Origin of the sequence: Microbispora sp. NPDC046973 (assembly GCF_040644495.1) — a bacterium.
Lineage (GTDB): Bacteria > Actinomycetota > Actinomycetes > Streptosporangiales > Streptosporangiaceae > Microbispora.
On the sequence record NZ_JBEYWQ010000030.1, the window covers coordinates 1 to 57671 of the forward strand.

Annotated in this window: 48 protein-coding genes (1 of these 48 running past the window's edge); 21 read left to right on the plus strand and 27 right to left on the minus strand. The window is 72.8% G+C overall.

Going from position 1 to position 57671, the window contains the following annotated elements; all coding sequences use genetic code 11:
• Nucleotides 1-148: 148 nt before the first annotated feature.
• The 5 genes from thyX to ABZ860_RS35125 form a co-directional block, all read right to left on the minus strand.
• Nucleotides 149-931 (minus strand): FAD-dependent thymidylate synthase, encoded by a 783-nt coding sequence (thyX, locus tag ABZ860_RS35105; protein WP_357228780.1) that lies wholly within the window; start codon nucleotides 929-931, stop codon nucleotides 149-151.
• A 129-nt stretch (nucleotides 932-1060) separates the two neighbouring features.
• Nucleotides 1061-1840, minus strand: coding sequence for an ABC transporter permease (locus ABZ860_RS35110; RefSeq protein ID WP_357228783.1), 780 nt, complete (start codon nucleotides 1838-1840; stop codon nucleotides 1061-1063).
• Nucleotides 1837-2727 carry an ATP-binding cassette domain-containing protein gene (locus tag ABZ860_RS35115; RefSeq protein ID WP_357228784.1) on the minus strand — a complete coding sequence of 297 codons (891 nt, stop codon included), beginning with the start codon at nucleotides 2725-2727 and terminating at the stop codon, nucleotides 1837-1839. Before ABZ860_RS35115 ends, ABZ860_RS35110 begins: the two co-directional genes overlap by 4 nt.
• An 80-nt stretch (nucleotides 2728-2807) precedes the next feature.
• On the minus strand, nucleotides 2808-4049 hold the full coding sequence (locus ABZ860_RS35120; RefSeq protein ID WP_357228787.1) for an amidohydrolase family protein: 1242 nt from the start codon (nucleotides 4047-4049) through the stop codon (nucleotides 2808-2810).
• 58 nt (nucleotides 4050-4107) lie between these two features.
• Nucleotides 4108-6243: an anthranilate synthase component I gene (locus tag ABZ860_RS35125; protein WP_357228790.1), complete on the minus strand. Its 2136-nt coding sequence runs from the start codon at nucleotides 6241-6243 to the stop codon at nucleotides 4108-4110.
• 283 nt (nucleotides 6244-6526) lie between these two features.
• Between ABZ860_RS35125 and ABZ860_RS35130 the strand changes: the two genes are divergently transcribed.
• From ABZ860_RS35130 to ABZ860_RS35140, 3 genes are read left to right on the plus strand one after another with little or no spacing between them, the layout of a single operon-like run.
• Nucleotides 6527-8188 carry a CocE/NonD family hydrolase gene (locus ABZ860_RS35130; protein WP_357228793.1) on the plus strand — a complete coding sequence of 554 codons (1662 nt, stop codon included), beginning with the start codon at nucleotides 6527-6529 and terminating at the stop codon, nucleotides 8186-8188.
• Nucleotides 8189-8234: 46 nt separating this feature from the next.
• A complete protein-coding gene (locus tag ABZ860_RS35135; RefSeq protein ID WP_357228795.1) occupies nucleotides 8235-8747 on the plus strand; it encodes an NUDIX domain-containing protein in 513 nt (170 codons plus the stop codon).
• Between the two features lie 60 nt (nucleotides 8748-8807).
• Nucleotides 8808-9029, plus strand: a complete 222-nt coding sequence (locus tag ABZ860_RS35140) for a cupin domain-containing protein (RefSeq protein ID WP_357228798.1) — start codon at nucleotides 8808-8810, stop codon at nucleotides 9027-9029.
• Between the two features lie 119 nt (nucleotides 9030-9148).
• On the opposite strand, the gene ABZ860_RS35145 is transcribed toward ABZ860_RS35140, so the two are convergent.
• The 4 genes from ABZ860_RS35145 to ABZ860_RS35160 form a co-directional block, all read right to left on the minus strand.
• The gene (locus tag ABZ860_RS35145; protein ID WP_357228801.1) at nucleotides 9149-10777 is read right to left on the minus strand and encodes an ABC-F family ATP-binding cassette domain-containing protein; all 1629 of its coding nucleotides are present in this window, start codon (nucleotides 10775-10777) and stop codon (nucleotides 9149-9151) included.
• Nucleotides 10778-10806: 29 nt separating this feature from the next.
• Nucleotides 10807-10995 carry a hypothetical protein gene (locus tag ABZ860_RS35150; protein ID WP_357228804.1) on the minus strand — a complete coding sequence of 63 codons (189 nt, stop codon included), beginning with the start codon at nucleotides 10993-10995 and terminating at the stop codon, nucleotides 10807-10809.
• Between the two features lie 540 nt (nucleotides 10996-11535).
• Nucleotides 11536-12408, minus strand: a complete 873-nt coding sequence (locus ABZ860_RS35155) for a class I SAM-dependent methyltransferase (RefSeq protein WP_357228806.1) — start codon at nucleotides 12406-12408, stop codon at nucleotides 11536-11538.
• A 134-nt stretch (nucleotides 12409-12542) separates the two neighbouring features.
• Complete coding sequence (locus ABZ860_RS35160) at nucleotides 12543-13148, minus strand: XRE family transcriptional regulator (protein WP_357228809.1); 606 nt, start codon at nucleotides 13146-13148, stop codon at nucleotides 12543-12545.
• A gap of 92 nt (nucleotides 13149-13240) precedes the next feature.
• Here ABZ860_RS35160 and ABZ860_RS35165 point away from each other — a divergent pair, with 92 nt between their 5' ends.
• Together ABZ860_RS35165 and ABZ860_RS35170 are read left to right on the plus strand one after the other, a co-directional pair.
• The gene (locus tag ABZ860_RS35165; protein WP_357228812.1) at nucleotides 13241-14248 is read left to right on the plus strand and encodes an NAD(P)/FAD-dependent oxidoreductase; all 1008 of its coding nucleotides are present in this window, start codon (nucleotides 13241-13243) and stop codon (nucleotides 14246-14248) included.
• A gap of 122 nt (nucleotides 14249-14370) precedes the next feature.
• Nucleotides 14371-15969, plus strand: a complete 1599-nt coding sequence (locus tag ABZ860_RS35170; protein ID WP_357228814.1) for an MFS transporter — start codon at nucleotides 14371-14373, stop codon at nucleotides 15967-15969.
• A gap of 429 nt (nucleotides 15970-16398) precedes the next feature.
• Here ABZ860_RS35170 and ABZ860_RS35175 read toward each other — a convergent pair whose 3' ends face one another.
• Nucleotides 16399-16926, minus strand: a complete 528-nt coding sequence (locus ABZ860_RS35175; protein WP_357228817.1) for a DUF1697 domain-containing protein — start codon at nucleotides 16924-16926, stop codon at nucleotides 16399-16401.
• A gap of 255 nt (nucleotides 16927-17181) precedes the next feature.
• Here ABZ860_RS35175 and ABZ860_RS35180 point away from each other — a divergent pair, with 255 nt between their 5' ends.
• From ABZ860_RS35180 to ABZ860_RS35200, 5 genes are all read left to right on the plus strand, one after another.
• The gene (locus ABZ860_RS35180) at nucleotides 17182-17403 is read left to right on the plus strand and encodes a DUF3311 domain-containing protein (protein ID WP_357228819.1); all 222 of its coding nucleotides are present in this window, start codon (nucleotides 17182-17184) and stop codon (nucleotides 17401-17403) included.
• Nucleotides 17400-18992, plus strand: a complete 1593-nt coding sequence (gene mctP, locus ABZ860_RS35185; protein WP_357228822.1) for a monocarboxylate uptake permease MctP — start codon at nucleotides 17400-17402, stop codon at nucleotides 18990-18992. Before ABZ860_RS35180 ends, mctP begins: the two co-directional genes overlap by 4 nt.
• A gap of 116 nt (nucleotides 18993-19108) precedes the next feature.
• Entirely contained in the window at nucleotides 19109-20428 is a 1320-nt protein-coding gene (locus ABZ860_RS35190; protein WP_357228825.1) for an amidohydrolase family protein, read from the plus strand.
• A gap of 105 nt (nucleotides 20429-20533) precedes the next feature.
• Nucleotides 20534-23857: a BTAD domain-containing putative transcriptional regulator gene (locus tag ABZ860_RS35195; RefSeq protein WP_357228828.1), complete on the plus strand. Its 3324-nt coding sequence runs from the start codon at nucleotides 20534-20536 to the stop codon at nucleotides 23855-23857.
• Nucleotides 23858-23927: 70 nt separating this feature from the next.
• Complete coding sequence (locus ABZ860_RS35200) at nucleotides 23928-24575, plus strand: hemerythrin domain-containing protein (protein ID WP_357228830.1); 648 nt, start codon at nucleotides 23928-23930, stop codon at nucleotides 24573-24575.
• 84 nt (nucleotides 24576-24659) lie between these two features.
• Here the strand turns inward: ABZ860_RS35200 and ABZ860_RS35205 are convergent, their stop codons facing one another.
• Together ABZ860_RS35205 and ABZ860_RS35210 are read right to left on the minus strand one after the other, a co-directional pair.
• Nucleotides 24660-26162, minus strand: coding sequence for an alpha/beta fold hydrolase (locus ABZ860_RS35205; protein ID WP_357228833.1), 1503 nt, complete (start codon nucleotides 26160-26162; stop codon nucleotides 24660-24662).
• A 203-nt stretch (nucleotides 26163-26365) separates the two neighbouring features.
• Nucleotides 26366-26920, minus strand: coding sequence for a TetR/AcrR family transcriptional regulator (locus ABZ860_RS35210; RefSeq protein WP_357228836.1), 555 nt, complete (start codon nucleotides 26918-26920; stop codon nucleotides 26366-26368).
• Between the two features lie 156 nt (nucleotides 26921-27076).
• On the opposite strand from ABZ860_RS35210, the gene ABZ860_RS35215 reads away from it, so the two are divergent.
• The 4 genes from ABZ860_RS35215 to ABZ860_RS35230 all read left to right on the plus strand — a co-directional run bounded on the left by ABZ860_RS35215 (nucleotide 27077) and on the right by ABZ860_RS35230 (nucleotide 32759).
• Nucleotides 27077-28126 (plus strand): zinc-binding alcohol dehydrogenase family protein, encoded by a 1050-nt coding sequence (locus tag ABZ860_RS35215; RefSeq protein WP_357228839.1) that lies wholly within the window; start codon nucleotides 27077-27079, stop codon nucleotides 28124-28126.
• 125 nt (nucleotides 28127-28251) lie between these two features.
• Entirely contained in the window at nucleotides 28252-31566 is a 3315-nt protein-coding gene (locus ABZ860_RS35220) for a BTAD domain-containing putative transcriptional regulator (RefSeq protein ID WP_357228842.1), read from the plus strand.
• A gap of 92 nt (nucleotides 31567-31658) precedes the next feature.
• A complete protein-coding gene (locus tag ABZ860_RS35225) occupies nucleotides 31659-32288 on the plus strand; it encodes a hemerythrin domain-containing protein (protein ID WP_357228845.1) in 630 nt (209 codons plus the stop codon).
• A 6-nt stretch (nucleotides 32289-32294) separates the two neighbouring features.
• Nucleotides 32295-32759 carry a nitroreductase/quinone reductase family protein gene (locus ABZ860_RS35230; protein WP_357228847.1) on the plus strand — a complete coding sequence of 155 codons (465 nt, stop codon included), beginning with the start codon at nucleotides 32295-32297 and terminating at the stop codon, nucleotides 32757-32759.
• A 98-nt stretch (nucleotides 32760-32857) separates the two neighbouring features.
• Here the strand turns inward: ABZ860_RS35230 and ABZ860_RS35235 are convergent, their stop codons facing one another.
• The gene (locus tag ABZ860_RS35235; RefSeq protein ID WP_357228850.1) at nucleotides 32858-34687 is read right to left on the minus strand and encodes an MFS transporter; all 1830 of its coding nucleotides are present in this window, start codon (nucleotides 34685-34687) and stop codon (nucleotides 32858-32860) included.
• Nucleotides 34688-34893: 206 nt separating this feature from the next.
• Nucleotides 34894-35493, minus strand: a complete 600-nt coding sequence (locus ABZ860_RS35240) for a TetR family transcriptional regulator (RefSeq protein WP_357228852.1) — start codon at nucleotides 35491-35493, stop codon at nucleotides 34894-34896.
• 156 nt (nucleotides 35494-35649) lie between these two features.
• Here ABZ860_RS35240 and ABZ860_RS35245 point away from each other — a divergent pair, with 156 nt between their 5' ends.
• The gene (locus tag ABZ860_RS35245; protein ID WP_357228854.1) at nucleotides 35650-37017 is read left to right on the plus strand and encodes a protein kinase; all 1368 of its coding nucleotides are present in this window, start codon (nucleotides 35650-35652) and stop codon (nucleotides 37015-37017) included.
• Between the two features lie 54 nt (nucleotides 37018-37071).
• On the opposite strand, the gene ABZ860_RS35250 is transcribed toward ABZ860_RS35245, so the two are convergent.
• From ABZ860_RS35250 to ABZ860_RS35260, 3 genes are all read right to left on the minus strand, one after another.
• Nucleotides 37072-38757, minus strand: coding sequence for a wax ester/triacylglycerol synthase family O-acyltransferase (locus ABZ860_RS35250; RefSeq protein ID WP_357228856.1), 1686 nt, complete (start codon nucleotides 38755-38757; stop codon nucleotides 37072-37074).
• A 62-nt stretch (nucleotides 38758-38819) separates the two neighbouring features.
• Nucleotides 38820-39710, minus strand: coding sequence for a peptidylprolyl isomerase (locus ABZ860_RS35255; protein WP_357228858.1), 891 nt, complete (start codon nucleotides 39708-39710; stop codon nucleotides 38820-38822).
• A gap of 124 nt (nucleotides 39711-39834) precedes the next feature.
• Nucleotides 39835-44163, minus strand: a complete 4329-nt coding sequence (locus ABZ860_RS35260; RefSeq protein ID WP_357228861.1) for an NEW3 domain-containing protein — start codon at nucleotides 44161-44163, stop codon at nucleotides 39835-39837.
• A 193-nt stretch (nucleotides 44164-44356) separates the two neighbouring features.
• Here ABZ860_RS35260 and ABZ860_RS35265 point away from each other — a divergent pair, with 193 nt between their 5' ends.
• On the plus strand, nucleotides 44357-44650 hold the full coding sequence (locus tag ABZ860_RS35265; RefSeq protein WP_357228863.1) for a putative quinol monooxygenase: 294 nt from the start codon (nucleotides 44357-44359) through the stop codon (nucleotides 44648-44650).
• Here ABZ860_RS35265 and ABZ860_RS35270 read toward each other — a convergent pair.
• Nucleotides 44640-45347, minus strand: a complete 708-nt coding sequence (locus tag ABZ860_RS35270; RefSeq protein WP_357228865.1) for an MBL fold metallo-hydrolase — start codon at nucleotides 45345-45347, stop codon at nucleotides 44640-44642. The genes ABZ860_RS35265 and ABZ860_RS35270 overlap by 11 nt on opposite strands.
• A 190-nt stretch (nucleotides 45348-45537) precedes the next feature.
• On the opposite strand from ABZ860_RS35270, the gene ABZ860_RS35275 reads away from it, so the two are divergent.
• Nucleotides 45538-47787, plus strand: a complete 2250-nt coding sequence (locus ABZ860_RS35275; protein WP_357228867.1) for a glycoside hydrolase family 3 N-terminal domain-containing protein — start codon at nucleotides 45538-45540, stop codon at nucleotides 47785-47787.
• Between the two features lie 37 nt (nucleotides 47788-47824).
• Here the strand turns inward: ABZ860_RS35275 and ABZ860_RS35280 are convergent, their stop codons facing one another.
• The 4 genes from ABZ860_RS35280 to ABZ860_RS35295 all read right to left on the minus strand — a co-directional run bounded on the left by ABZ860_RS35280 (nucleotide 47825) and on the right by ABZ860_RS35295 (nucleotide 49796).
• On the minus strand, nucleotides 47825-48241 hold the full coding sequence (locus ABZ860_RS35280; RefSeq protein ID WP_357228870.1) for a DUF3592 domain-containing protein: 417 nt from the start codon (nucleotides 48239-48241) through the stop codon (nucleotides 47825-47827).
• Between the two features lie 66 nt (nucleotides 48242-48307).
• Entirely contained in the window at nucleotides 48308-48721 is a 414-nt protein-coding gene (locus ABZ860_RS35285) for a PH domain-containing protein (protein WP_357228872.1), read from the minus strand.
• A gap of 126 nt (nucleotides 48722-48847) precedes the next feature.
• Nucleotides 48848-49267: a DUF5709 domain-containing protein gene (locus tag ABZ860_RS35290; protein ID WP_357228874.1), complete on the minus strand. Its 420-nt coding sequence runs from the start codon at nucleotides 49265-49267 to the stop codon at nucleotides 48848-48850.
• Between the two features lie 37 nt (nucleotides 49268-49304).
• A complete protein-coding gene (locus tag ABZ860_RS35295) occupies nucleotides 49305-49796 on the minus strand; it encodes a metallophosphoesterase family protein (protein WP_357228876.1) in 492 nt (163 codons plus the stop codon).
• Nucleotides 49797-49927: 131 nt separating this feature from the next.
• Between ABZ860_RS35295 and ABZ860_RS35300 the strand changes: the two genes are divergently transcribed.
• Entirely contained in the window at nucleotides 49928-50068 is a 141-nt protein-coding gene (locus ABZ860_RS35300; protein ID WP_161628093.1) for a hypothetical protein, read from the plus strand.
• Nucleotides 50069-50158: 90 nt separating this feature from the next.
• On the opposite strand, the gene ABZ860_RS35305 is transcribed toward ABZ860_RS35300, so the two are convergent.
• From ABZ860_RS35305 to ABZ860_RS35315, 3 genes are all read right to left on the minus strand, one after another.
• Nucleotides 50159-50476, minus strand: coding sequence for a hypothetical protein (locus tag ABZ860_RS35305; RefSeq protein WP_357228878.1), 318 nt, complete (start codon nucleotides 50474-50476; stop codon nucleotides 50159-50161).
• A 126-nt stretch (nucleotides 50477-50602) separates the two neighbouring features.
• Complete coding sequence (locus tag ABZ860_RS35310; protein WP_357228880.1) at nucleotides 50603-51556, minus strand: Ppx/GppA phosphatase family protein; 954 nt, start codon at nucleotides 51554-51556, stop codon at nucleotides 50603-50605.
• Nucleotides 51557-51622: 66 nt separating this feature from the next.
• Nucleotides 51623-52624: an NADPH:quinone reductase gene (locus tag ABZ860_RS35315; RefSeq protein WP_357228882.1), complete on the minus strand. Its 1002-nt coding sequence runs from the start codon at nucleotides 52622-52624 to the stop codon at nucleotides 51623-51625.
• Nucleotides 52625-52730: 106 nt separating this feature from the next.
• Here ABZ860_RS35315 and ABZ860_RS35320 point away from each other — a divergent pair, with 106 nt between their 5' ends.
• Both ABZ860_RS35320 and ABZ860_RS35325 read left to right on the plus strand, forming a co-directional pair.
• A complete protein-coding gene (locus ABZ860_RS35320; RefSeq protein WP_357228885.1) occupies nucleotides 52731-54479 on the plus strand; it encodes an ATP-dependent DNA helicase RecQ in 1749 nt (582 codons plus the stop codon).
• A gap of 125 nt (nucleotides 54480-54604) precedes the next feature.
• Nucleotides 54605-54940, plus strand: coding sequence for a hypothetical protein (locus tag ABZ860_RS35325; RefSeq protein ID WP_357228887.1), 336 nt, complete (start codon nucleotides 54605-54607; stop codon nucleotides 54938-54940).
• A 137-nt stretch (nucleotides 54941-55077) separates the two neighbouring features.
• On the opposite strand, the gene ABZ860_RS35330 is transcribed toward ABZ860_RS35325, so the two are convergent.
• On the minus strand, nucleotides 55078-55569 hold the full coding sequence (locus tag ABZ860_RS35330) for a helix-turn-helix domain-containing protein (RefSeq protein WP_357228889.1): 492 nt from the start codon (nucleotides 55567-55569) through the stop codon (nucleotides 55078-55080).
• A gap of 3 nt (nucleotides 55570-55572) precedes the next feature.
• A complete protein-coding gene (locus tag ABZ860_RS35335; protein ID WP_357228947.1) occupies nucleotides 55573-56028 on the minus strand; it encodes a nuclear transport factor 2 family protein in 456 nt (151 codons plus the stop codon).
• Between the two features lie 144 nt (nucleotides 56029-56172).
• On the opposite strand from ABZ860_RS35335, the gene ABZ860_RS35340 reads away from it, so the two are divergent.
• Nucleotides 56173-57671, plus strand: partial view of a Tex family protein gene (locus tag ABZ860_RS35340; protein ID WP_357228891.1) — the 5' portion only. 919 nt of this gene lie beyond the right edge of the window; only the first 1499 of its 2418 coding nucleotides appear in the window; its start codon is at nucleotides 56173-56175; its stop codon lies off the right edge, out of view.

Sequence of the window (57671 nt, forward strand, 5' to 3'; positions counted from 1 at the left end):
GGTGGCTGTGCAGGCAGACCACCGCGACCGCCCGGACGCCCTCCTCGCGCAGCCGCCGCAACCGCGGCGCGAGCCCTTCGAGGTCGGGCGGCCGCGGGGCCGCGGCTCAGGACCTCGGCGGGGTCGGCCCTTGGCGCTCTTCGGCGGCTCAGACCTTGCGGTAGCCCGGAACCCAGGCGCCGTCGTCGACGACGTAGTCGCCGAACAGGGCCGGGGCCTCCTCTCGCATGATCTCCCCGATGCGGTTGAAGACGAGGCGGATCTCCTCCTCGGCTCCCGCGGCCGTACGGGCCTCGATCGTGTGCCGCAGGGTGCGCACGTTGGCCGTCCAGACCAGGCCGGTCCCGACGCCCTCGGGCGCGAAGCGGCGCATGAACGAGGTGCGGTGCTTCTTCTCCGCGAACGGCACGCCGTCCTCGTCCAGCCCGAAGTGGGCCGCCATCCAGTTCTGGAACTCCTCCATCCGGTCGAGCATCTCGGTCGCCCGCTTCATCAGCTCGGCGTCCTCGCGTGCCCACTCGGGGAACCAGAACGGGATGTCGCTCAGCCGGACGAACCGCAGCGACTCCTGCGAGATCGCCACCCCGGGCCGGTGCCGCACCAGCTCGTGGGTGAGCACACGCGAGACGTTGTGCAGCACGAAGCTGAAGCTGAGGTGCTCCAGCACGCTGCCGTGCGCGCTCGCCAGGATGTTGCGCAGGTACGCCTCCTGGTCGGTTCGCACTCTCGTGACGTTCGGGTTCAGGCCCGGCTCGAACGACCGGTAGCACAGCCGCCCGGCGAACTCGGCGAGGTTCTGGGCGTCGAACTCGCCCCGCTCCAGCCGCTCAAGCCAGCTCTCCCCGCCGATCTCGTGGAGGTAGCGGGCCAGCTCGTCGTAGTCGACAGACGGTTTGGCGACGAGGAAGACCTCGGGCTCGACGCTGCGCATTCACATTCCCCGTGAAGTGGTTGCCGATGGGTGACCGTCCAAGCAAACCAGCTCGGGCCCACGATCGCGACCTGGCCCCCGCCCGGGGGCCCTTACGGCGGTACGGGGGTCGTCCTCCGATATCAGCCGTCAGGTGATGTCGCGGCGGACCGTGGTGGCGGTGGCGACGGCGGCGAACAGCACGCCGTAAGCGACCAGGACGGCGGCGCCCGCCCAGGCGGGCAGCCATTCCGGCCTGCCCAGTCCCGTGTCCACGTCGATGCTCATCAGCGCCTGCGCGGCCCCGCCCGGCAGCCACTTCCCCACCGAGTGCAGGGCCGGGATGCCCGTGAAGATGTTCTCGATCACGTACGCCCAGACGACCGCGGCGACGATCCCGGCGATCTGGTTGCGGACGAGCGCCCCCAACCCGATGCCGAACACCGCGTACAGCGACAGCGTCACCAGGATGCCGAGGCTGATCTGCGGGACGCGCGAGGCGGACAGCGAGAACTCGCCTCCGGAGAGCGTCACGGCCGGGATCACCGTGACCGCCTGGAAGACCAGCACGGCCAGCGCGAACAACGCGCCCACCATCAGCCCTGCCACCAGCTTGGCGACGATCACCAGGCCCCGCCGGGGGGTGGCGAGAAAGGTGCCGGTGATCGTCTGGTAGCGATATTCGGAGGTCATCATGACGACGCCGAGGATCATCAGGAAGATCCCGCCGCTGGACCCGCTCGACCACGCGATCTCGGCCCAGTCCGCGGTGTCCCGCGCGGGCAGCGCGCCGCCGTTCTGCTCCACCCCGGCGAACCCGATGAGGAAGCCGAGGCCCACCCCGACCAGCACCAGCATGACGAGCAGCATGATCCACCACAGCCTCGTGGTGAACAGTTTGCGCAGCTCCGCCCTGACGAGCCCGCTCATCGCCCCTCCGTCAGATCGAGGAAGACCTTGTGCAGCCCGGATCGCTCCTGCGCCACCTCGGTGAGCACGATGCGCCGGTCCAGGGCGACGCGGCCGACGGCCTCCGGGTCCAGCCCGCGCACGCGCAGCAGGCCGTCCTCGACGCGTTCGACCACCCCGCCCGCCGCTTCGAGCGCGGGGGCGAGGTCGGCGGCCTGCGCGGCACGCACCCGGATGGTGTCCGCCCCGTCGCTGGTGAGCTCGGCCAGGCTGCCCTGGCGGACCAGGCGGCCCCTTGCGATGATCACCACGTCGTCGACGGTCTGCTCGACCTCGGCCAGGACGTGGCTGGAGACGAGCACCGCCGCGCCCTGGTCGTGGGCGAGGTGGCGCAGGAATCCGCGCAGCCACTCGATGCCCGACGGGTCGAGGCCGTTGGCCGGTTCGTCGAGGATGTACACCCGGGGGCGTCCGAGCAGGGCGGAGGCGAGCGCGAGCCGCTGCCGCATGCCCAGGGAGAAGCCGCCCACGCGCTTGCCGGCGGCGTCCGCGAGACCGACCTGCTCCAGCGCCTCGTCCGCGCGGGCGTCGGGCAGCCCGGCCGCGGTGCACAGGATGCGCAGGTGGTTGCGGGCGGTGCGGCCGGGATGGAAGCTCGTGGCCTCGAGCACGGCGCCGACCTCGGCCGCCGGCTTCGGGAGCGTGACGTAGCGCTCGCCGTTCACCAGCGCCTCGCCCGAATCGGGCGTGACGAGGCCGAGCAGGCAGCGGAGCGTGGTCGTCTTGCCGGCTCCGTTGGGGCCGAGATATCCGGTGACGGATCCGGCCTCCACGCTGAACGAGACGCCGTCCACGGCCTTCACCGGCCCGAACGACTTCACCAGATTGCGAATCTCAATGGCAGCCATCGGACGCGATTATTTCGCGCAAAAAATCGAAAATCATCCTCATAAAGGAGGATGGTTTCGGCTCGGACAATTCCAGGATTTCAGAGGCGATAAACGCGACGCGCGTTGCCTGAGCCGATCATGTGAGCGATCCGGGCCGCGTCGGCCGGGCTCCACTCGCCCTCGGCGATCCGGTCGGCGAGCACGCGGGCCAGGCCGCGGCGGTGGCCGAGCGCGGCCAGGAAACACATCTCGGCGGCGCCGTGGCCGCCGGAGCCGTACATCTGTTTGTGGAACGGCGCGAGTTCGAGCAGCTCGCGCAGGACGTGGGCGGAGCCGGCGGCGGTGTGGGCGACGGCGGGCCCGGCGTCCACGTACACGTGCGGGAAGACGGCCGCCAGGTAGGCCGCCTGGCGGTGGTAGGGGTAACAGTGCAGCAGGACGACCGGCACCCCGAGCGGGGCGAGGGCGCGGACGAACCCGGTCAGCAGTGCCGGATCGGCCAGGTGGCCGGCCCCGATGCCGGACAGGCCACCGCCGGACAGCCCTCCGCCGGGCAGGCCCCAAGCGGACAGGCCCCAGCCCGACAGGCCCCAACCGGACAGACCACAGTGGAACTGCAGCGGCAGGCCTCGCTCCCGCGCGACGTCGACCGCCGCCCAGAGCAGGTGCCGTACGAGGACGGGGTCGTCCAGGCGAGCCTTCGGGTCGGCGAGCCTGCGGCCGGCCGCCGCGATCACGCTGCCGCGCGAGGGCCGCGAGGGGTCGAAGCCGAGGCCGCAGCGGTGCGCCGCGACCGACTTGAGCGCGGCGGCGCGGGCCGCGCGGGCCGCGAGCTCGTCCCGCAGCGTCCCGGCGTAGTCGGCGGCGGGCAGCCCGGCCTCGGCGACGTCCTGCTCGACCTGCTCCAGCCGGACGATCTCGTCGGCGGCGGCCGAGCCGAGGCGTCCCATCTCGGCGGGCGACAGCAGCGCGGGGACGTCGAGCCCGGTGTCGACCAGGAAGGCCGACACCTCGGCGCCGCGCAGCAGCCGCCGGTTGACCTCGGCCGCGCCGAGTTCGGCGCGGCGCGACAGGTAGACGGTGGCCGAGGCGTGCGGCTCCAGGCCCAGGACCGGCGCGCACCAGCGGCGGATCGCCGCGCCGGCCGGGGTGTCGAAGTGCGTGGTGCCGGGCGGCGCGGGCGTGCCGCCCTCGCCGATGAGCTGCTCGAACCCCGATCTGGTGGTGTCGTCGCGGCGCACGCCGCAGCAGTGCTGGTCGACCATGGGCGCGAGCAGGGCGGCCCGCACGGCGTCGGGAAGGGATACGGGCAGCATGTCGTGGGATCTCGGCTCCGGCACGGCAGTGGACTCTACGGCTCCCCCGCCGCGCCGGCGCCGCCCTAGACGGCCCCTTTACTCAGCCATGACGTGCGCAAAGCCGCAGGACGTTGGCGATGATCCGCGCCCCGGCGCCGCCCTGCGTGGTCAGGATCGACTCGGGGTGGAACTGTACGCCGAAGCGCAGGTTCTCCGCGTCCTCGATCGCCATGGCCGCGCCGTCCGGCGTGTAGGCGGTGACCCGGAAGCCCTTGACCCCCGGCTCCTTGGCGTGTACGGAGTGGTAACGGGCCGCGACGAACTCGCCGGGCAGCCCGTCGAGCAGGGCGCTGTCGCCCTCGCGGCGGACCTTGCCGCGCTTGCCGTGCTCGGGGTAGGGCAGCAGTTCGAGCGTGCCGCCCGCCTGCTCGACCATGGCCTGCAGGCCCAGGCACACCCCGAACACCGGGAGCCCGCGGCCGTACAGCGCCTCGATCAGCGCCGAGCAGCCGAAGTCGGACGGCCAGCCCGGGCCGGGCGACAGCACGACGAGCGTGGGCGCGATCTCGTCCAGCTTCTCCAGCGGGAACCCGTGCCGCAGCGTGACCACCGACGCGCCCTGCTGCCGGAAGTAGTCGGCGAGGGTGTTGACGAAGGAGTCCTCGTGGTCCACGAGCAGCACGCGGTGGCCCTCGCCCGGCAGGTCGGCCCGGGGCTCGGTCCGCGCCTCCTCCCGTGGGCGGGCGGAGGCGGCGAGCGCGCCGAGGAGGGCGCTGGCCTTGAGCTCGGTCTCCCGCTCCTCGGCCTCGGGGTCGGAGTCGTACAGCAGCGTGGCCCCGGCGCGCACGGTGGCGACGCCCTGCCGGATCTGCGCGGTGCGCAGGGTCAGGCCGGTGTTCATCGAGCCGTCGAAGCCGATGAAGCCGACCGCGCCGCCATACCAGCGCCGGGTGGTCTCCTCGTGGTCCTCGATGAACTGCATGGCCCACGTCTTGGGGGCGCCGGTGACGGTGACGGCCCACATGTGGGTGAGGAACGCGTCGAGGGCGTCGAACTCGGGCCGCAGACGGCCCTCGATGTGGTCGACGGTGTGGATCAGCCGGGAGTACATCTCGATCTGGCGGCGGCCGATCACCCGGACGCTGCCGGGCACGCAGATCCGCGACTTGTCGTTGCGGTCCACGTCCGTGCACATGGTCAGCTCCGACTCCTCCTTCACGCTGGACAGGAGCGTGCGGATCGCCTCGGCGTCCTCGACGGGGTTGGCCCCGCGGGCGATGGTGCCGGAGATCGGGCAGGTCTCGACGCGCTCGCCGGTCACCCGGACGTACATCTCGGGCGAGGCGCCGACCAGGTGCTCGCCGTCGCCGAGGTTGAGCAGGAACTCGTACGGCGCGGGGTTCTCGGTGCGCAGCGAGCGGTAGAAGGCGGACGGGTCGGCGCAGGCGCCGTGGAAGACCTGACCGGGGACGACCTCGAACAGGTCGCCGCGCTGGAACTTCTCCTTGGCCTTGGCGACGACCTCGGCGTAGGTCCCCCGGACCGGGTTCGGCGGGATCTCGCGGGGCGCGACCAGGGGGATCGTCTCGCCGGCGCGCTCCAGCCCGCTGGTGGAGACGCCGTCCACCGTGAACTCGTAGCAGTGCTCCACGCTGGTCTCGCGGACCCGGTCGATCACGACGAGCCGGTCGGGCAGGTGCAGCACCAGGTCGCGCTGGTCGCCGGGGCGGGTCAGGCGGTAGCGGATGGGCTCGAACTGGAAGGCCAGGTCGTAGCCGAAGGCGCCGTACAGGCCGAGGTGCGGGTCGTCGGAGCGGAAGGCCGCGATGATCTCGCGGATGGCGGTGAAGACGGTGGGCCTGCGGCTGCGCATCTCCTCGGGCAGCAGGTCCTCGGACTCGGGGACGTGCACCTCGACGTAGCCGTGGCCCGGCTCGGCCACCGGCTTGCCGGCCGCCAGCAGGCAGGAGGCGACGACGGGCAGCACGACCTGGCCGCGCTCGTTGAGCGCGCGGGCGGAGATGCGCCGCCCCCGCGCCACGATCTCCAGGCAGGGATCGACGTAGCCGAACGCCCACCTGCTGTAACGGCCCGGGTAGTCCATGCCGGACGAGAAGGCCCCGCCGCGCCGCTCCCCCAGCGACGTGACGATCTCCTCCAGCGCCTCCTCGGGCACCTCACGCACCCGGCGCTCGACCGCGATGCCGCCGGCCGTGGTATATCCGCTGATCTCCACTGTCCACGCCCCTTTTTTCGTATGCCCCCGGGGCGGACATACAGAAGGCCGCCACTCACGGGGCGGCCGGTCTATTCGACGCGAATGCGAAAACGCCGCCTGTCAGCGGCGCCACCACTGGGAGGGTGCATGAGTTCGCATGCGTCAAGGGTAGCGGCGGGAACCGCGATCATGCAACGCGGCACGACTGGAACGGCGAATAGCGGATAGATATTCTGTTACTGCTCGGGAAACCTCACTCTCGGCGCGGGGCCGTCGGCCCGAGGCCGGGGAAGGAGGGGCCATGGTCCGCGTGCCGGTGCACCGCCGCCGCCCGGGAGAGCCGGGCGGTCGGAGAGGTGCGAGCGGAGGTCCGAGCGGGCCGCAGGGCCACCGGGTCCGGGTCCGCCGCGACGTGCCCGTGCCGATGCCGGACGGCGTGACCCTCCTGGCCGATCACTACGCGCCGGTCGGCGCCGACCGGCCGCCGACGATCCTGATCCGCACGCCGTACGGCAGGGGCGGGGTGGTCGGCTGGATGTACGGCTGGACCTTCGCCCGGCACGGGTTCCAGGTGCTGCTGCAGAGCTGCCGGGGCGGCTTCGGCTCCGGCGGACGGCTCGATCCCCTGGTCCACGAGCAGGAGGACGGCCTGGCGACGGTCGAGTGGATGCGGGCGCAGGCGTGGTACGGCGGCAGCTTCGCCATGCACGGACCCTCCTACCTCGGCTACACGCAGTGGGCGATCGCCGCGGAGACCCCCGACCTGCGGGCGATGGCCGTCCAGGTGACCGCCTCGTGCTTCCGGGACGCGGCGTACGTCGGAGGGTCGTTCGCGCTGGAGTCGACGCTGATCTGGACGACACTCACCGCGCATCTGGAGGGCAGGCTGGGCGGCGTCGCCGCGATCACCGCGCCCCGGCGCACACGGCGGGCCGTGCTGTCGGGCCGCCCGCTGCCCGAGCTCGACCTGCTGTCGGCGGGCAGGCCGCTGCCGTTCTTCCGCGAACTGCTGGCCCACCACGGCGAGACCCTCTGCACGTACTGGGACAAGGTGGACTTCTCCACGTCGGTGGGGCAGGTCGGCGCCGAGATCACGATGACCGGCGGCTGGTACGACGTGTTCCTGCCCTGGCAGCTCAAGGACTACGCGGCGCTTCGGGCGGCCGGGCGGCGGCCCTACCTGACCATCGGGCCGTGGTATCACGCCGACATCCGCCACGGCCGGGCCGCCAACGCCGACGCCCTGGCCTGGTTCCGCGCCCACCTGCTCGGCGACCCGTCGGGGCTGCGCCCCTCCCCCGTCCGGCTGTACGTCACCGGCGCCGGCGAATGGCGGGACGAATCCGACTGGCCGCCGCCGGGCATGCGGCGCGAGCGCTGGCACCTGCAGCCGGGGTTCGCCCTGTCGCGGGACAACCCGGCGGGCGGCGAGCCGGACCGCTACCGCTACGACCCCGCGCATCCCACTCCGGTGGTCGGCGGCCCGGTGCTGATCGGCAACTCCGAGCCGAGGGACAACCGGCGCCTGGAGGCCCGGCGTGACGTGCTCGTCTACACCTCGGACGCGCTCGACCGGGACACCGACATGATCGGCCCGGTGAGCGCCGAGCTGTTCGTCCGCACCGGCAGGGAGCACACCGACTTCGTCGTACGGGTCTGCGACGTGCATCCCGACGGCACGTCGATGAACGTCTGCGAGGGCGTGCGCCGCTTGACCCCCGCCGACCGCGGCGACGAGGACGGCGTGCGCCGGGTGGAGATCGACCTGTGGCCGATGGGCCACCGGTTCCGCCGCGGCCACCGCATCCGGGTGCAGGTGGCGAGCGGGGCCTATCCGCGCATCGCACGCAATCCGGGCACCGGCGCGCCGCTGACGGCGGGCACCCCGATGGTCGCCTCCGACCAGGAGATCCTGCACGACCCCCGCCATCCCTCGGCCGTGATCCTCCCCGCGCTGCCCTGAGCCGGCCCGCGACCGTTCACCGGCGGGCGTTGCTACCCTCGCGATCGTGGCGATCAAGAACTCCCACTGCTCCTTCTGCGGAGCGGCCTACCCGCCCGGCCTGCCCTGGCCGAGGACCTGTCAGGAGTGCGGCAACACCGGCTATCTCAACCCCCTGCCGGTCGCGGTCATGGTGCTTCCGGTGGACGACGGCCTTCTCGTGGTGCGCCGGGACGTCGAGCCGCACCGCGGCCTGCTCGCCCTTCCCGGCGGCTTCGTCGACATCGGCGAGTCCTGGCAGCAGGCCGCCGTGAGGGAGCTCCGCGAGGAGACGGGCGTCGTCGCCGACGCGGCCGGCGTGCGGCTGTTCGACGCGGTCAGCGCGCCCGACGGCACCGTGCTGATCTTCGGCCTCGGGCCGCGGACGACCGCGGACGCCCTCCCGCCGGTCGCGCGCACCGCCGAGACCAGCGAGTGGCTGGTGATCGACGGCCCTCAGGAGCTGGCGTTCCCGCTGCACACGCAGGTCGTGGCCCGCTTCTTCGAAGGGAATCCCACCGCAGCGGCCCGGACTCGGTGACATGGGCCGACGGCCGGGTCCCGCGGCCGGTCGCGTCGGCCCATCGTTCGATGTCTTGCCATGTCGAACAATCCGGCGGGAGACTGGTTCGAGCATCCGGGCGAAGACGTGGTCTTCGTCGGCGGCGCCTTGCGCATCGAGTTCCGCGCCTGGCGGGCCGTGCGACTGAACGAGGGCGATGCGATCTGGTACAAGGGCACGCAGGCCCACCGCTGGAGCTATCCCTCCGATCAACCCACCCGGCTGGTCCTCGTGACGGCCCAGCACGGCCGGGATCACTGAGGCGCACGCAGGACGGCCGTCGCGCCGGAGCTCCTCCGACTCTCTTGCAGGTCATCTCGGGTCCGGCGGGGAGACCTCGCGGATTGCGTGGCGACGGCGGACGGAGAGCTGCGGAGCTTTCAGGCTTCGTGGACGCGGCCGGCCTCGACGACGACGCGGCGGGTGGTGTGAACGGCCTTCAGCATGCGCCGGTCGTGGGTGACGAGCAACAGGGTCCCCGTGTACGAGTCGAGCGCGGACTCCAGCTGTTCGATCGCCGGAATGTCGAGATGGTTGGTGGGCTCGTCCAGGACGAGCAGGTTGACCCCTCGGGCCTGCAGGAGGGCGAGGGCCGCTCTCGTGCGCTCACCCGGCGAGAGCGTGGCCGCCGGGCGGAGCACGTGGTCGGCGCGCAGGCCGAACTTGGCGAGCACCGTGCGGACGTCGGCGGGCGGCAGGTCGACGAGCGCGCCGAACGCGTCGAGCAGGGGCTCGTCGCCTTCGAACAGGGCGCGGGCCTGGTCGACCTCGCCGACGACCACACCGGAACCGAGCGCCGCCGTCCCCTCGTCGAGGGGCATCCGGCCGAGCAGCACGCCGAGCAGGGTGCTCTTGCCCGAGCCGTTCGCGCCGGTGATCGCGACCCGGTCCGCCCAGTCGATCTGCAGGTCGACGGGCCCGAGCGTGAAGGCGCCGCGTCGCGCGAGCGCGCCGCGCAGCGTCGCGACCACGGCCCCGGAGCGGGGTGCGGCGGCGATCTCCATCCGCAGTTCCCACTCCTTGCGCGGCTCCTCGACGACCTCCAGCCGCTCGATCATCCGCTCGGTCTGCCGGGCCTTGGCCGCCTGCTTCTCCGTCGCCTCGGTACGGAACTTCCGCCCGATCTTGTCGCCGTCGGTGGCCTTGCGGCGCGCGTTCTTCACGCCCTTCTCCATCCAGGCGCGCTGGGCCCGGGCGCGGGCTTCCAAGGACGCCCTGGTGTCGGCGTACTCCTCGTACTGCTCGCGCGCGTGCCTGCGGGCGACCTCGCGCTCCTCCAGGTAGGCGTCGTAACCGCCGCCGTACGCGCGGACCTGCCGCTGGGCCAGGTCGAGTTCGACCACCCTGTTCACCGTGCGGGCGAGGAACTCGCGGTCGTGACTGACGACCACGGTCCCGGCGCGCAGCCCCGTCACGAAGCGTTCGAGCCGGTCCAGGCCGTCGAGGTCGAGGTCGTTGGTGGGCTCGTCGAGCAGGAACACGTCGTAGCGGCTGAGCAGCAGCGAGGCCAGCCCCACCCGGGCCGCCTGGCCGCCGGACAGGGAGGTCATCTCCTGCTCCAGGCCGACCGTGAGCCCGAGATCGGCGACCACCTCAGCGGTCCGCTCCTCCAGGTCGGCGCCGCCGAGGGCGAGCCAGCGATCGAGAGCCTCGGCGTACGCGTCGCCGGGATCGCCGCTCACGAGCGCCTCGGTGGCCGCGTCGAGGGCCCGCTGTGCGGCGGCGACCCCGGTCCGGCGGGCGAGGAAGGCGGCGACGCTCTCACCGGGCCGCCGTTCGGGCTCCTGCGGCAGATGGCCGACGTTGGCGGCGGGCGGGCTGAGCCGCACGCTGCCGTGCTCGGGGGCGTCGAGGCCGGCCAGCAGGCGCAGCAGCGTCGACTTGCCCGCGCCGTTGACCCCCACCAGGCCCACGACGTCCCCGGGGGCGACGACCAGATCGAGATCCGCGAACAGGACACGGTCGCCGTGCCCGGCGGCGAGTTCCTTCGCGACAAGAGTGGCGCTCATCAGGACACCGACCCTACTGGGTCCCACGCCTATCCCGGCGTCGCCGTGGCGGCGGACAGTGGGTAGGTGACGCCGGTCAGCCGTTCGGACAGCCGCCAGAGGCGGGTGGCTGTGGCGGTGTCACGGATGGCGCGCTCGCGAGTACGGGGAGCCGGCTCACCACGCAGCTGCAGCACGCCGTCGGGAACGATGTCGCTGCCGCCGGGCAGGTCCGGCACGGTCGCCGCGTACAGGGACGTCTTCGCCCCTTCCGGGGGGGACGGAAGGCCAGGTGCACCAGCAGTCGCGTGACCGTCGCGTACAGCCGTCCCCTGCCGCTGTTGGCGCCGCCGGTGAGCACGTTCGTACGGGTGAGTCCGGGGGCGACGGCCATGTTGCGCAGCTTCTGCCCGGCGCTGCAGTTCCATCGCGAAGTAGAGGTTGGCCCGCTTGGACTGCACGTAGGCGAACGCCGTGCGGTAGCCGCGCTCGGCGTCGAGGTTCCCCAGGTCGAAGCGCGCGAAGCGCTGGCCTGCGCCTGCTCATCACCGCCGATCCGGTCGACGAGACGACCGCCGACCTGGCGGTACACATCACGCTGGCCGCCGCGCGCGCCGGAGCCCTGCGGGCCGCTTCGCGGCTGCCGGAGCAGACGACTCCCTAAAGTCCTCGGCTTCTGCAGCCCGACGACGCCCACGGCGGTGCGTGGCAAGGGGTTGCGTATGAGGCAAGTAGTCGGGTGCTGTTGCCGCCCGGCAGGCAGCCGGGCAGCCCAGGGGTCAGGTGCGGCGGGCGGCCCAGACGGTGCGCTCGGTGTGTACGCCGAGGTCGTCGCGATGCAGGATGCTGTGCGGGCTGTCGACGTCCAGAAGTTCGTCGAGGGCGGCGAGGTCCTCAGGGCTGAGCGCGGGTGCGGCGGCGGTGCGGATGCGTTGCAGGCTGCGGTAGGCGTAGCGGCCGATGGCCTTGCTGCGGTTGCCCTCGATGTCGACGGTGATGGAGCGCTCGTCCTCGACGGTGAATCCGGCGGCGGCCAGCATCGGCCCCCAGTCGGCGCCGCGGTGCGGGACGTGTTCAGCGTGGAAGCTGTCGGTCGCTCTGTGGGCGCGCTCCTCGAGTCCCGGTCGGCCTTCAGGGGCGTCGGCGGGCAGGAAGCGGGGGAAGCCGTCCAGTTCGACGACGGCGAACAGCCCGCCCGGCGCGAGAAGTTCGTGGACGCTACGCAGTGCGCGGTCGGGGTGGGCCATGTGGTGCATCGACGCGGAGGCCCACACCAGGTCCGGTGTGCCGAGGTCGGGCCAGTGGCTGGTGTCGAGGTCGGCCAGCACGGTGCGCACCCGGTCCGATACGCCGCGGGCGCATGCCTTCTCACGCAGGCGCTGCAGGTGGCCGGCCGAGGCGTCGACCGCGGTGACGTGTACCTCGGGGAAGCGTTCGAGGAGCGCGAAGGTGCCCGCGCCGGTGCCGCAGCCCAGGTCCACGATCTGGCGCGGCTCGGCCTTCAGCGGCAGCCAGGCGGTGATGGATGCGATGTGTTCGGCGAGGACCTCGGCGTCCAGGTCGAGGATCTCCGCCTGACCGCTGTCGTCGTGCTCCTGGTGGTGGCCGTGCGAGCCGCCGTGGTGGGGAGTGTGCTCGTGCGCTGGGGTCATGACATCACCGTAAGCACTCCATGCGCCTACCGCACCAATCCTTGCGAGATACGCAAACAGATGGCGTGATGTGCTGCCCGCCGCGCAAGACCGTCCCTCGCTGTGGCGGCGGAACTCCGGTACTCGCGAGGGTGCTACTCGCAGGGGCCCTGCGCACCGTCGCACTCGCCGGTCTCGCCTGTGTCGCGTCGGTGGCCGCGGCGGGCGTCGCGGTCGAAGATGCCCATGATCTCGCACGGGCCGCCCTCGGCCCCGATCGCGTGCGGCATCATGGTGGGGAACTCGGCGGCCTGGTTGGTCTCGATGCGGAACCGGCGGTGGCCGAGCATGAGGATCGCGGTGCCGGAGAGCACGACGAGCCATTCGCGGCCGGGGTGGGCGCGCATGCGGGCGGGATTGTCGGGCGGAGGTTCGGTCATGCGCTGACGCACGACGCTCATGCCGGGGTCGCCCTTGATGGGCCAGCGCATCAGGCCGTGGGCGCCGTCGATCATCGGGCTGATGACGACGTCGTCGGCGGCGTTCTCCACGAGCTGGTCGAGGGTGGTGTCCAGGGCGCGGGCGAGGGTGACGAGCTGGTCCAGGGCGAGGCGGCGCTGTCCGTTCTCGATCCGGCTCAGCGAGGACTGACTGAGGTGGGCGCGGGTGGCCAGTTCTTCCAGGGACCAGCCCTGTGCGACGCGCAGTGCGCGGATCCGTTTGCGTACGAGGCTGTCCAGCGCTCCATCTTCTTGCGTCATAGGCAACATGGTATGCCCTGCCTGCAAGGCGGGCTTAATGTCGAATACAGATGGTCCAGCCCCGGGGGCCAGGTACGACGAAAGGGCGCGACATGTCTGCCCAGACTTCCCGCTACGAGAGCGACACCCTGCCCGCCGAGACCGTGGACGTGGTAGTGATCGGCGGCGGTCCCGCGGGCCTGAACGGCGCGCTGATGCTCGCACGCTCGCGCCGGTCGGTCATCGTGATCGACAGCGGCACCCCGCGCAACGCGCCTGCCGCAGCGATGCACGGCTTCATCGTCCTGGACGGTACCCCGCCGCCCGAGATCCTCGAGCGCGGACGTCGGCAGGTTCGCGAATACGGCGGGCAGATCGTCTTCGGTGAAGTCGCCTCCGCCGAGCCCGCCGAACCGGTCGAGGGTGATCTGCGGTTCACCGTCACCCTCGCCGACGGCCGCAGCGTGACCGCGCGCCGCCTCCTGGTGGCCACCGGCCTGCGCGACGTACTGCCCGAGGTGCCAGGCCTGGCCGAGCACTGGGGCCGCAGCGTCGTGCACTGCCCCCACTGCCACGGATGGGAAGTGCGCGACGAGCCCATCGGCATCCTCGCCACCAGCTCCGCTTCCCTCCACCACGCACTGCTGTTCCGTCAGCTGACCGACGACCTCGTGTACTTCGCCAATGGCGCCGACCTGGACGAGGACACGCGCGCCCGGTTCGCCGCCCGCCACATCCGCATCGTCGAGACCGAAGTACAGGAAGTCGTCAGGAGGGACGGCGCCCTGGCCGGTCTGCGCCTGGTGGACGGCACCTTCGTCGCCCGGCGTGTGATCGCGGTGGCCACGCGGTTGCAGGCCCGCACCGAGGGCCTGGACGGGCTGAAGCTGCCGATGGAGGACCTGTCCGACAACATGGGCCGCCGCTTCGCCTCCGCGATGGCCGGCATCACCGACGTCCCCGGGGTGTGGGTGGCGGGCAACGCGACCGACCTGACCGCGCAGGTCGGTGCGTCCGCCGCGGCCGGCGCCCTGGCCGGATCCCACATCAACGCTCTGCTGGCCACCGCCGACACCGACACGGCCCTCGCCGCCGCCCGGGCCGCGAACACCCCCGCCTGACCCTCGGCCTGATCCGCGCGGACCACAGCCGGCGGTCCGCGCGACGAGCCCCCTGTTCCCCCCTCTTCGGCGACCGGCCCTGTCCCGGCGCTGATTCTGCATGCCCGTTTTGAAAGGAAATCATGAGTAGCAACCAGCCTCCCCGTGCGGCGGCCGCGCCAGTAGGTGGCGGAGGTACGCCGGACGCGCGTCAGCTGCGCGCGATCCTGATCGCCGTGTCGATCGCGCTGATGGCCGTCATCGCGTCGGTATCCGGCCTGAACGTCGCCCAGACCCACATGGCCGTCGAGTGGGGTGCCTCACAGACCACTGTCCTGTGGATCATCAATGTTTACACCCTTGCCCTGGCCGCCCTGCTGCTGCCTCTCGGTGCGATCGGTGACCGATTGGGCCGCAAGCCCATGCTGATCACCGGGCTGATCATCTTCGGTGCGGCCAGCGTCGTCGCCGGGCTCGCCCCGTCGGCCGCAGTGATGATCGGCGCCCGCGTGGCCGCTGGCGTCAGCGCTGCGATGATCATGCCCGTCACGCTGGCCGTCATCACCTCCACGTTCCCCGAGGAGGAACGGGGCAAGGCGATCGGTGTATGGACCGGCGTCGCCGGAGGCGGCGGCATCCTGGGCATGTTCCTCTCCGCGTTCCTCGTGGACGTCGCGGACTGGCGGTGGCTGTTCGTGCTGCCCGTGGTACTGGTCGCCGTCGCGCTGGCGATGACCCTGAAGTCGGTGCCCGACTCCCGCGAACGCTCCACCTATTCCTTCGACACCATCGGCGCATTGGTGTCCACGATCGCCGTGATCGGACTCATCTTCGTCCTGCAGGAAGGCCCCGAGCGCGGCTGGACCGACCCCGTCTCCCTGATCAGCCTGGCCGTCGGCGTCGTCGCCGCCATCGCCTTCGTGGCCTGGGAACTGCACCGCCGCGACGCATCCTTGCTGGACGTACGCCTCTTCCGTGAGCGCGGCCTGGCCGGCGGCTCCATCACGCTGCTCGTCGTCTTCGGTGTCCAGGCCGGTATCGCCGTTGTGCTCTTCCCGTTCTTCCAGGCCGTGCTGGGCTGGTCGGGCCTGCTGTCCACCGTGGCGATGATGCCCATGGCCATCATGATGATGATGATGTCCGGCCTGGCCCCCAAGGTGGCCGCCAAGATCGGCGCCCGCTCCACCATGACCTTGGGCATCGCCCTGTCCGCCCTCGGCCTGGCGTTGATGGCGCTGTTCGTCTCCGTCGACGGCGGCTACCTGTCCATCCTCGCCGGCATGCTCGCCATGGGCATCGGCATGGGCCTGTCGATGACGCCCTCCACCGAGGCCATCACCAGCTCCCTGCCCCGCGCCAAGCAGGGCGTCGCCTCGGCCCTCAACGACGTCAACCGCGAATTCGGCACCGCCCTGGGCGTCGCGATGCTCGGCGCACTCCTGGCCAACGGCTACCGCAGCGCCATCGACGACAAGCTTGGCGGCATCCCCCAGGGGGCCGCGGACACCGCACGCGAAGGAATCGCCAACGCCGTCGGGGTGGCCCCGAGCACTGGCAGCCATGCTCAGGACCTGATCCACACCGCGCAGCAGTCCTTCGTCGACGGCTGGCAGCAGGCCATGTGGGCAGGCGTCGCCGTCATGGGCGTGCTGCTCGTCTACGTCGCGCTTCGCGGGCCGAAGGGCTCAGACCTCGCCATCGCGGACGAGGCGGAGACCACGGAGACCGTCGCCGTCCGGTGACCGCGTGACAACTGGGCGGATCATCGGTCAGGCGTCAGGCATCGCGATACCGCGATGCCTGACGCCCCAGCTCAGCAGCGCACGTCGCAGACACACCAGCTCGGAGGTGTTGCGCCTCGCATTCGCGGTTCTTCTGGGGCCTGCGGCGGTTCCTGGTGTGCACGCCGATCGGGATGCCGATCACATGGGCGCCGGCCTACCCAAAGATCGACGAGCGGGAGGTGCCGGCCGCGATGCTGGACCGCGAACCATCCCTGGCCGAAGATCGGCCTGGTCTGCTCGTCATCGCGGACAAGGGCGTCGCCTCGAAGGAGTTCGAGACCGATCTCGCCTTACGGGGCGCCGAGTTACTCCGCCCGTCCTTCAAGCGGAAGAAGCGCCGAAAAGGCGAGTCGCTACTCGACCACCGACCACATCGGAACTACTCGTCTAGAGGTCCTCGGCGAGCGAGAGCAGGCGGGTGACGGTGTTCCAGTTGCGCATGGTGGCCGGGCCGGTCGAGTGCGCCTCCAGGAGAGGCGGCAGCTTGGGACGCCGCAGCCCGTCGGGGAAGTAGACGTACAGCTCCCGCTCGCCTATCCGCATCTCCTCCGGGGCGTACGCCGCCGGATCGATGCTCGTCAGCCCCTCCCGGTCCGGCGGCCGGGACAGGAAGACCACGGCGAACCGAGCGGGGTCCCGGACCTCCAGGGGGTTGCGCTCCACCACCCCCCGAAGCTGCTCAGCCGTACGGACGATCACCGCGACGGACAGGCCGCACTCCTCTCGGAGCCCGCGCTCGATCGCGGCGGCGATCGGCTCGGCGTCCCCGTCGGCGGTGAACAGGGCGTTCCCGCTGCGCAGGTGCGTGCGCGCGTTCCCGTACCCGAGTCGTTCCAGCAGTGCCCTGAGGTCGGCCATCGCCAGCGTGGTGGCGGGGTTGACGTTGATGCCGCGCAGCAGCGCCACGTACCGCATCGCATCGCCTCCTTCCGGCGGGACACTACCGGCCGTTCCTGTCAGAAAGCGTCAGGTATCCGGCCTGCATGCATTGCCGCCATGTCGGCCGCCGATCGTCGCTGGGCGCGCCAACACGACCGTTCGGCGATCGGTGATCTCGCTGTGACCTGTGGGTCCTTACGCTGCCGCCGAGCAACCGTCCCGCTGGTCCGCGCGACGGCCCGTCACGCGGATCTGCCGGGCGCGCCTGGTCCGTGTCCGATTGGAGAACGTGTGACGTCCCCCCGCGCCGACGGCGGTCGAAACCCCGACCGGAGCCCGCTGAACTGGCTGCTCCTGATACCGATCGTGGTCCCGCTGATCCCACCCCTGTTCAACGCCGACGAACCGCGGCTGTTCGGCATCCCGATGTTCTACTGGCTGCAACTCGCCTTCATCATCCTCGGTGTGACCTCCACCACCCTCGTCTACCGCGCGACGAGGAGGAGCCGGTGAAGACCACCGAGATCGTCATCTTCACGCTCCTGTTCCTGGTGGTCAGCGGCATGGGCTTCCTCGCCGCCCGCTGGCGCCGCCCCGGCGACCTCGCCACGCTGGACGAGTGGGGTCTCGGCGGGCGCAGCTTCGGCAGCTGGATCACCTGGTTCCTGATCGGCGGCGACCTCTACACGGCCTACACGTTCGTGGCCGTGCCCGCCCTGATCTTCGGTGCGGGCGCCATGGGCTTCTACGCCGTGCCGTACACGGTGGTCGTCTACCCGATGGTGATGCTCGTGCTGGTCCGGCTGTGGTCGGTCTCGCACGTGCACAACCTCGTCACGCCGGCCGACTTCGTCCGCGTGCGCTTCGGCTCCCCCACGCTGGCGCTGCTGGTGGCCATCACCGGCATCGTGGCGACCATGCCGTACATCGCGCTGCAGCTCGTCGGCATCGAGGCGGTGCTGAAGACGATGGGGCTGACGGGCGACCTGCCGCTGATCATCGCGTTCGCGATCCTCGCGGCCTACACCTACCAGTCCGGGCTGCGCGCCCCCGCGTTGATCGCGTTCGTCAAGGACTCGCTGATCTACCTGGTGATCCTGGTCGCGATCATCTACATCCCGGCCAAGCTCGGCGGCTGGACGTCGATCTTCGACGCCGCCAAGGCCAAGTTCGACGCGACCCCGAACCCGGGCGACGGCTACACGCTGAACGCCAACAACCAGCTCCAGTACGTCACGCTCGCGTTCGGCTCGGCGCTGGCGCTGTTCCTCTACCCGCACAGCGTCACCGGCATCCTGGCCTCGCGCAACCGCAACGTCATCAAGCGGAACATGTCGGCCCTGCCGGCCTACAGCCTGCTGCTCGGCCTGATCGCCCTGCTCGGCTACATGGCGATCGCGGCGGGGGTCAAGCCGATCGGCAAGGACAACAACACGATCGTTCCGCAGCTGTTCGACAACGTGTTCCCCGACTGGTTCGCCGGGGTCGCCTTCGCCGCCGTCGGCATCGGCGCGCTCGTGCCCGCCGCGATCATGTCGATCGCCGCCGCCAACCTGTTCTCCCGCAACGTCTACAAGGAGTACATCAACCGGAACGCCACCGCCGCCCAGGAGGCCACGGTCAGCAAGATCGCGTCGCTGGTCGTGAAGATCGGCGCGGTGCTGTGCATCCTGCTCATCGAACCGCAGTTCTCGATCGACCTGCAGCTCATCGGCGGCGTGATCATCCTGCAGACGCTCCCGTCGGTGGGCCTCGGCCTCTACACCCGGTGGTTCCACCGGGGCGGCCTGATCGCGGGCTGGGCCGCCGGCATGGCGGCCGGGATGCTGCTGCTGTACAACATCGCCAACCCGGCCACCAACCACGCCCACTTCGGCGGCTCGGCCTTCCCGCTGTCGCAGCTCGGGTTCGACACCAAGATCACGCTGTACGCCGGGTTCCTCGCGCTGATCGTCAACCTGATCGTCGCCGTGCTCGGGACCTTCGTGGCCCGCGCGCTCAAGAGCGCCGACGGACCGGACGGCACCCGGTCGGAGGACTACTTCGCCGACCAGGGCGACCCGCGCGTCCACGAACTGGAGACCGCGGCGCCCAGCGCCTGATCGGGCTCCGTACGGACTTGTGGCCGGCTTGACGCGGCGGCGCGCGCCGCATGGAGCCGGCCACAAGCATGCGGTGGGACAAAGAGGCATCACCTCGAACGACGAAGGAGCGAAGGATGCCTCTCAGCAACGACCTGATCGTCACCGGCGGCCACGTGATCGGCATGGACCCGGCGGTGCCGGACGGACCCGCCGACGTCGTCGTCCGCGACGGCGTGATCGTGTCGGTCGGCCCCGCCGCCGAGGCGGCGCCGGGGGCGGACGTCGTGGACGCCTCCGGCTGCGTGGTGATGCCGGGCCTGGTCGACACCCACCGCCACACCTGGCAGTCCGCGCTGCGCCACATCGGGCTGGACTGGAGCCTGATGGACTACCTCGGGGCCGCGTTTCTCCAGCTCGGGCCGAACTTCCGGCCCGAGGACGTCTACGCCGGCACCCTGCTCGGCGCGCTCGGCGCACTTGAGTCCGGGATCACCACGCTCGTCGACTGGTCCCACATCCAGAACACGCCGGGCCACAGCGACGCCGCCGTGGCCGGGCTGCGCGACAGCGGGATCCGGGGGGTCTTCGCCTACGGCTGGCCCCAGGTCGACCCGCTCGCCTGGGTGGGCGACCACAGCGACGCGGAGCTTCCCGCCGACGTCCGCCGGGTCAGGGACGTGCTCCGCGACGACACCGCCCGCGTGACGATGGCCCTGGCGGCGCGCGGCCCCGAGATGTCGGCCCCGGCCGCCGCCCGGCGCGACCTGCTGCTCGCGCGTGAGCTCGGCCTGCGGGCCACCATGCACGTCGGCTCCGCCGACAAGGCGGGCAGCGTCGGATGGCTTCACGACGAGGGCCTGCTCGACGAGACGATCACGCTGGTGCACGCGAGCGCGACCGGCGACGACGAACTGAAGGCCGCCGCCGACGCGGGCGCGACCGCGAGCGTCTCCCCGTTCATCGAGATGACCATGCCAGGGCTCGGCACCCCCGCGACGGGCCGGCTCCTGCGGGCGGGCCTCGTCACCGGCCTCAGCACCGACACCGAGGTCGCCACCTCCGGAGACATGTTCACGCAGATGCGGGCGGCCCTGGCGCACCACAGGTTCACGCAGGACCCGGCGCCGCTGACCGCCGCCGATCTGCTGCGGATGGTCACCGCCGACGGCGCCGCGGTGGCGGGGCTGTCCGCCGTCACCGGCAGCCTCACGCCCGGCAAGCGGGCCGACCTGATCGTGGTCGAGGCCGGCACCCCCGCCATGGCGCCGATGCTCGACCCGCGCGCCGCCGTCGTCCTCGCCGGCCACCCCGGGCTGGTCCGCACGGTCGTCTGCGACGGCGTGGTCGTCAAGCGCGACGGCGTGCTCACCGGGCCGGTCGGGCGGGCCATGGACGCCGCGGCGGAGAGCCTCGCCCACCTCCGCGACGCCGTGCCCGCGGTGCTCTGCGCCTGAGAATGCGGTGCTCTGCGCCTGACAGCGCGGTGCTCTGCGCCTGACAGCGCGGTGATCGCCGTCTGGGGGCTCAGTAACGGCCCATGATCGTGGCACAATCCCGGCATGGCGGTCATGTTCCGGGTGCTCGGCCCGGTCGAGGCGTACGTCGACGGCGTTCCCGTCGACCTCGGCGGGCCGCGGCCCCGGCTGCTGGTGGCCCGCCTGCTGATCGCCAGGGGCGCGACCGTGTCGGTGGACGCGATCCTCGACGACCTGTACGACGGCACGCCCCCGCCGCGCGCCCAGAGCACGCTGCACAGCTACATCTCCAATCTGCGCCGGGTGCTCGAACCCGGCCGCGCTCCGCGCACGCCCTCGTCCGTGCTCCTCAGCCGCCCTCCCGGGTACGCGCTCGGGCCGCACGAGGTGGACGCCGACGAGTTCGTCCGCCTGGCCCAGGCCGGCGAGCCGGAACGCGCGCTCGCCCTGTGGCGCGGCATGCCGTACGAGGAGTTCGGCGACGTGCCCTGGCTCAGGCCGGAGATCGAGCGGCTCGCCGAGGCGCATCTGGTGACGCGGGAGCGTCTCCTGGCCGGGCGGGTGGGCGACCCCCACGTGGTGGGCGAGCTGGAGGCCCTGGTGGCCGCGTACCCCCTGCGCGAGGGGCTGTGGGAGCTGCTCGCCCGCACGCTCTACGCCCTCGGGCGGCAGGCGGACGCCCTGGAGGCGCTGCGCGCGGCCCGGGTCCACCTGGCCGAGGAGCTCGGCCTCGACCCCGGCCCGGCGCTGCGGCGCCTGGAGGAGGCGATCCTCGCCCAGGACCCGGCCCTCGACGGCCCCGCCCCCGTACGGCAGGGCCGGCCGGCGCCGACCCAAGCGGCACGGGCCGAGGCGGCACAGGCCGAGGCGGCGCGGGCGGACCGGCCGGAGCGGCGCGCCGTCGGCCGGGGGACGCAGTTCGACCGACTCGACGAGCTGGCGCGGAACGTGACCCAGGCGGCCCGGGGAGTGGCGCAGCGCGGGCCGGGAGTGGCGGTGATCTCCGGTGAGCCGGGGATCGGCAAGACGTGGCTGGCGGAGGCGTTCGCGGAGCGGCGGGCCGCCGAGGGCTGGCTGGTCGCCTGGGGCAGGTGTCACGAGACCTCCGGCGCGCCCGCGCTGTGGCCCTGGCAGCAGGTCGTGCGGGATCTCGCGGTCCGGGTTCCCCCGTCCCCCGCGCAGGCCGCCGCCCTGCGGGTGCTGCTCGGCGACGCCGCCCGGGACGACGACCCCGCCGCGGGGGCCGGACGGCCGGCCGAGGCGAGCGAGGCCCGGTTCCGGCTGCACCAGGCGACCGCGGCGTACCTGGAGGCGGCCGCGGCCGACCGGCCGCTGCTCGTGGTCGTCGACGATCTCCAGTGGGCAGACACGGCGTCGCTGGGCCTGCTGTCCGACCTCGCGTCGCTGCTGCGCGGCGCGGTCGCCGTCGTGATCACCGTGCGGTCCGGCGAGGGCCCGGCCGCGGTGCACGACACGCTCGGCCTGCTCGGGCGGCACGACGCCCTCCGCCTGCCGCTGGCCGGGCTCGACCCCGCCGCGGTCGCCGAGCTGTCGGGGCTGCGCGACGCGGCGAGCGTGGCGGCGCTCGCCGAGCGCACCCGGGGCAATCCCCTGTTCATCCGCGAGACCCTCCGGCTGGCCGAGGACCAGGGCCTCGACAGGGCGCTCACCGGGGTGCCCGAGGGCCTGGCCGACGTCCTGCGCCGCCGCCTGCTCGACCTGCCCGCCCGGCACCGCCCCGCCATCGACGCGGCGGCCGTGCTCGGCACCGGCGCGGACCGGCGGCTGCTGGCCGAGGTCGTCGCGGACGCCTCGGGCGCGGACGTGGACGAGGCGCTCGACGCCGCGACCGCCCTCCGCGTTCTCGGCGAGGACCTGCGCTTCACCCACGACCTCGTCCGGGAGACGGTCTACACCGACATCCCGCCGCGCCGCCGGGCCGGGCTGCACCTGGCCGCGCTCCGGGCGCTCGAACTGCGGCCGGGTGCCGACCTCGCGGTCCTCGCCAGGCACGCGCTGGCCGCCGGGCCCGCCGCGGCGGCGGACGCGGTGCGCTGGGCCTCGGCCACCGCCGGGCAGGCGGCCGGACGGCACGCGTACGAGGACGCCGCGCAGTGGTGGCGCCGGGCGGTGGAGGCACACGGGACGCTGCCCGGCGCGGACCCACGCGAGCACGTCGAGCTTCTGCTGCGGCTGGTCCGCGCGCAGCTCGCCGCCGGTCACGGCTTCTCGGCCCGGCAGACCCGGGCGGAGGCGGTGCTCGCGGCCGACAGGTCGGGCGACCCGCTGCTCGCCGCGCGGGCGCTGACCAGCCTGGACGCCCCGGGGTTGTGGAAGTTCTACACCTACGGCGACATCGAGCTGCACACCGTGCGGCGCATCGAGGACGCCCTCACCGCGCTGCCGGAGGAGGATTCCGAACTGCGCTGCAGGCTGCTCGGCTGCCTGGGGATGGAACGTTACGACGGCTCGGCCGACCCCCGCTGCGACACGGCCACGGCCGAGGCGCTGGCGATGGCCCGCCGTCTGGTGGCCTCCGGGGAGGCCGGCCGGGAACTGCTGGCGGTCACCCTCAACGCGCGGTATCTGGGCGTGCAACTCCCCGAGCACATGGCGGAGCTCGACGCGATCGGCGAGGAGCTCACCGGGCTCGGGCTGCCCGGGTTCGAGCTGCTCGGCTACATGATCAGGGAACGGACCCGGACCGACCTGTTCGACGTGGCCGGCGCCGACCGGGCCGCCGAGCGGGCGGAGGTGCTGGTCGAGCGGCTCGACCTGCCCTGGCCCCGGTTCCAGCACCTGATCTGGACGGGGACCCGGCGCCTGCTCGACGGGGACTTCGAGGGCGCGGGCAACGCGTACGCCGCGGCGGCCGAGGCCGGTGAGCGGCTCAACCTGTGGCACACGAGCAGCACGCTCTCCTCGGCGCTGCTCACCCGGCACTTCGCGATGCGGGACTTCGGCGGCGCCGAGGAGCTGATGGCGCACTACTCCCCCTTCCCCGCCCACCAGCAGGTGATGGGCGTGCTCATCGGCGACTGGCGGGGCGACCGCACCCCGGCCGAGACGGCGCGCGAGCAGGGCTGGCACCGGCTGCCGCGCGACTTCGGCGAGCTGCCGGGGCTGTGCCTGCAGGGCGAGGCCCAGATCGTCGCGGGCGACCACGAGGCCTGCGCCCTGACCTATCGCAGGCTCCTGCCGTACGAGGACAGGATCGCCTTCGGGGCGGGGACGTTCTGCGCCGGACCGGTGGGCTACTACCTGGGGCGGATGGCCTACCTGGGCCGGGCGGCCGGACCGGAGACGGCGCGCGCGCATCTGGACACGGCCGCCGAGCGCTGCGCGGCGGCCGGGCTGACCTGGTGGGCCGGCAGGATCGCCCGCGAACGCGAGGCCGTACGCGGATGACAACCGGCCCGGAAGCGGGCCGCAAGTGGACGTTGAGTGGCGGTGAAGGGGGCGCGGCCATCGTGGGGCCATGACAACACCGACGCAGACCCGGCGCCGTCCGGGCGACCCCGCTCCCGACCTCGTCACGTTCCTCGTCTTCCACACCGGCCTGCGGCGCGAGTTCGGCAGGCTGGCCGAGGTCCTCGACCGCTGCGACCCCCGCGACGAGCGGCGCCGCGCGGTCGTCGACGAGCACCTCGCGCTGCTGCTGCGCGCCCTGCACCACCACCACACCGAGGAGGACGAGGCGATCTGGCCGCTGCTGCGCGGTCTCGTCCCCGAGGCCGGTGCGGTGCTGGACCGGCTGGAGGCCGACCACCAGGAGATGGACGTCGTCATCGGCAGGCTCTCCGGCGGCGGTGCGCCGGCCCGCGCGGTCGCGGCCGACCTCCGCATGCTCGACCGGCTGCTGAACACCCACCTCGATCTGGAGGAGTCCGAGGTCGTCCCGCTCATCCGGGAGCACGTCAGCGCGGCCTGGTGGGAGGAGTCGGGCAAGAAGGTCACCAAGAGCCACGGCCGCGACCTGCCGATGCTCGCCGCCTGGCTGCTCGACGTGGCCACCCCCGCCGACCGCGACCACATCTTCGGCTCCGCCCCGGCCATCCTGCGGATCCTCTACCGGCTCTCCTGGCGCCGCGCCTACGAGCGCCGGGTGTCCCAGGTGTATGGATGACAGGTGTACGGATGACGGGAGACAGGTGACCGGGCCGGCGGCCTCCGCCGCGACGGTGCGGAGGCCGCGCCCGGGGTCCCCGGGTCAGTCGCCCGGACGGCAGACGGCGCCGGCCGGAGGCAGCGTCAGGTCCGTGAGATACCGCGTGGCGTGCCCGATGACGCACCGGTTGCCGGACAGGTAGAGGACGTGGCCGGGGCCGTCGTACCGCACGGTGGCCGAGCCGGGGACCCGCTTGACCAGACTGTCGGTCAGCGTGAAGTCGCTCCAGGTGCCCGCGCCGAGCAGCGGCGGCAGGCCGCGGACCGGCAGGGGGCGGGACGGGTTCGCGACCGGCAGCGGCCACCCCGCGCAGGCGAGCTGGTCGAAGGCCGCGCCGCCGAGGTCCGGGGAGACCCTGCGCGCCTCGCGGCGCGCCCTGACGTACTCCTCCCACCCGTGGTAGCCCCGGTCGTCGCCGCAGGTCATGCCTAGCGCGAAGGGCGTCGTCCAGGCGCGGGCGTTGCCCAGCGCCGCGTCGGCGAAGCCCGAGCCGTCGCCGTGCCGGGCCTTGTCCACGGCCTCGGCGAACGCCAGCCATCGGGAGTCGCCGGGCCCGGGGTCGGGGGCGAACCCGAACCACCGCAGGTAGGAGCCGGTCAGCCTCCCCCGGCCGAACCGCTGCGAGGTGACCGGGAGCGGCGACCTGTCGGCCCGCGCGGTGAGGTCGCGCCAGACCTTCCCGGCGTCCTCGCCGTGCAGGGCGCAGGCGGCGGTCCGCGCGCACCAGGCGGTGAAGCGGCCGAATATCCGCTGCAGGTCCCGGTAGCCCAGCAGGCTCTGGTTCGTCCAGCCTGCGGTCTGGTCGACCACGCCGTCCAGGTACATGGCGCGGACGCGTTCCGGGAACAGCCGGAGATAGGCCTCGGCCGGCACCCCTCCGGCGGACTCGGTCATGAAGCTGAGCCGCGGCTCTCCCAGGGCCGCGCGGATCGCCTCCGTGTCGCGGGCCACCGACACCGAGTCGAGCCTGCCGTACAGTCCGCTGCGGTCCTCGGCCCGGCATTCGCGGACGGCCGCGGCGATCGCCCGGGCCTGGGCGTCGTACTCGGCCCGGTCGCGGGGCTCGGTCAGGGCCGGCACCGCCGGCTGCCCGCAGGACCCGGGCAGCTTGGCGGCGAGCCCGGTGTTGCGCGGATCGAAGGAGACGAGGTCGAAGCGCTTCCTGATCCCGGCGAGGTCGCCCGCCGCCCGCTTGACGTCCTCGATCCCGCTGTTGCCGGGGCCGCCGGGGATGTGCAGCACGCTGCCGATCCGGTGTGCGGAGTCCGTGGCGGGCAGCCGCGCGACGCGCAGGGTCGTCGTCCGCCCGTCCGGGTGCGCCCAGTCGAGCGGCACGTCGATCGTGCCGCACCGCGTTCCCGCCGGGAACCCGTCTCCGGCGCAGGCCGTCCACTCGATCACCGGCCGGTACTCCTCGGCCCGATCCTTTGCGGCCTGATCCTTTGCGGGCCGGTGCTCCGCGGCCTGGGCCTGCGCCGGGACGAGCCCGGCCGTCATCGCCGCCGCCGCGAGCCCGGCGGCCGCGAGTCGTGTTCTGCCACGCATGTGTCGTGCCCTCCTTCGCGTTGTGCCGCTTCTTCTCACGCTCGCCGGGAAGCGGGCCGGGCGAAATCCGAAGGGCCCCCCGATCGGGCGTAGGGATTTCCCCCCGTAGTCAGGAAGGCGTGCCGGAACGGCGGCCTGTGATCACCGTGCGCCTGCGCGACGGGGACCACGCCCGCCCGAGCGGACGGGTATCCGCGCTGCGGCTACCGCCCGGCGGACGGCCCCACGAGGAAACGTGTGATCGCGTCGTCGATGAGCGCCTCGCCCTGAGGCATCGTGATCCGCCGGGACGTGACGAGCGCCGAAATGCCCTGAACGGTCGCGGCCAGCAGCAGCGTCAGCCGGCCGACATCGCCCGTGTCATACGCGCCCGCTCCGGCACCCGCGCTCATGATGCCGGTCATGGTGGCGAACAGGCGCTCCGCGGCGCTTCGGACCGCCTCCGACGGGGCGTCCACCTTCGCCGCGAACATGAGATCGAGCAGCGCCGGCTCCCTCACGGCGAACCGCACGTACGCCGAGGCCGCCGCACGGAGGGCGCGCGCATAGTCGTCGGGCTCGCTCGCAGCCGCCTCGCGAATCTCGTCGCCGAGCCGGACGAAGCCCCGTTCCGCCAAGGCGTCGAGAAGCGCGCTCCGATCGATGAAATGACTGCGGGGGGCGCCATGGCTGACGCCCGCCTCACGCGCCAGTTCCCGGAGGGACAGGGCGTCGATCCCACGCTCGCGAAGCACCGCCTCCGCCCGGTCGAGCAGCACGGCACGGAGATTGCCATGGTGGAAAGGCCGAGCGGTCACGATCACATCGTACTGAAAGTAGACGTTGACTAGATACTAGACAGTGTCTAGTCTGCGGATGCGGCTCGCGCTCCGGCGACGCAGCCCAGCGATCACATAGAGGAAAGAGACCGTGAGATGAGCGAGCAGAACATCGCATTGTGGCTGCCGAAGCGAGGCGCGCGCTTCGAGGTGGGGCCCGCCCCTTACACGCCTCCGGCGGCGAACGAGGTCGTCGTCCGAGTGCGGGCGGTCGCCGTGAACTTCATCGACGGCATACCGGGCTTCCTGTATCGCGTGGTCCTGCCCTGGCTGACCTTCCCGGCCGTGGTGGGCTCGGATGTCGCCGGCGAGGTCGTCGAGGTCGGCGCAGGCGTCACGCGGCTGCGACCGGGCGATCGCGTTCTCGGGCACGCGTTCGGCGTCGAGAAGTCGCAGAACCGCGCGGCGGAGGGCGCCTTCCAGCACTACGTCGTGCTCATGCAGCACATGGTCTCCCCGATTCCCGGCTCGCTGTCCTTCGAGCGGGCCGCCGTGCTGCCCCTGGCGCTTTCGACCGCGGCGACCGGCATGTTCCAGCAGGACCACCTCGGGCTGGCGATGCCCGGCTCCGACCCCGTCGAGCGGTCGGAGACGGTGCTCGTGTGGGGCGGTTCGACGAGCGTCGGGAGCAACGCGATCCAGCTCGCCCGCAACGCCGGCTACCGCGTGGTGGTGACCGCCTCACCGCGTAATTTCGACTACGTACGGTCTCTGGGCGCGGCCGAGGTGGTCGACCGCAGCAGCCCCGCCGCGGTCGACGAGATCGTGGACCGGATCGGCGACAGCCCGCTCGCCGGCACGCTCGCCATCGGATCCGGGTCACTCGCGCCGGCGGTCGCGATCGCGTCCCGCACCACGGGCGGCAGGCGCGTCGCGTCGGCGCAGCCCGGATGGCTCGTACGCCTGCGGTCCTCGCGGGCACGGCGACTCGGGGTGCGGGTGAGCGGGATCTGGGGCGGCACCCTGAAGGACAACGAGGTCGGACCGGCGATCTACGCCGGCTTCCTCCCGGCCGCGCTCGCCACCGGCGCCTACCGGGCCGCGCCGGACGCGACCGTCGTCGGCCACGGACTCGCCCGCATCCCCGACGCGCTGCGGCGGCTCCGAGGCGGCATCTCGGCGACCAAGCTCGTCGTCACCGTCTGAGCGCGCCGCCGGCGCGGGCGTGGCGGGGTCCGCCGTGCCCGGCCCTGGGCCGGATCAGGCCGCCGAGTGGATCGGCGAGCGCGGATCTATGCCGGCGTGGGAACGGTCCCTATGCTCTCCTGGAAATGGTGCGTTTATGGGTTCTCGGCCAGTTCCGGGCCGAAGTGGGCGGGCGTCCTGTCGATCTGGGGCCGCCGCTGCAGCGGGCGGTGCTGGCGCGGCTGGTCTGCGCCGGCGGGCATGTGGTGTCGACCGACCGGTTCATCGACGACCTGTGGCAGGGCCAGCCCCCGCCGAAGGCGCTGGGCGCGCTGCAGGTCTACGTCTCCAACCTGCGCCGTCTCCTCGAACCCGGCCGCGCGCCGCGGACCCCGGCGAAGGTCCTGGTGACCGCTCCACCCGGATACGCGCTGCACCTCGACGCCGAGTCCGTCGACGCGTGGCGCCTCCCCACGCTCGTGAACACCGCGTCGGCCCTCCTCGCCGAGGGAGATCCGGCGGGGGCACTGCGGGTGGTCGACGAGGCCCTGGCGCTGTGGAGGGGGGCCGCCTTCGCCGAGTTCGGCGACGAGGACTGGGCGGTGCCGGAGGCGGCGCGGCTGGAGGAGCTGCGGGTCCTGGCGGCCGAGTATCGCGCGGAGGCGAAGCTCGCGCTCGGCCGGCATGCCGAGGTGGTGCCGGAGCTGGAGCGGCACGTCGCCGACCACCCGCTGCGTGAGGACGCCGTACGGCTCCTGGCCCTCGCCTACTACCGCTCCGGACGGCAGGCCGACGCCCTGGCGGCGCTGCGCAGGACTCGGGCCAGGCTCGCCGAAGAGCTGGGCATGGACCCGGGACCCGCCCTGCGGGCGCTCGAAGCCGGCATCCTCGCGCACAGCGAGGCCCTCGACGCGCCGAAGACCGTCACCGCGCCCGCATCTCCGGCCCTGCCACCCGCCGCACAGGCAGCGGCCGCGCAGTCACCGCGTGCTCCGTCACCGGTCGCGCCGCCGCCCCGGATGATCGGCCGTACGGCGGAGCTCGCCCGCCTGGTCTCCGCCGCGGAGCAGGCCGGGCGCGGGTTCCGCGTGGCCTGGGTCGGCGGGGATCCCGGCGCGGGCAAGAGCACGCTGGCCGACGCCCTGCTGCGCCGTCTCGGCGACGAGGGCTGGCGGGTCGCGGTCGGCCGGTGCCCCGAGACCCTCGGCGGAGTGCCTCCCGCGTGGGCGTGGACCGAGGTTCTGCGCACCCTGTTTGCCGCCCATCCCCCGGATCCCGCGACGGAGGCGCGGCTCGCGCCCCTGTTGAAGGAGGACTCCCCCGGTGCCGGTCAGTTCCGGCTGGCCCAGGCGGTGGGCGACTACCTGGAGAGCGTGCCGGGACCGCTGCTGCTCGTGCTGGAGGACGTGCACCGCGCCGACGACACGACCCTCGAGTTGCTGCGCCACCTGGGGGCCAGGCTGGCGGACACCGCGATCCTGGTGGTCCTGACCCACCGGCCGTCCGAGGCGGGCGACGACCTGATGGCGACCGGAGCCGCCCTGGCCGTGCAGACGGCCGAGAACATGACCCTGCAGGGGCTCGGGGAGGACGACGTCCGGCGCCTGCTGGTGGAACGATCCGGCATGGAGGTGGACCCCGGCACCGTCCGGACGGTCGCCGAGCGCACCGGAGGCAATCCGCTGTTCGTGGCCGAGACCGCCCGGCTGCTGGCGACCGAGGGCGTGTCGGCGGCGCGCTCGCTGCCGCCCGGGGTCCGCGACCTCATCCGCAGGCGGATCGTCCGCCTCCCCGCGACGGCGCAGACGACCCTGCGCAACGCCGCCGTCATGGGCAGGGACGCCGACGTCGACGTGCTGGTCGCCGTCCAGGACGCCGTGGAGGAGACGGTGCTCGACGGCCTGGAGGCGGGGGTGCTCGCCGGGCTGCTCACCGAGCCGGCCCCCGGCAGGGTCCGGTTCACGCACGTCCTGGTCCGCGAGACCCTCTACGAGGACATCCCCCGGCTGCGCCGTACGCGGCTGCACGCGAGGGTGCTCGCCGCGCTGGAGCGGGTGCACCCGGGCGACGTCGGCGCGCTCGGCTACCACGCGCTCGCCGCCGCCACTCCGGCCACGGCGCGCGCGGCCGCGGAGTACGCACGCCGGGCGGCCGAGCAGGCGTCCGGCGTGTACGCCCACAGGGAGGCGGCGGCCCTGCTCGAAGGCGCACTCGATGCCCTGGATCTCGCGACCGAGCCCGCGGACAGTCTCCGGCTGGACCTGCTGTGCCGCCTGGTCTCCGCGCAGGCGAGCGCGGGTGACCTCGTACGGGCGGCGGCCACGCGCAAGCGTGCCCTGGCGATGACCCGGCGGCTCGGCGACCCCCTCGCCGTCGCCCGCGCCGCGGTCGCCAACGACGCGCCCATGATCTGGAAGAACGACCCCACCGCTGACCCGGACCTCGTGGACGCCATTCGCTCCTGCCTGCCGGTCGTGGCCGGCGAACCGCGCTGCCGGCTGCTCGCCGCCCTGGCCTACGAGATGGGCGGTCACGACGAAGAGGTCGTCGCGGTCGCGAGCGCCGAGGCCGTCGAGATCGCCCGCGGCCTCGGCGACCCTCGCCTGCTGTGCCTGGCGCTCAACGCGCGCTACTGGGCGACGTTCGTGCCGGGCCACCGCGACGAGCTGGAGGCGATCGGGCACGAGCTGCTGGAGATCTCCGCCCGGGACGGGCTGCTCGGCTACCAGACCGTCGCTCACCACGCGCTGAGCATGGTCGCGCTGGGGCGCAACGACTGGGCCACGGCCCAGACGCACGCCGCGCGGGCGGTGGAATACTCCACCAGCGGCCAGTTGGGCCTCGTCCTGGCCATCATCGCGTTCCTCGACGCCCTTCGCCTCCTGGTGGAGGGAAAGTTCGAGCAGGCCGAGGCGGCCTACACGGTGCTGTCCGACCGGATGGGAGAGGCGGGGGGCCAGAACGACATGGTCTTCGGGAGCCTGGCCCGGTTCGTCGTACGCCTCGCCTGTGGCCGTGCGCACGAGTCGGTGGCCGAACTGGCCGCCGCCCGCGAGGCCATCCCCGATGAGATCGACGAGTTCTACGTCGGCGCGCTGGTCGCCGACGGGTGTCTTGAGGAGGCCCGGTCCGCCTGGCCGGACCGCTGGCCGACCCGGTGGGTCTATCACACGATCAACGTGGCGCTCCGCGCCGGCACCGCGATGGCCCTCGGCGCCCGGGAGGTGGCCGAGGAGTGCTACCGGCTTCTCCTTCCGTTCCGGGACGAGATGGCCGGCCTGCATACCGTCGCGATCACGCTCGGCCCCACCGGCCTCGTGCTCGGGCGGCTGGCGGAGTTCCTGGGCGATCCCGCCGCGGCGGCGGAGCACTACGCCACGGCCGCGGCCGTCGCCGAACAGCTCGGCTCACCGCACTGGCGTGAGGAGGCGCTGCGGGCGCTCGACACGGTGAATTCGTGAGGACAGCGCCGCCAAGTGGCCGCCAAACAGGCGTTTAGCGGGCGGGGCCACCGTGGTTTCCGAGACCGATTCGGACATCATGGAGGCTCTCATTGGACACGCCCGACCTCACCGGGATCCGCATCATCCACCGCGCCATGCGCGGCGACCTGCACCGGCTCCGCGCGCTCGCCGAGGACCTCGACGCGGAACGCCGACGGGCCGACTCCGCCCGCGCCGCCGCCGTCGCCCGCTACGCGGAGGACGTCTGCGCGGCGATCCATCACCACCACAGCAGGGAGGACGAGGTCGTCTGGCCGGTAATCGAGCGGTCGGCGGGCGCCGCCGTGGACCTCGCCGATCTCTCCGACGACCACTCCGAACTCGACCCCCTGCTCGACCGGGTCCGCGCGACGGCACGGGCCTTCGCGAGCGGCCGGGGCGTCGGCGATCTGGCGGCCGCGCTGCGCACGCTGTCGGAGCTCATCGACGAGCACATCGAGGAGGAGGAGCGCAGGATCTTCCCGGTCATCGAGAAGTACGTGCCGGCGGCCGACTGGAAGGAGATGGAGAAATCGCTCAGGGGCGGCGACCCGCGTTTCGAGCTCGCCTGGGTCGACCGGTACGCGAGCCCGGAGGAGATGGCGCACATCCGCAAGCTCGCCGGGCCGGTCCTCAGCCTGCTGCTGATACTGCTCCGCCCCGGACACCGGCGCCGCCAGCGGATCGTCTTCGGGAGCTGAGCGGACATGGCACGACGCTCCCGCCTGTTCAACCTGGCGATCAAATGCATCTGCGACTGGCACGTGCGCACCTACCGCAGGACCGGCGGGCGCAGGCCCGCCACCATGCGCGGCATCCCCGTCCTGCTACTTACGACCCGGGGCCGCAAGACTGGCCTGCCCCGGACCCGGCCGGTCGGGTACGGCAGGGACGGCCGGCGCTTCGTCGTGATCGCCTCGAACGGCGGCGACGACGCCACTCCCGCCTGGTGGCTCAACCTGCGGCACGACCCCGTCGCCGAGATCGAGGTGGGCGGCGCCGGCGGGCTCACCGTGCGCAAGGTGCGCGCCGTCGAGGCCACGGGCGAGGAGTACGAACGCCTGTGGCGGACGATGAGCCGGCGGCACCCCGTCTACGAGGGGTACAAGGGCATGACGCCGCGCCGCATCCCGGTCGTGGTGCTCGACCCCCTCGACGCCCTTCCGGCGTGACCCCGGCTGCCGGTACGCCGGGATGGCGGCCGGCTGAGGACCGGCACGACCCGCCGCGCCCCGCCTCGTGAAAACAGGGCGGGGACACGGCGGAGCCGTCAGGGCTTCGTCGTGTCCGGCGCGGCGCGGCGGGCGTCGAACTCCTCGTCCGGGATGACCAGCTCGCTGCCGGCAAGACCGGCCTCGCCGGAGACCGCGGCGAGCTCGGAGCCGAGCGACTCGTGGGCGGCGGCGCGGTGCCTGCGGCCGGCGCGGTCGGTCAGCAGCGACGACAGGGCGGCCACCAGGCACGCGGCCACGGCGAACCAGAAGGCGATGACCAGGCCCTGGTGGAAGGGGCCCGCGATGAGGTGCGGGAAGAACTCCTTGCTCGTCAGGTGGGCGCCGCCGTCGGGCAGCCGGTCCAGGATGCCGCCGAGGAGCTGCCGGAACGGGTTGTATCCGAGGAACGCCGCGAACAGCACCGCGATCGGCGGCAGCTGGGCGATGCCCTCGGCCTGCGCGGCCGGCACGCCCTGGGCCACCAGCTCGTCGTGCATGGTGTGCGGCAGCGACTGCGACAGGCCCGCGATCATCAGGCTGAAGAACACACCGATGGACAGGACCATCGAGGAGTTCTGGAAGGTGGCCGTCATCCCCGCGCCGACGCCGCGGGACTCCGCCGGGACCGAGTTCATGATCTCCGCCCGGTTGGGCGAGGAGAACAGGCCGGACCCGACGCCGTTGATCAAGATGAGCAGCGCGAAGACGCCGTAGCCGAAGTCCGTCGGCAGGGTCATCAGGGCGTAGAAGCTGGCGGCGGTGACCAGCGCGCCGCCGACCGTGAACATCCGCGGCCCGAACCGGTCCGACAGCCAGCCGGAGACCGGCGCCGACAGCAGGAAGCCCACGGTCAGCGGGATCATGTAGATGCCCGCCCACAGGGGCGTCTCCTCGAAGCTGTAGCCGTGCAGCGGCAGCCAGATGCCCTGCAGCCAGATGATCAGCATGAACTGCAGGCCGCCGCGTCCGAGTGCGGTCAGCAGGCTGGCGACGTTGCCCGCGAGAAAGGCGCGGTTGCGGAACAGCGCGAGCCGGAACAGCGGCTCGTCCACCCTGGTCTCGATCCAGGCGAACAGCGCGAGCAGCAGGACGCCCCCGCCGAGCGCGGCGATCACCCAGGGGTTGCCCCAGCCCATCACGCCGGTCCCGTACGGCTGGATGCCGTAGGTGATGCCGACCAGCAGCGCGATGAGCCCGACGGCGAAGGTGGCGTTGCCCCACCAGTCCATCCGCGCCCTGCGCCGCACGCCGTTGTCCTTGAGCTTGACGTACGCCCAGATGGTGCCGAAGACGCCGAACGGCACGGAGACCAGGAAGATCGCCTTCCAGTTCACCGGGGCGAGGACCCCGCCGATGACCAGGCCGAGGAAGGAGCCCGCGATGGCGGCGATCGAGTTGATGCCGAGCGCGGTGCCACGCTGGCGCACGGGGAAGGCGTCGGTCAGGATCGCGGTGGAGTTGGCGAACAGCAGCGCGCCGCCGATGCCCTGCACGATCCGCCAGCCGATCAGCCACATCGCCCCGGCGTCGCCGTCCGTCCAGGTCAGCGACAGCATGATCGAGCACAGGCTGAAGACCGCGAACCCGAGGTTGTACACGCGGACCCGGCCGAACATGTCGCCCAGGCGGCCGAACATCACCACCAGCACGGCCGTGACGACCATGAAGCCCATCATCATCCACAGCAGGTAGCCCGTGTTGCCGGGGTCGAGCGGGTTCAGGTGGATGCCGCGGAAGACGTCGGGAAGGGCGATCAGCACGATGGACTGGTTGATCGTCACCATCAGGACGCCGAGGGTGGTGTTGGACAGCGCGATCCATTTGTACCGCGAGGACGGCGCCGGCTGCGGCGACGCCCCCGCCAGGGACTGGTTCGCTACGGCCACGGAGTGGTTCCCCTCCTCTTGGTCCGTACAGCGCACGGCCTGTTTCCGCGCAGCGCGCGACGGACGGACAGTTAGTTAGCGCAACTAAATTACCCCGATCGGGTGACAACGATGTTTCGCGGGCATGCGCGACGAAGGCCCGATGGGGCCCTTAAACGGATTTGCGCGTTATCTGGCCTGATGAGGAACGACGCGAGGAGACGGCGTCAGGACGTGAGCGCCCCGGCGATCACGTCGGCGAGGCTGTCCACCACCGTGTCGCGGTCGAGCCCGGGGTTCTCCAGCCACCAGTCGCCGATCGCCTGCACCATGCCGACGAACGCGTGGCCGAGCACCCGGGCGCGCACCGGGTCGGCGACGCCCTCCTCCGCGAGCGCCGCGCCCAGCTCCTCGCCGACGCTGCGCACGATGGCGGCCATCTGCGTGCGGGTGCGGCTGTCCTCGGCGCTGGCCCGGTGGAACAGGAAGCGGTAGAGGTTGGGGTTGGCCGAGATGGTCTCCAGATACGCCTCGATGGCGCCCCGGGCGCGGACCCGGGGGTCGGACATGGCCCTGGCGAACTCCGGGCGCAGCAGGTCGATCACGACGCGCGTGTGGCGTTCCGCGAGCGCCTGGTAAAGGCCGCTCTTGTCGCCGAAGTGCCGGTAGAGGATCGGCTTGGTGATCCCCGCCTCCGCCGCGATCGCGGCCATCGACGCCTGCGGGCCCTCTCTGCGGATCACCCGGTCGGCCGCGTCGAGCAGGTCCCTGCGCCGCTCCGGGCTCCGGCCGCCTGTCGTGGTCTCTCCCGTCGTGAGCCCCGTCATGAGCACAGCATAGGTGCCGATTCCGCGTCGCCTGGATCAAGACCGGGCCCTATGGGCGATCACTCCGGTAATGTGCCGGACGCGGGATTTCTGACCCGGATTTTCCGGGCGGAATTCCCCGCTGAACGGTTCCGCCGGGTCCTCTGGAGGTGCGGGGTGGGCGAGGCGGGCGGGCCGCTGGTGCCGGGTTACGAGGTGCTCGGGATCCTGGGCCAGGGAGGCTTCGGGGTCGTCTACCGGGCCAGGCAGCTCGCGGTGGGCCGCGAGGTCGCGCTCAAGGTCGACAACCGCGTGCTCGTCTCCGACCGCGACCGGCGCAGGTTCATGCGCGAGGTGACGTCCGCCGGCGCGCTGTCCGGCCATCCGCACGTGGCCGACGTCTACGACGCGGGCGTGCTGCCCGACGGCCGGCCGTACATGGTGCTGGAGCTGTGCCCGAACGGGTCGCTGGCCGACCGGCTGCGCGACGCCGGCCCGCTCGGCCCCCGCGAGGTGCGGGACATCGGCATCAAGATCGCCGACGCGCTGGCCGCCGCCCACGCCGTGGGCGTCCTCCACCGCGACGTCAAGCCCGCCAACATCCTGGTCAATTCGTACGGCATGGTCGCCCTGTCGGACTTCGGGCTGGCCACGATGCCGGGGCAGGGCGGCGCGGCCCGGAGCGAGGTGTCGGTCACGCGCGAGTCGCTCACGCCCGCCTACGCGCCGCCGGAGGCGTTCGACCTCACCGAGCCCACGGCCGCCGGGGACGTCTACGCGCTCGCGGCCACGTTGTACGCCCTGCTCCAGGGCAGGCCCCCGCGTTTCCCCGACAGCGGTGTGGTGAACATCGCGGCCATCATGGCACTGCACCGGCAGCCGATCCCCGACATCCCCGGCGTGCCCGCCGCGCTCACCGCCGTCCTGCGCCACGGCATGGAGACCGATCCGGCCCAGCGGATCCGGACGGCCGCCGAACTGAGGGACGCGCTCGCCGCCCTGGCGCCGGACGGCTCCGCCGCAGGGAATCATCCGCATCCCGCCGCGTCCGGGGAGCCGGGCGGCGTCCAGGGGTGGGGCGTCCCGTCCCCTTCAGGGCCCATCCCGGCCCCCTCCTGGCCGGGGGCGGCCGGACGGCCGGTCGAGACCCCCGCCCCCGCCGCGCCGGGCCACGCGCTCACCGGCCCGGCCGGAGGATCGTTCGCGAGCGGTCACGACCTGCGCCGCGCGGCGACCGCGCCGAACGCGGCGCCGGGCCCGCGGCCAGGCGGGCACCGGCCATCCGATCATCGGCCATCCGACCACCGGCCGCAGGGCCCCCGACAAGGGTCCGCTCCCCCGCCCCCGCCGCGCACCGGCATGTCCCGGCAGTCGATCGTGTTCGCCGTGATCGCCGCCGTCTTCGCCCTGCTGCTCACGGCCGGGATCGCGGCGCTGACGCTGGGAGACGGCGACCAGGGGACACGGCCTCCCACCGTCCCCGCCTCCACGTCCGGCCTCGGCGCGGACCACGGCGGACCGCACCGAACGGGCGCCTTCTCCTGACCGCCGGTGACCGCCCTTAGGCGAGGAGGCGGGGGCCTCGGACGGGCGAAGACCTCAGGCGGGTGGCGGCTCCGGAGGCTTGCGCGTCCGCCTCGGCTTCGGCGCCGTGGCCTGCTCCTGCCGCGGCCCCTCGGCCGCCCGCGCGCCGCGCGCCGCCGCAGCGCCCGCCTTCGCCGCCCTCCGCGGCTTCGCGGGTTTTGCCTGCTCTGCGCGCTCTGCGCGCCCTGTGGGTTCTGTGGGCTTTCCCCGCCTCGTGGGCTTTCCGGGCTGAGCCGTGCCCGGCTCGGGCGGGGCCGCCAGAGCGCCGTACTCGGCCAGCGAGTCGCGCAGGTAGTCGATGAGGTCCCACACGTCGGGCACCATGTCGCGGTCGGTGACGATGCCGAAGCCGAGCCTGCCGTCGTAGGAGAACACCGTGATGTTGATCCCCCCGCTGACGTCCGTGATCACCGACATCGGGTAGAGCGCGGTGACCCGCGCCCCGCACACGTAGAGCGGCGTCTGGGGCCCCGGCACATTGGAGACCAGCAGGTTCATGGCGGGTGCCGCACGCGAGGCGATCCGGAAGGCGGACCTGGCCGCCAGCGCGCTCAGCGCGGCCGGCATCGCCTGGCTGAACTCCAGGAGCCAGGCCGCCGGCGCCGCGGCGAGGCGTTCCTTCAGCAGCCGCGTCGAGTGGTTGACCGTCATGAGCCGGTCGCGCGGGTCGGCCACGTCCGTCGGCAGGGAGGTCATCGTCAGCATGACCTCGTTGGCGGCCGAGCCGTTGGCGGCCTGCCCCCGGGTGGAGACCGGGATCCCGGCGACGAGCGGCTGACGGGGCAGCTCGTCGCGCTTGGCCAGCCAGCGGCGCAGCGCCGTGGCGCACATCGCCATGACGACGTCGTTCACGGTGACGCCGAAGGCGTTCTTGATCCGCTTGACCTCGTCCAGGGGCAGCTGGCCGAACGCGAACCGGCGGTGCCGCGAGATCGGCCCGGAGAACGGCGTGCGCGGCACCACCATGCGGGGCAGCTCGGGCAGGGGCTCGGCGTCCCCGCCGCCGATGCCGCGGACGAACCGCGAGACCAGCCCCGCCCCCGGAAGCTGGGCCACGAACGGCACCTCGTCCAGCCGCGGCACCGCCTCGGCGATGAAGCGGAGCAGGGCGAACGGGTTGTCCAGCAGCCGGGCGACGCCCCTGATCACCATCTCGACCGCGTCGGGGGCCCGCTGCGGCTCGGCCGCGGCCTCCGGTGCGGGAACGGCGGCCGGCTCGGGCTCGAAGTCCATCACGGCGGCCAGCACCTCGGCCCCGGTGACGCCGTCGACGGCGGAGTGGTGGACCTTGGTGTAGATCGCCACCCGGCCCCCGGCCAGGCCGTGGATCAGGTAGATCTCCCACAGCGGCCGCCCCCGGTCGAGCCGCGTGCCGTGCAGCCGGGCGACCTGCTCGGCGAGCTTGTGGTCGTCGCCGGGAGGAGGCAGCGCCAGGTCCCGTACGTGGTAGTCGAAGTCGACCTCGCGGTCCTCCGCCCAGTAGGGATGGTCGAGCCCGAAGGGCACCTCGACCAGCCGCCTGCGCAGCGGCGGCGCGAGATGGAGCCGCCGTTTGAGCAGCCCGATCAGGTCCTCGCGGGTCAGCGCGCCGCCGGGCCTGCCGGAGGGGTCGAGAATCGTGAGCGCCGCGATGTGCGCGAGGTTGGTGCCCGTCTCGAAGTTGAGGAACTGCGCGTCGAAGGCGCTGACTTGCTCTGCCATGCCTACTCACGTGCCCCGAAACACCGGGGTCGGACCGCCGGCAAACAGGGTGTTTCACATGCTCAGTGCCGGTGGTCGGCGTCGGGCTGGGCCGGGTCGGCCGGATGCTCGTGCCCCGGCGTGAGCACCACCGAGTCGGCGTGCCGTGCGTCGAGCCACCGGGCGAAGGCCCGCACCCCGCTCTCCTCGGCCAGCTCCGCGCGGATCCGCTCCCGCACGGCCGCGTACGGCTCCCGCCGCGCCGCCTCGATCCGCTCGACCACCAGGGTCCAGGGGCCGCCGGGGCCCTGCACGGGCCCCACCGTCTCACCTTCCCGGGCGGCGAAGACCGCGTCCTCGATCGGCCCGGCGATCTCCCCGCGCCGGACCGGCCCGAACGGCCGGACCCAGCGTGTCTCCGGAGTGGCGAACCGGTCGAGGTTGCGCCGGTAGTAGTCGCGCACCTCGTCCTCCGAAGGCTCGCTCCCGGCCGCGAGCGCCGAGCGAATCGCTCGCGCCGCCGGTGACGCCGCAAGCACCGCCGCCGCGACTCCTCCGGTGCGCAGCGCGCCCGCCAGTGTGAGCACAGCCGGGGGCGCGACGGCCATCGTGCCGGACGCTCCGGCCGTGTCATCCGCCGCGTCACCCGCCGCGTCACCCGCCGTGTCCGGCCGCGCCGGACGGCTGGACCGCCGGCCGAGCCCTGCCGATGTGAGCGGCTCCGGCGCCGGCCCGAGCCGGGCCGCCTCTTGGGCGACAAGCGTCTCGGCCACCATCACCTGAACCAACCAGCGGCGCAGGTTGCGTCCCTGCGCGGTGTCCGCGCCGGGCAGCCGGGCCGCCAGCGGCCCGCTCCGCAGCAGGCGGAGCCGGCGGTCGACCTCGGCGACCGTGATCACCTCCTCCCCCACTACCGCCGCGATCACGCCGCCGTCCGCGAAACCGCCGCCCGACGGGGAGACACCCCTGGTCACGCGGACACCTCGGGACACACCGCGTGAAGACGGCATCGGCTGCGGGCGCCCCAGGACGGGACGTGGGCGCGGGCGGCGCCGGACGTGGGTGCGGCGGCGCCGGGCAGGGCAGCGTCCGGGCCGGTCACGGCTCGACCTCCACTTCGATCGTGTCGGTGTAGTGCAGCCACCCCGCGCAGGCGATCTTCACGAGCGCCCACCAGCGCCCAGGGCGAGCGCCCGGCGGCACGCGTACCGGGAAACGCACCTCCGCCTCGTCCTCGGGCGGCACCACGGCCCCGCCGTTCCACTCGGGAAACATCTCGAACGTCTGCCACGGGCTGACGAGCTGCGCCTGCGCGGAGACCGGCGACCGCGCCTCGGACCGCAGCCGGACCACGACCTCCGCCCGGCCGCCGGGCCTCAGCCGCAGGTGGGGCGGGTGGCCGAGACCCTCCAGCGACACCTCAAGCCCCGGCGACCGCCGCCCGCCCTCGCCCGGCCGGAACACGTGCAGCCGGGTCACGTCCTCGTACGCCTGGCCGCCGAACTCGGTGCGCGCGGTGAGCAGATGGAGGCCGCCATCGGCGCCGGGGGGCGGCGTGAGCCGCACCGGCACGGTGGCATGGCCTCCCGGAGGCAGCACGTACGGCCGGACGGCCGGCGCCACCGACCAGCCGTCGGGGGCGGTGAGCGTGACCACGCCCTCCGCCCGGTCCTCGGTGAGGCTGGAGGCGATGGTCAGGGTCAGGTCCACCGGCCCCGCGACGTCCAGGTCGGGCGGGGACAGGTGCACGGCGACCGGCAGGTCGCCCATCGGCGCGGGCCCGGTGTTGTTCAGCCAGTAGCGCGTGTGGACCGGCTGGTGCGGCTCGGTCTCCGGCGCCTCCGGCACGGTCTCACCGGCCGCCACCCTGTCACCCGCCCCAACGCCGCCCGCCCCAACGCCGCTTGTCCTCGCGACGCCCGTCTCGGGAGCGCTCGGCCGCTCCCCCGCCGCGTCCCCGGGCGGCCCGGGACGGAGCGGGGCGACGAGCGTGACGATCTCCATGCCGTCGAGCGTGCCGGGGGCGTCCCCGGTGACGTTCTCCAGAAGGTCGGCCCGCCCCCACGATCCCAGAGGCAGCGTCGTGGCGATCGACAGCGGGACGGTCCGGCCGCCGGCCTCGTACACGCGGGCGGTCAGCGCGGTCACCGGACCGGGCGTCCGGCCCGAGGCGATCGGGTTTCCTGCCGCCTTGAGCGCGGTGAGGACCAGGCCGGGCCCGGTCTCCAGGAACGACCGCGACTCGCCCGCAGGCCCGTCCTCGCCCACCGTCGCCGCCAGCGGATGGTTGACGTCGTGGCCGAGCCGCACGAGATCGGCCGCGCGCCAGTCGCCGGGGGCGGCCACCAGGGAGCACTCGAACGTGTGGGTCCAGTGCTGAAGCTGGAAGCCGGAGCCGTCGGGCGCGGTGCGGCGCGGCGGGTCGATCCACACGCCGGACGGCCAGCCGGTGCACGACCGCATCAGCGACACGTGCAACGCCCCCGACGGATCGACCGCGAAGCCCGGGACGCCGCGGTTCACCAGCCCGACCGTGTAGTCGTCGAGAACCGCGTCGGCAGGCTCGGCATCCGTCACCACCTCCACGGCAGCGTCGGCGAGGTCCTCGATCAGCTCCCCGACCGCGCCCTCGCCGCAGACCACGAGCACCGGAAGATCGCGGGAACCGGTGAGGTCCGCGCCCGGCACCCAGACCTTCTCCAGCGGCTCGTCGGCGGGCACCCACAGGCGGGCCCGGCCCTCGGCGTCGAGACGCGCGCGCAGCTCCGCGGCCTCCGCGTCGTCCAGCAGCGCCGCGACGAACGGGTTCTCCTCGGGCGTGCCGACCGCGATGCGCACGTCGGGCAGGTTGGAGTCCACGGCGAGGTTGCCGTAGCGCGGGCCGGGCCCGGTGGAGCACGTCGAGGTCACGCCCTGCCGTACGAGCGCCACGGCGAGGTCTCTCAGGTCGTCGGCCGCCGCGTCCGGCGGCGCGATGATCTCGGCGACGCCGACGGCCCGCGCGCCGAATGGGCGTCCGGCGGGCGAGCGCAGCACGACGCGGGCCGTGGACGACAGCGCGAACCAGTTGTGCGCGGGGTTGTCCAGCGTCCACGGGTGCTCCGCGGAGTCCACGTCGATCAGGCCGAACCCCCGGCCGACGACGGCGCCGGCGACCTCGCTGACCGGCAGCGCCCCCGGCACCCGAACCGGCCAGCGCAGCCGGAGCAGCACGTCGGAGCCGTGGAACTCGTCCACGTGGGTGGTGAGGTCCACCCGCGGCAGCCCGTGCCAGAGCGTGATCTCCTGCGTGTAGGCGACCGGGCCGACCCTGCCGACGACGACGATCCGCCGGCCCGCAGGGCACTCGGCGACGGCGACCTCCGCGGGGGCCGCGGCCGAGCCGCTCACCCCGCCGCTCGGCACCAGGTGCCAGGGGCCCTCGCCGAATCGGGGGTGCGCCGGGTGCTCGTCGTAGACGAGCAGTTCGTTGCCCACGCGGTCCTGCTGCAGCAGCTCGCGGCCCTCGACGGTGAGGCTCGACACCGTCCCGCCGCGCTCGGGGTCGACCTCCACGACGTGCGTGGCGTTCGCGACCCTGGTCCCCTCGCGTACGGCCCAGCCGATGGGGGCGGGGTCGGCGGTGGGCGCCAGCCGGAACGTGCGATACCCGAGCGCGGGCACGTCGTCGGCGACGAACACCGCGTCCACGGCCGCGAGGCTGCCGTCGGGGTGCCGCTCGGGATGCTCAAGCAGCAGACCGCGCGCGAGCGGGTCGAGCGCGACGCCGTACGCCCCCGGCTCGGGCAGCGTCAGCCGCACGCGGACGAGGTCGGTCCTGGGCCAGGAGGAGGGGTTCCAGACGGCGACGCCGGTCAGCCCCTCGCCGAGGCGGCGCAGCGACGCGTCGAGGACCCGCCCGCCCAGGTCGTACGCCTCCCGCCAGCCCGTCATCAGGTCGAGGTAGACCTGGTCGGACTCCGACCCGGTGATGCCGTCGTGGTGCGCGCCGTAGGCGATCTGGCGCCAGGCCTTGTCGAGGGCGGCGTGCGGGTAGGGCGCGCCGAAGGTCGCCGCCGCGACGGCGGCGAACTTCTCGGCGTCGGCGAGCCGCGTCTCGGCGTGGCGCTGCGCCTGCTTGGTGTCGATGTACGACACGTCCTTGCCGGTGTAGACGGGGTTCATGTCCCGCGTCTGCGGCGTCAGGCGGACGCCCTCGTCCCGCACGGCGGCGAAGAACTCCCTCGGCAGCCCGCAGACGAACCGGGGCGAGACGTAGCGCCGGTTCCAGTCACGCTGGATCTCCATGACCCACTTGTTGGGCGGGGTGTAGTCGGTGCCGACGGGCAGCAGCACGTTGCGGGTCGCGGCGACCTTCTTGAGCAGGGTGAACAGTTCGTAGACGGCGGCCTCGGCCTGCTCCAGGGTCGGCGCGGAGTCCATCCACCACCCGGCGCTGTAGTGGGCCGGCATGTAGTGGGTCGTGACCCCGCGCCCCGACGGCGACAGCCACTCGAACTCCGAGGGGAACTGCATGACCGACGGGTCGCCCCAGCCGCCGCGGGCGAGCATGGGCCCCCACTGGTGATAGGGCCCGCGCGCCCACGAGCTGGAGGTCAGCCCCGCCTCGGCGATCAGCCCGGGAAACTGCGGGTCGTGCCCGAACGCGTCGAGCTGCCAGGCCGTCGCCGGATCGCCGCCGAGCACGTCGCGCTGGAAGCCGATCCCGTGGACGATGTTGCGGATCGTCGCCTCGGGACCGGTCAGGTTGGTGTTCGGCTCGTTGTACGTGCCGCCCATGATCTCCAGCCGGCCCTCCGTGAGCAGGCGGCGCAGGTACGCCCGGTCCTCGGGGTGGGCGTTCCAGTACGGCTTGAGGTAGTCGACCTCGGCGAGCACGAACCTGTAACCGGGCTCCCTCCTCGCGGTGTCGAGGTGGAGCCGGACGAGGTCGAATCCCGCGTGCTGGAACTCCTGCCGGTTCGCCTGCGCCAGGCCGCCCGCGTGGTCCCAGGTGGCGGTGTAGGCGGCCTGGGTGTTCCACCAGACCGGGTCGTAGTGGAAGTGGGGGATCATCCAGACCGTCCACCCCGGCTCGGCCACGAGCAGTTCGCCCTCGGCCGTGCACCGCTCCCGGCCCGCGGCGGCCCGCACGGTGATCGGGACGCGCGCGCCCGGGACCGCGGCGGGCGCGGCCGCATCCACGGGCACCTCCACCACCGCCCGCGCCTCGACCACCGCGGGCGCCACCGTAGGCGCCTCGGCTGCCGTGCCGGGAGGCCGCCCGTCCGCCGTGCGCTCGCCCCGCACCCCGGGACCGGTGACCTCCACCACCGGGGACGCGCCGTCCGGCACCTCGTCGAGGACGACCCGGACCACCTGGCGCGGGGCTCCGCCGGTGGCCGTGCGGACGAACAGCTCGGTGGATTCGACGGCGGTGACGCGCATGCGCACCCCTAACTGCGGCTCCCCACGGCGGCCGCTGGGGGGGACAGGTGACGGTCGAGACATCCCCCGTCGGCGCCGGCCTCACCCCTGCGATCTCGGCGGGCCGCCCCGCTCCGGTACCGCTCCGGCCGCGCCGCGCCGTACGCTGATCACGATCAGCGCTCAGAGGTCCTGCCCGAGAGGAGACCGGACGGTGTCGGTGTGCGTGGCGATCCTGCGGGCCAAGCCCGAACACGCGGACGAGATGGAGGCGACGATCCGCGACATCGCCGCCGCCACCCGCGACGAGAAGGGCGCCCTGGCCTTCGTGCTCCACCGGCAGGGCCCGGACACGTTCATCATCTACGAGAAGTACGTGGACGAGGCCGCGCGCGAGGCCCACTTCGCGATGCCGTACGTCTCGGGTTTCGTGGCCCGGTTCGGAGAGCTGCTCGTCGCCGAGCCCCAGATCGAGTTCGCCGAGGAGCTGACCGGCTTCATCCGGTGAGGCGCGCCGCGGCGTCCCGGATGAGCCCGGAGGCGCCCTCGGTGACGGGCTCGCCGTGCCCGAAGCAGGCGATCTCGACGTCGAGAGCCGCCTGCCGTGCGAGCGAGGCGACGGCCGCGGGCGGGTCGGCGTTGAACACGCCGAGGATGACCTGCCCGTCGGGGGTGCGGGCGACGGTGTCGCCGGTGAACAGCACGCCCGGGCCGGGCAGGTGCACCGCGAGGCTGCCGGGGGTGTGACCGGGCACGGCCAGCACCCGCGCCCCGCCGCCGAAGTCCAGCGTGTCGCCGTCGACCAGCTCGCGGTCCACGCGTACGGGCGGCGCGGGCACGTGCGGCATGCCCTCGTGGACCCGGTCCCACAGCTCCCGCTCCCATCCGGACAGGATCGGCGGGGGTCCGGCCGCCTCGCCCCGGACGAAGGGCGCGTCGTCGCGGTGGGCGTACACGGTCACCTCACCCCAGGCGGCGATGTCGGCGGCCGAGCCGGTGTGGTCCTCGTGGAAGTGCGTCAGCACCAGGCGGCGTACGTCGGACGGCGAGTGCCCGAGCGAACGGACGGCGTCCTCGATGAGCGGCGCGGAGCCGGGAACCCCGGAGTCGATGAGGGTCAGCCCGTCAGGGTCGCGCCACAGGTAGACGTGCCCGACGGGAAAGCGCAGGAAATACAGGCTCGGGAGCAGTTCGACCAGATCCATGCGGCGACGTTAGGGCCGCCCGGCCGGCCACCGGGGCGATCTTCGCCCGCAGCGGATCCGCCCTGGGCGGAAGCCGGGCCGGTGTGAAACTTTCCTCGCCCACGGCTGGTGGCGAGTGTCCGGGAGTCACATCGTTTGACCCGAATTCCCGGCGATTCCTACGGTCGCGGGGGACATCGAGGAGGACGTGATGACATCCCGGCTGAGACCCGTCTGGATACCCGCGCTTGCCGCGCTGCTCGCCGTGGCGCTGGGCGCCGTCTTCGTCGCCGGTCGCGGGACGGCGCAGGCGGCGGACGCCCCCTACAAGGATCCGAGCCTTCCGGTGGCCGCGCGGGTGGACGACCTGCTGTCCAGGATGTCGCTCGACGACAAGGTCGGGCAGATGACGCAGGCCGACCGGTCGGCCCTCACGACGATCTCCGACGTGGCGACCTACCGGCTGGGCTCGATCCTGTCCGGCGGCGGCTCGGCACCCTCCCCGAACACCCCGTCGTCCTGGGCCGACATGTACGACAACTTCCAGCGGCAGGCGCTGTCCACCCCGCTCGGCATCCCGATGATCTACGGGATCGACGCCGTGCACGGGAACAACAACGTGGTCGGCGCCACGATCTTCCCGCACAACATCGGGCTCGGGGCGACCCGCGACCCCGATCTGGTGGAGCGGGTCGGGCGGGCGACGGCCGAGGAGGTGGCGGGCACCGGCATCGACTGGACCTTCGCCCCCTGCCTGTGCGTGGCCCGCAACGACCGCTGGGGCCGCACGTACGAGTCCTTCAGCGAGGATCCCCAGCTCGTCACCCAGATGACGACGATCGTCGACGGCTTCCAGAAGGCCGGGAACGCCTCCATCCTCGCCACCGCCAAGCACTACGTGGGTGACGGCGGCACCACGGGCGGCAGGGACCAGGGCAACACCGAGCTCAGCGAGGCCGACCTGCGGGCCATCCACCTCGCGCCGTTCAAGGCCGCCGTGCAGCGCGGGGTGGGCTCCGTCATGGTGTCCTACAGCTCCTGGAACGGCGTCAAGATGCACGGCAACAAGTACCTGCTCACCGACGTGCTCAAGGGCGAGCTGGGCTTCACGGGCTTCGTGGTCACCGACTGGGCGGGCATCGACCAGCTCGACGGCCAGACCGGCTTCACGGCGAGCGAGATCACCACGGCGATCAACGCGGGCGTCGACATGGTGATGGTGCCGACCGACTTCAAGAGGTTCGTCTCGCTGCTGAAGTCGGAGGTGCAGGCCGGCCGCATCGCCATGTCGCGGATCGACGACGCCAACCGGCGCATCCTCACCAAGAAGTTCGAGCTGGGGCTGTTCGAGAGGCCGCTGACCGACCGGTCCTACACCTCCACCGTGGGCAGCGCGGCGCACCGCGCCGTCGCCCGCGAGGCCGTGCGCAAGTCGCTGGTCCTGCTGAAGAACGCGGGCAACGTGCTCCCGCTCGGCAAGAGCGGTGGCAAGATCTTCGTGGCCGGCAAGAGCGCCGACGACATCGGCAACCAGAGCGGCGGCTGGACGATCAGCTGGCAGGGCTCGTCCGGGAACATCACGCAGGGGACCACGATTCTGCAGGGCATCCGCGACGCCGTCGGCTCGGGCACGCAGGTCACCTACAACCGCGACGGCAGCGGCATCGACTCCTCCTACCGCGCGGCGATCGCCGTCGTGGGCGAGACGCCGTACGCGGAGGGGCAGGGCGACCGGACCGGGTCGATGGGCCTCGACTCCACCGACCTGGCCACGCTGCAGCGGCTCAAGGCGTCCGGCGTGCCGCTGGTCGTGGTGCTCGTCTCCGGCCGGCCGCTGGACATCGCCGCTCAGGTCGACCAGTGGAACGCGCTGGTGGCGGCCTGGCTGCCGGGCACCGAGGGGCGCGGCGTGGCCGACGTGCTGTTCGGCGACTACGCCCCCACCGCGAAGCTGCCGATGACCTGGATGCGCAGCGCCGACCAGCAGCCGATCAACGCCGGGGACGGCAAGCAGGCGCTGTTCGAGTACGGCTTCGGGCTGACCTACACGGGCTCCAGCCCGTCTCCCTCCCCGTCCCCCTCGCCGTCCCCCAGTCCCTCGCCGAGCGCCAGCCCGTCGCCCTCGCCGTCGCCGGTCTCCGGCGGGTGCGTGGTGACGTACAAGGTGAACGACTGGGGCGGCGGGTTCACCGCCGACGTGACGATCACCAACAGGTCGTCGAGCCCGGTCAACGGCTGGCGGCTCCAGTGGACCTACGCCGGCAACCAGAAGGTCACCGGCTATTGGAACTCGACGATCACGCAGTCGGGCCAGCAGGTCACCGCGTCCAACGCCACCTGGAACGCGACCATCGGCGCGGGCGGCGGCACGGCGAGCTTCGGCTTCCAGGGGTCCTACAGCGGCGCCAACCCCGCCCCTGCCGCCTTCACCCTGAACGGAACGGCCTGCACGACCGGATGACCGTGTGCCGGAGGGGGCGGGGACCGGCCGTCTCGGCTCAGAACGCCTGGGCCAGCGCCACCCCCGCCCCCGCGGTGAACAGGACGATGCCGACCGCGAGGAAGATGCCCCCGAGGAGCGTTCCACTCCCGGCCGCGCTGTCGATGCGGATCCGCGTCGGCCTGGCCGGGTCGTACAGCACCGTGACCTCCTCACCCGGCCGCGCGGGCGGCGGGTTGCTCCCGTAGGTGGTCTCGGCCTCGACCTGCTGGCCGTACAGGGTGGTGAAGCGGATGGTCGGGTAGTACGAGACCCCGTCGTCGGACCGGCTCGCCCGCAGTCCTACGACCAGACCGCGGGTGCGCTGCGCCCGGCGGCGGAACTCCCTGGCGTTCATCAGGATGCCGCCGCCGATGAGACCGAAGACGAGCCCGAGACCCGAGAGAATCAGTGTGATGAGAGCGGTTTGTGACACGATCGGACCTTAGGGCCCGGCGCTTGCGATCGGCTTGCACCGTTCCCGAATCGCGACGCGCACGGATCAAGGGCGCATCCGCATGAGCGTCTCGGCCACGTCGACGACCGGCTCGCCGAGGTCGAAACGGCTGAACAGGTGGATCTGCTCGCCGGCGTCGATCTCCAGCAGCCGGGTCGTCAGGCCGTAGCGGCGGTGGGAGTCCACCCGGATGCGGTCCACGTCGTTCCAGGAGATGCGTTCCCGCCCGGAGAGCCCGGTGACGACCAGCCCGTCCACCCCCGCCGCCAGCCGCACCGGCGCGACCAGGTCGCGACCGGTCAGCAGGCCGAAGCCCAGGGTGGCGACGCCGGCGAGGAAGAGCTGCGCGCCGTCGCCGGCGACCGCCAGCACGCCGCACAGCACCGTGCCCACGGCCTTCAGCGCAACGATCGCGCGCGGCACCCGCCATTCGTGCCGCTGCTCCTCAACTCCCGCCATCGAGGCAGCGTAACGAATGCGAGGTCCTCTCGCGGCTCCTTCCCGGCCCTCACGCCGTGCGGCGGCGGCCCGGCCGCACGGCCGCCGCCCTCTCCCCGGTGGCGTCTCGTCCCGTGTCGTCTCGTCCTACGGCGTCTCGTCCTCCACGCGCATCGCCTGCTCCTCGGCCGTGTAGCCGCCGAGGTCCGGCCCCACATCCTCGGCGATCATGTCCTTCTCGGTGTCCACGCCCATGCCGCCGTCCGGGTCGACGAGCCGGCCGGCCTGGCCGGGCTCCTCGGTGCCGTACCTGCCGGGCTGGGCCGGGTCGGCGGTCGCGTCCACGTCGGGGACCTCACGGGACAGGCGCCCGCCGAGGGACTCGCCCTCGCGCATCTCGTTGGGCGTGGTGCCGTACTCGTCGAGACCCAGGGGCCGGTCGCCGGGCAGCGGCATCTCCTGCGGGTCCTCGGCCCACTGCTGCCCGGGGGTGCCCTCCTGCAGGTCCGGAATGCCTTCGTCCTCGAACCGCGAACGCGGGTCGGGCTGTGGTCTGTTGTCTCTCATACCGGCCCCATGCCCCGCCGAACGGCCCTTAGGCAGGTCAGGTGACGGGGACGATCTCGGCCCGCCGCAGCACGCCGCCCTCGACGTCGAGTATTCCGATGGTGCCGTGCGGCTGGCGGCGGCGGTCGCTGGGCGAGCCGGGGTTGAACACCCGCACTCCGTCGCCCGTCAGGTCCATGGGGATGTGCGAGTGGCCGAAGACGACCAGGTCGGCCTCGGGGAAGCGGCGCCGCATCCGCGCGGTCCGCCCTGCGGCCTGCCCGCTGTCGTGGATCATCGCCACCCGGAGCCCGCCGAGATCGAGTTCGAGCGTCTCCGGAGCGCCCCAGGACGCGACGTCCGGGCCGTCGTTGTTGCCGAGCACCGCGTGAACCGGAGCGTACGCGGACAGCTCCACCAGGACGTCCGCGGTGCAGACGTCGCCGGCGTGCAGGATCAGGTCCGCCCCCCGCAGGTGCCCGGCGACCGCGGGCGGGCAGGACTTCCAGCGCCGGGGAGCGTGGGTGTCCGCGAGCACGACGACCTTCACCGTCCCATCTTCCCCGCAAAGAAGAGGTGCCAAATCACATATTCGGGGAATAGGGATTCACGACCCGCACGACCCTCATGCCCTGCACCCCTACACCGGTCTCCCCCGGCCGGTCCCGCTCGGGAGGAACGATGAGCAGGCAGATCGCCGACGGCTACCAGGCGCCCACCCTGTCCGAGCTCGAGGCGCGCGTACGCGGGCTGGAGACTCAGGTCGCCCACCTGACCGAGCTGGTCAAGACGTTGTCCGGCCAGAGCAGGGAGAGCCGCTGACGGCGGCCCGTCCGACCGCGAGGCGCCCCGGACGACGGCGTCCCCGCCAGGAAAGACCTGACGGGGACGCAGACGCCGGCGTGGGCCTCGCTACGCGCGACGCGCGGAGGCGGCGGCGACGGCCCGGACCTGCAGGTCCGCGCCCCGGCCCGCGGTGCGCCCGTTCACGTGTCCGTCGACGGACGCGTTGACGGGCACCTCGACGAGCGCGTTCACAGGCGTTTTCGCGAAGCTGTCCGCGCCCGTGCCCGCGGGGGCGGGTGTCGCCCGCCCGTAGGACTCGCGCCCGGTGCTCACCGCCATCGCGCCCAGCCACACGAGGGTCGCGATCGCGATCAACACCACGGCTCCGAGCACCATCACCACCACCGCCGCCAGGGAGACCACGGCTCCCAGCAGCTCCACCATTGAGATTCCTCCAGAGGTCGACCCCGATTACGGCACTCCGGTGGCCGGCGGAAGATCACCTGCCACGTAGAGGAACGGAAATTGCCGATTATTGGTGCCTTGCCCCGTTTGGATGACTCTCATACCTTACTGATCGGCCAGCGGAGGCCGACCCATGGGCAGGCCGTCGAGCCTGCGCAGGATCACGCCCTCCCGCAGCGCCCACGGGCAGATCTCCAGCACCGGCAGCTCGAACAGGTCCATCGCGGCGTCCGCGACGACCGCGCCGGCGAGAAGCTGCGCGGCCCGCCCCGCGGACACGCCGGGAAGCTCCGCCCGTTGGGCCGCCGGCATCGTGGCCAGCCGCGCCGTCCACTCGACGAGGTCCTCGTGCGTCAGCGTCCGCTTGACGTACGGGCCCTCGCCGGACGACGCCGCGCCCGCGATCCGCGCGAGCTGGCGGAAGGTCTTGGACGTGGCGACCGCGTGGTCCGGCCTGCCATACCTGGCGACCGCCCCGACCGTCCGCGCGATCTCGGTGCGTACGTGCCGTCGCAGCGCGCGGACCTCCTCGGGATCGGGCGGGTCGGCGGTGAACCAGTCGCGGGTGAGCCGTCCCGCGCCGAGCGGGAGGGAGACGGCGACGTCGGGCTCCTCGTCGATCCCCGAGGCGATCTCCAGCGAGCCGCCCCCGATGTCGGCCACCAGCAGCCGCCCCGACGACCAGCCGAACCAGCGGCGCACGGCCAGGAACGTCAGCCTGGCCTCGTCGTCCCCCGACAGCACCTGGATGTCCACCCGGGTGTCGGCCTTGATCTGGGCCAGCACGTCCTCGCCGTTGGCCGCGTCGCGGACCGCCGAGGTGGCGAAGGCGACGAGGTCCTCCACGCCCTTGTCCTCCGCGATGCGGGCCGCTTCGCGCACGAAGGCCTCGAGCCGCGCCGCGCCCTCCTCGCTGAGCCTGTCGCCGTCGACGAGGTGCTCGGCCAGCCGCAGCTCCTCCTTGTGGGAGAAGGCGGGCAGAGGCCGGGCACCCTGATGCGCGTCCATCACCAGCAGGTGCACCGTGTTGGAACCGACGTCCAGGACTCCGAGTCGCATGCCCCCGACGCTACCGCCCGACGGGGAAAGATCCACCGCCCCTCCCGGACCCGGGCCCACATGGGCTCACTCCGGCGCGACGTCCACGAGCACCTTGCCGACCACGCCCGACTCGACCGCGTCGTGGGCCTCGGCCGTACGCTCCAGCGGGAAGTGGTGGAGGGGCAGCCCGGCCTCCTCCCCCGCCCGCAGCGCCCCCGCCGCGACCGCGGCGCGCACGTCCGCCACCGCGGCGTCCTTGGCCGCCTCGGGCACCGTGTAGACGAGCACGAACTGGTAGCGGATGTTGCGGCTGAACAGCTCCCGCACCGAAAGCGCGACCTCGTCTCCCCCGTTGTTCGCGTACACCGCGACGACCCCCTGCGGCGCGGTGACCGCCCTGTCCAGGGCGGCGTTCGGTCCCGGCGCGACCTCCACCACGATGTCGGCGCCCTCCGGGGCCACCGCGCGGATCTCCACCGCCGGATCCCCGACGCGGTAGTCGACCACGTGGTGGGCCCCCGCCGCCCGGGCCAGCGCCGCCTTCTCCGGCCCGCTGACCGTGGCCACCACGGTCGCCCCGGCCCAGCGCGCGAGCTGGATCGCCGCGTTGCCGACGGCCCCGGCCCCGCCGGCCACGAGGACGGTCCTGCCGTCGAGGGCCCCGGGGGCGAGCCGGTCCGGCCCGCCCTCGGCCACGGTCAGGCAGCGGTGCGCCGTCAGCGCGGGGATGCCGAGGCTCGCGCCGAGGTCGAGGGAGGCTCCGTCCGGCAGCGGCACGACCTGCCGCTCGGGCAGGACGACGTACTCCTGGGCGGTGCCGTCCGGCCGCCCCCAGGCGGCCTCCCACAGCCACACCCGATCTCCCCGGGTCACCGCCGTCACGCCGGGCCCGGTGGCGTCCACGATCCCGGCGCCGTCCTGGTTGGGCACGGCCTCCGGGTGGCTCAGCGCCCCGCGCCGCGCCTTCCAGTCGGTCGGGTTGACGCCCGACCGCACCACCCGCACGCGTACCTGTCCGGGCCCCGGCTCGGGCACCGGCCGCTCGGTCAGGCGCAGGACGCCGCTGTCACCGGTCTCGGAATACACGATCGCTCTCATATCGGCTCTAAGCCGCCGGGTCCATGACGCTATTCCGGTTCGGCCTTTTCCGCTCGGGTAGTTGCAGGCCGACCGGGCGAGGGGGTGCGGTGGGATGAGCGTCAGGCAGAGGTACGGGGGCCTTTCCGGCGGAAGGGCCGGTGACAGGCTCGGCGGCACGGGAGGCGGCTGGTCGAGGGACTGGTCGGGAAGCTGGGCCAGGGGCTGGGCCGGGGGCCGCTTCGGCCGGCACTTCGGACGCAGAGGCAGGCGCCTGCGGGCCACGGCCAGGGAGGCGTTCGGCTGGCAGCAGCTGCGCCCGGGCCAGCAGGAGGCGATGGAGCTCCTGCTCGCGGGGCGCGACGTGCTGCTGGTGATGCCGACCGGTGGCGGCAAGTCGGCGGTCTACCAGGTGCCCGGGTTGCTCCTGGAGGGCCCGACGGTCGTCGTCTCGCCGCTCATCGCCCTGCAGCGCGACCAGGTCATGGGCCTGCTGAAGGCGGGGGCCGCGGGCGCGGTGGCGGTCAACTCGGCCGGCTCGGTCGAGGCGGGGCTCGACCAGGTCACGGCGGGCGACGCCGAGTACGTGTTCCTGTCGCCGGAGCAGCTCGCCAAGCCCGAGGTGGTCGAGCGGCTGGCCCAGGCCCGGCCCTCACTGATCGCCGTGGACGAGGCGCACTGCGTGTCCGCCTGGGGCCACGACTTCCGGCCCGAGTACCTGCGGCTCGGCAAGGTCATCGAGCGGCTGGGCCATCCCCCGGTGATCGCTATGACGGCCACGGCCGCGCCGACCGTGCGCGAGGAGATCGTCGAGTCGCTCGGCCTGATCGGGGCGCAGCAGATCGTGCGGGGATTCGACCGGCCCAACCTGCACCTCGAGGTCCATCGGTTCACGAGCGACGACGACAAGCGCAGGGCCCTGGCCGACCACGCCGCCGGGCTGGACGGCGTGGGGCTGATCTACGTGGCGACGCGGCGCCAGGCCGAGGAGTACGCCGGACTGCTGCAGGAGCGGGGCCGCCGGGCCGAGGCGTACCACGCGGGGATGAAGGCGAAGGACCGCCGCCGCATCCACGAGCGGTTCCAGGACGACGACCTCGACACCGTCGTGGCGACGTCGGCGTTCGGGATGGGCATCGACAAGCACGACGTGCGCTACGTGCTGCACGCCGCGCCCCCCGAGTCGCTCGACGCGTACTACCAGGAGATCGGCCGGGCGGGCCGGGACGGCAACCCGGCCGACGCCGTGCTGTTCTACCGGCCCGAGGACCTGGGGCTGCGCAAGTTCTTCGCCGCGGGCCGCGCGGACGAGGCCCTGATGCGGCGGGTCGCGACGCTGGTGCACGAGCACGGCGGGGAGGTCGCCGCCGCCGACCTGCGCGAGCTCCTCGACATCGGGTCCGCCAGGCTGACCTCGCACGTCAACCTGCTGGAGCGGGCGGGCGCGGTCGAGGTCACCCACGGCGGCGGCCTGCGATACGCGCCGGACGGCCCGCCGCCGGACGAGGCCGCCGCCCGCGCGGTGGAGATCGACGATCTCCGGCACCGGATGGAGGACTCCCGGCTGGAGATGATGCGCGGCTACGCGGAGACCACCGGCTGCCGGCGCCGCTTCCTGCTGGAGTACTTCGGCGAGCCGTACGAGCGGTCGTGCGGCGACTGCGACACCTGCCGCTCGGGGACGGCGATCCCGCCGGAGACCGGCGACGGGCGCTTCCCCATGCACGCGGACGTACGGCACGCCGAATGGGGACACGGCATCGTGATGAGCCGGGAGCAGGACCGGATCACCGTGCTGTTCGACTCCGTGGGCTACAAGACGCTGGCGCTCGGCGTGGTCGACGAGCTGCTCGAAGTGGTCTGACGGATCACGAGAAGCACCCCGCCGGCTGGGCAATCATTACCGTTCGTGTCCTTGGCACCACTTGCAGTGGTTTCACCCTGTGTTGAGACTCGTAGGCGGAGGCCGTGAGTTCGGGGGTGGTACCGGTGCGGGAGGGAATCAGCACCAGGGAGACGTGGCCGTTCGAGTGCCTGCACTGCCTGCGGGTCTGGGAGGAGGAGTACGTCGTCCTCCGCACGCGCGACGAGCACGGCGACGACGTCGTCGTGTGGACCCGGGACGACGCGGCCGTCCAGCCGCCGTGGTCGGGGATGACCTGCCCCGGATGCGGCTGCGGGATCGTGACCACGTTTCCCATCGGCTATCTGGCCCACCATCCGGAGATCACGCTGGGCCGGCCCACGCCGCGGACCCCGCCCGGCGAGACGCCCGCGAGGGGCTGCCCCGCCCCGGTGACCACAGGCCTGGCCGAGCCCTGGTGAACGCCGCCGGCTCGGACGGCCCGGCGAGCTCCACCCGAGGCCGCTCGCGGTCCGGTGCGTGCCCGGCGGGCGTGGACAGCCGTGCCGCATCTCGCGAGGGGACCGGCCCTCGCCACCGAGCCCAGCCGTGTGCCGCGTCAGAACGCGCCGAGGCGCTCGGCTATCAGCATCGTTCCGGGTGCCCGCCGGCCTCCCGGGCCGGGCTTGGCGCTCAGGTCCTGCGACGTGATCTGGGTGCCGCACGCTCCACATGCGACGATGGGCGCGGCGTGATGGTCGCCGTGCTGGAATCGGATGGGCGGGCCGCCTTCGGGTGTCCGCCACCGGTCGCCCCACGCGGTCAGCGCCACCAGGATCGGTATGACCTGCTGCCCGGCTTCGGTCAAGGCATAACGGTCGCGGGGTGGACGTTCCTGGTAGCGCTCACGCCGCAGGATGCCGTTGCCGACCAGGCCGTTGAGTCGTTCGGTGAGCAGGTTCCGGCTTAAACCCAGGTCCTCCGCCAGCTCCGAGAACCGGTCGATACCCAGGTAGACGTCGCGCAGGATGAGCGGGGTCCACCAGTCCCCGACGACTTCCAGCGCGCGCGCCAGGGAACAGTGCATGTCGGCGAAGCTGGTTTGCCGCACGGCTCACACCCTTCCCGCGTCGGTGATGGGCGGTGCGACGGCCTCGGCGATTCCGTTCGAGCCCAGATGCTGGCACAGCCGCCACCAGCGCAGCGAGTCCTCGTGCACCTCGTACCAGGACACCCGCCCGAACCGCAGGCGTACGAACTGGACGAACACGTTCTCGTAGGGCTCGCCGAGCGGCGTGGTCGCCCGGACGGTGAACAGGCCGGCGATCCGGGTGTTCCATGGCGGCCCGTCGACGGCCACCTGCCGCAACTCGAACCGGGCATCGGGCAGGAGGCGGAACAGCCGGTCGAACCAGGCGGCCATCCCCGCCTGGGTGGTGCGCGTCCCGCCCAGGCTGGTGTCGCCCTGGAACGTCACCCGGAAGTCGGGGGCGAGCTGCTTGATGATCGCCTGATAGTCGTGGTCGTTCATGGACTGCCATGCACGCCGGTATTTGCGGCGGGCGATCATCCGGAACACAGCCCCTCCTCTGGTCAGTTCAATCCTGATACTAACTCTTCTGTTGTCCACAGGTGGAGCGAGGGGGCCCGGCGGATCCGGCAGAATGAGAGCCCCTCGGAGAGGGTGGACCCCGGAAGAAGGCGGATCAGGATCGTGACGACGTCCATTCAGCAGCGGATCGCCGAAGAGCTCGGCGTGCGCGAGAGTCAGGTCACCGCGGCCGTCGACCTGCTCGACGGCGGGGCGACGGTGCCGTTCATCGCCCGCTACCGCAAGGAGGCCACGGGCGCGCTCGACGACGCCCAGCTGCGCACGCTGGAGGAGCGGCTGCGCTACCTGCGCGAGCTGGAGGAGCGGCGGGCCGCGATCCTCGACTCGATCCGCTCCCAGGGCAAGCTCGACGAGGCCCTGGAAGCGCGGATCATGGAGGCCGATTCGAAGGCCCGGCTGGAGGACATCTACCTGCCCTTCAAGCCCAAGCGCCGCACGAAGGCGCAGATCGCCAGGGAGCTGGGGCTGGAGCCGCTGGCGGACGCGCTGCTCGCCGACCCGGCGCTGGATCCCCAGGCGACCGCGGAGGGGTACGTGCGCGAGGGCGTGGCCGACGCCGCCGCCGCGCTGGAGGGCGCCAGGGCCATCCTGGTCGAGCGCTTCGCGGAGGACGCCGACCTCATCGGCGACCTGCGGGAGCGGATGTGGTCCCGCGGGCGGCTGATCTCGCAGGTACGGGAGGACAAGCAGGAGTCCGGGGCCAAGTTCTCCGACTACTTCGACTTCTCCGAGCCCTTCACCCGCCTGCCCTCGCACCGCATCCTCGCGATGTTCCGGGGCGAGAAGGAGGAGGTGCTCACGCTCACCCTCGACCCTGAGGCCGAGGAGCCGAACGACTACGAGGCGCGGATCGCCCGGCGCTTCGGCATCGCCGACCTCGGCCGCCCGGCCGACAAGTGGCTGCTCGACACGGTGCGCTGGGCCTGGCGGACCCGCGTCCTCGTGCACCTGGGCATCGACCTGCGCACCCGGTTGTGGCAGGCGGCCGAGGAGGAGGCCGTGCGCGTGTTCGCGGCCAACCTGCGCGACCTGCTGCTGGCCGCACCCGCCGGGACGAGGCCGACCATGGGCCTCGACCCGGGGCTGCGCACCGGTGTGAAGGTCGCGGTCGTGGACGCCACCGGCAAGGTCGTGGCCACCGAGACCATCTACCCGCACGAGCCCAAGCGGCAGTGGGACCAGTCGCTCGCGGTGCTGGCCCGGCTGGCGACCGAGCACAAGGTGGAGCTGATCGCCATCGGCAACGGCACCGCGTCGCGGGAGACCGACAAGCTCGCCGGTGAGCTGGTCAAGCACATGCCGCACCTCACCAAGATCGTGGTCTCGGAGGCCGGGGCCTCGGTGTACTCCGCGTCGGCCTACGCCTCCCAGGAGCTGCCGGGCCTGGACGTCTCGCTGCGCGGCGCGGTGTCGATCGCACGGCGCCTGCAGGACCCGCTGGCCGAACTGGTCAAGATCGACCCCAAGTCCATCGGCGTCGGCCAGTACCAGCACGACGTGTCCGAGGTGAAGCTGTCGCGCTCACTCGACGCGGTGGTGGAGGACTGCGTGAACGCGGTGGGCGTGGACGTCAACACCGCGTCCGCCCCGCTGCTGACCCG

Coding starts and splice junctions, on each gene's coding strand:
- thyX (WP_357228780.1), bottom strand. CDS start 931: ATGCGCAGCGTCGAGCCCGAGGTCTTCCTCGTCGCCAAACCGTCTGTC.
- ABZ860_RS35110 (WP_357228783.1), bottom strand. CDS start 1,840: ATGAGCGGGCTCGTCAGGGCGGAGCTGCGCAAACTGTTCACCACGAGG.
- ABZ860_RS35115 (WP_357228784.1), bottom strand. CDS start 2,727: ATGGCTGCCATTGAGATTCGCAATCTGGTGAAGTCGTTCGGGCCGGTG.
- ABZ860_RS35130 (WP_357228793.1), top strand. CDS start 6,527: ATGGTCCGCGTGCCGGTGCACCGCCGCCGCCCGGGAGAGCCGGGCGGT.
- ABZ860_RS35140 (WP_357228798.1), top strand. CDS start 8,808: ATGTCGAACAATCCGGCGGGAGACTGGTTCGAGCATCCGGGCGAAGAC.
- ABZ860_RS35145 (WP_357228801.1), bottom strand. CDS start 10,777: ATGAGCGCCACTCTTGTCGCGAAGGAACTCGCCGCCGGGCACGGCGAC.
- ABZ860_RS35155 (WP_357228806.1), bottom strand. CDS start 12,408: ATGACCCCAGCGCACGAGCACACTCCCCACCACGGCGGCTCGCACGGC.
- ABZ860_RS35160 (WP_357228809.1), bottom strand. CDS start 13,148: ATGACGCAAGAAGATGGAGCGCTGGACAGCCTCGTACGCAAACGGATC.
- ABZ860_RS35165 (WP_357228812.1), top strand. CDS start 13,241: ATGTCTGCCCAGACTTCCCGCTACGAGAGCGACACCCTGCCCGCCGAG.
- ABZ860_RS35170 (WP_357228814.1), top strand. CDS start 14,371: ATGAGTAGCAACCAGCCTCCCCGTGCGGCGGCCGCGCCAGTAGGTGGC.
- ABZ860_RS35175 (WP_357228817.1), bottom strand. CDS start 16,926: ATGCGGTACGTGGCGCTGCTGCGCGGCATCAACGTCAACCCCGCCACC.
- ABZ860_RS35190 (WP_357228825.1), top strand. CDS start 19,109: ATGCCTCTCAGCAACGACCTGATCGTCACCGGCGGCCACGTGATCGGC.
- ABZ860_RS35195 (WP_357228828.1), top strand. CDS start 20,534: ATGGCGGTCATGTTCCGGGTGCTCGGCCCGGTCGAGGCGTACGTCGAC.
- ABZ860_RS35200 (WP_357228830.1), top strand. CDS start 23,928: ATGACAACACCGACGCAGACCCGGCGCCGTCCGGGCGACCCCGCTCCC.
- ABZ860_RS35205 (WP_357228833.1), bottom strand. CDS start 26,162: ATGCGTGGCAGAACACGACTCGCGGCCGCCGGGCTCGCGGCGGCGGCG.
- ABZ860_RS35215 (WP_357228839.1), top strand. CDS start 27,077: ATGAGCGAGCAGAACATCGCATTGTGGCTGCCGAAGCGAGGCGCGCGC.
- ABZ860_RS35220 (WP_357228842.1), top strand. CDS start 28,252: ATGGTGCGTTTATGGGTTCTCGGCCAGTTCCGGGCCGAAGTGGGCGGG.
- ABZ860_RS35230 (WP_357228847.1), top strand. CDS start 32,295: ATGGCACGACGCTCCCGCCTGTTCAACCTGGCGATCAAATGCATCTGC.
- ABZ860_RS35240 (WP_357228852.1), bottom strand. CDS start 35,493: ATGACGGGGCTCACGACGGGAGAGACCACGACAGGCGGCCGGAGCCCG.
- ABZ860_RS35250 (WP_357228856.1), bottom strand. CDS start 38,757: ATGGCAGAGCAAGTCAGCGCCTTCGACGCGCAGTTCCTCAACTTCGAG.
- ABZ860_RS35260 (WP_357228861.1), bottom strand. CDS start 44,163: ATGCGCGTCACCGCCGTCGAATCCACCGAGCTGTTCGTCCGCACGGCC.
- ABZ860_RS35270 (WP_357228865.1), bottom strand. CDS start 45,347: ATGGATCTGGTCGAACTGCTCCCGAGCCTGTATTTCCTGCGCTTTCCC.
- ABZ860_RS35275 (WP_357228867.1), top strand. CDS start 45,538: ATGACATCCCGGCTGAGACCCGTCTGGATACCCGCGCTTGCCGCGCTG.
- ABZ860_RS35285 (WP_357228872.1), bottom strand. CDS start 48,721: ATGGCGGGAGTTGAGGAGCAGCGGCACGAATGGCGGGTGCCGCGCGCG.
- ABZ860_RS35290 (WP_357228874.1), bottom strand. CDS start 49,267: ATGAGAGACAACAGACCACAGCCCGACCCGCGTTCGCGGTTCGAGGAC.
- ABZ860_RS35300 (WP_161628093.1), top strand. CDS start 49,928: ATGAGCAGGCAGATCGCCGACGGCTACCAGGCGCCCACCCTGTCCGAG.
- ABZ860_RS35305 (WP_357228878.1), bottom strand. CDS start 50,476: ATGGTGGAGCTGCTGGGAGCCGTGGTCTCCCTGGCGGCGGTGGTGGTG.
- ABZ860_RS35310 (WP_357228880.1), bottom strand. CDS start 51,556: ATGCGACTCGGAGTCCTGGACGTCGGTTCCAACACGGTGCACCTGCTG.
- ABZ860_RS35320 (WP_357228885.1), top strand. CDS start 52,731: ATGAGCGTCAGGCAGAGGTACGGGGGCCTTTCCGGCGGAAGGGCCGGT.
- ABZ860_RS35335 (WP_357228947.1), bottom strand. CDS start 56,028: ATGATCGCCCGCCGCAAATACCGGCGTGCATGGCAGTCCATGAACGAC.